Annotated in this window: 46 protein-coding genes (1 of these 46 running past the window's edge); 20 read left to right on the top strand and 26 right to left on the bottom strand. The window is 70.7% G+C overall.

The annotated features are described in order from the left end of the window. From ACWEPL_RS43170 to ACWEPL_RS43150, 5 genes are all read left to right on the top strand, one after another. Nucleotides 1-312 carry the 3' end of a hypothetical protein gene (locus ACWEPL_RS43170; RefSeq protein ID WP_452439599.1) on the top strand. It extends 450 nt beyond the left edge of the window, so 312 of the gene's 762 nt are visible here — the last part of the coding sequence; the start codon falls outside the window, past its left edge; it ends in the stop codon at nucleotides 310-312. After that, nucleotides 306-3011 carry an outer membrane protein assembly factor BamB family protein gene (locus tag ACWEPL_RS43165; protein ID WP_452439598.1) on the top strand — a complete coding sequence of 902 codons (2706 nt, stop codon included), beginning with the start codon at nucleotides 306-308 and terminating at the stop codon, nucleotides 3009-3011. The genes ACWEPL_RS43170 and ACWEPL_RS43165 overlap by 7 nt, the downstream gene beginning before the upstream one ends. A gap of 191 nt (nucleotides 3012-3202) precedes the next feature. Further along, on the top strand, nucleotides 3203-5377 hold the full coding sequence (locus ACWEPL_RS43160) for a fibronectin type III domain-containing protein (RefSeq protein WP_452439597.1): 2175 nt from the start codon (nucleotides 3203-3205) through the stop codon (nucleotides 5375-5377). A gap of 99 nt (nucleotides 5378-5476) precedes the next feature. Further along, a complete protein-coding gene (locus tag ACWEPL_RS43155) occupies nucleotides 5477-6208 on the top strand; it encodes a class I SAM-dependent DNA methyltransferase (protein WP_452439596.1) in 732 nt (243 codons plus the stop codon). 114 nt (nucleotides 6209-6322) lie between these two features. After that, nucleotides 6323-6583, top strand: a complete 261-nt coding sequence (locus ACWEPL_RS43150) for a dihydrodipicolinate reductase C-terminal domain-containing protein (RefSeq protein WP_452439595.1) — start codon at nucleotides 6323-6325, stop codon at nucleotides 6581-6583. An 8-nt stretch (nucleotides 6584-6591) separates the two neighbouring features. Here ACWEPL_RS43150 and ACWEPL_RS43145 read toward each other — a convergent pair whose 3' ends face one another. The 6 genes from ACWEPL_RS43145 to ACWEPL_RS43120 form a co-directional block, all read right to left on the bottom strand. Beyond that, nucleotides 6592-7449 carry a carbohydrate ABC transporter permease gene (locus tag ACWEPL_RS43145; protein WP_363979939.1) on the bottom strand — a complete coding sequence of 286 codons (858 nt, stop codon included), beginning with the start codon at nucleotides 7447-7449 and terminating at the stop codon, nucleotides 6592-6594. Continuing rightward, nucleotides 7446-8360: a carbohydrate ABC transporter permease gene (locus tag ACWEPL_RS43140; RefSeq protein ID WP_350742797.1), complete on the bottom strand. Its 915-nt coding sequence runs from the start codon at nucleotides 8358-8360 to the stop codon at nucleotides 7446-7448. The genes ACWEPL_RS43145 and ACWEPL_RS43140 overlap by 4 nt, the downstream gene beginning before the upstream one ends. 1 nt (nucleotide 8361) lies before the next feature. Continuing rightward, nucleotides 8362-9681 carry an ABC transporter substrate-binding protein gene (locus tag ACWEPL_RS43135; RefSeq protein WP_452439594.1) on the bottom strand — a complete coding sequence of 440 codons (1320 nt, stop codon included), beginning with the start codon at nucleotides 9679-9681 and terminating at the stop codon, nucleotides 8362-8364. A gap of 11 nt (nucleotides 9682-9692) precedes the next feature. Beyond that, nucleotides 9693-11786 carry a glycoside hydrolase family 36 protein gene (locus tag ACWEPL_RS43130; RefSeq protein ID WP_452439593.1) on the bottom strand — a complete coding sequence of 698 codons (2094 nt, stop codon included), beginning with the start codon at nucleotides 11784-11786 and terminating at the stop codon, nucleotides 9693-9695. A 36-nt stretch (nucleotides 11787-11822) separates the two neighbouring features. Beyond that, nucleotides 11823-13877 carry a hypothetical protein gene (locus ACWEPL_RS43125; RefSeq protein ID WP_452439592.1) on the bottom strand — a complete coding sequence of 685 codons (2055 nt, stop codon included), beginning with the start codon at nucleotides 13875-13877 and terminating at the stop codon, nucleotides 11823-11825. A gap of 223 nt (nucleotides 13878-14100) precedes the next feature. Beyond that, the gene (locus ACWEPL_RS43120; RefSeq protein WP_363979952.1) at nucleotides 14101-14457 is read right to left on the bottom strand and encodes a winged helix-turn-helix transcriptional regulator; all 357 of its coding nucleotides are present in this window, start codon (nucleotides 14455-14457) and stop codon (nucleotides 14101-14103) included. 132 nt (nucleotides 14458-14589) lie between these two features. On the opposite strand from ACWEPL_RS43120, the gene ACWEPL_RS43115 reads away from it, so the two are divergent. Continuing rightward, nucleotides 14590-15327, top strand: coding sequence for an SDR family oxidoreductase (locus ACWEPL_RS43115; RefSeq protein ID WP_452439591.1), 738 nt, complete (start codon nucleotides 14590-14592; stop codon nucleotides 15325-15327). Here ACWEPL_RS43115 and ACWEPL_RS43110 read toward each other — a convergent pair. Beyond that, entirely contained in the window at nucleotides 15306-16001 is a 696-nt protein-coding gene (locus ACWEPL_RS43110) for a DUF899 domain-containing protein (protein ID WP_452439590.1), read from the bottom strand. The genes ACWEPL_RS43115 and ACWEPL_RS43110 overlap by 22 nt on opposite strands. Before the next feature lie 221 nt (nucleotides 16002-16222). On the opposite strand from ACWEPL_RS43110, the gene ACWEPL_RS43105 reads away from it, so the two are divergent. Then, complete coding sequence (locus tag ACWEPL_RS43105; RefSeq protein WP_452439589.1) at nucleotides 16223-18223, top strand: protein kinase domain-containing protein; 2001 nt, start codon at nucleotides 16223-16225, stop codon at nucleotides 18221-18223. Between the two features lie 71 nt (nucleotides 18224-18294). On the opposite strand, the gene ACWEPL_RS43100 is transcribed toward ACWEPL_RS43105, so the two are convergent. Beyond that, on the bottom strand, nucleotides 18295-18825 hold the full coding sequence (locus tag ACWEPL_RS43100) for a hypothetical protein (RefSeq protein ID WP_363979963.1): 531 nt from the start codon (nucleotides 18823-18825) through the stop codon (nucleotides 18295-18297). 153 nt (nucleotides 18826-18978) lie between these two features. Further along, nucleotides 18979-19662 (bottom strand): TetR/AcrR family transcriptional regulator, encoded by a 684-nt coding sequence (locus ACWEPL_RS43095; RefSeq protein WP_452439588.1) that lies wholly within the window; start codon nucleotides 19660-19662, stop codon nucleotides 18979-18981. A gap of 73 nt (nucleotides 19663-19735) precedes the next feature. Between ACWEPL_RS43095 and ACWEPL_RS43090 the strand changes: the two genes are divergently transcribed. Then, the gene (locus tag ACWEPL_RS43090; protein ID WP_452439587.1) at nucleotides 19736-21265 is read left to right on the top strand and encodes an FAD-dependent monooxygenase; all 1530 of its coding nucleotides are present in this window, start codon (nucleotides 19736-19738) and stop codon (nucleotides 21263-21265) included. Nucleotides 21266-21315: 50 nt separating this feature from the next. On the opposite strand, the gene ACWEPL_RS43085 is transcribed toward ACWEPL_RS43090, so the two are convergent. Then, complete coding sequence (locus tag ACWEPL_RS43085) at nucleotides 21316-22164, bottom strand: enoyl-CoA hydratase/isomerase family protein (RefSeq protein ID WP_452439586.1); 849 nt, start codon at nucleotides 22162-22164, stop codon at nucleotides 21316-21318. Nucleotides 22165-22454: 290 nt separating this feature from the next. On the opposite strand from ACWEPL_RS43085, the gene ACWEPL_RS43080 reads away from it, so the two are divergent. Further along, a complete protein-coding gene (locus ACWEPL_RS43080; RefSeq protein WP_452439585.1) occupies nucleotides 22455-23147 on the top strand; it encodes a type 1 glutamine amidotransferase domain-containing protein in 693 nt (230 codons plus the stop codon). 2 nt (nucleotides 23148-23149) lie between these two features. Here ACWEPL_RS43080 and ACWEPL_RS43075 read toward each other — a convergent pair whose 3' ends face one another. Further along, entirely contained in the window at nucleotides 23150-24193 is a 1044-nt protein-coding gene (locus tag ACWEPL_RS43075) for an FAD-dependent monooxygenase (protein WP_452439584.1), read from the bottom strand. Between the two features lie 64 nt (nucleotides 24194-24257). Here ACWEPL_RS43075 and ACWEPL_RS43070 point away from each other — a divergent pair, with 64 nt between their 5' ends. Beyond that, nucleotides 24258-24839, top strand: a complete 582-nt coding sequence (locus ACWEPL_RS43070) for a TetR/AcrR family transcriptional regulator (RefSeq protein ID WP_363979981.1) — start codon at nucleotides 24258-24260, stop codon at nucleotides 24837-24839. Between the two features lie 33 nt (nucleotides 24840-24872). On the opposite strand, the gene ACWEPL_RS43065 is transcribed toward ACWEPL_RS43070, so the two are convergent. After that, complete coding sequence (locus ACWEPL_RS43065) at nucleotides 24873-25484, bottom strand: TetR/AcrR family transcriptional regulator (protein WP_452439583.1); 612 nt, start codon at nucleotides 25482-25484, stop codon at nucleotides 24873-24875. A gap of 101 nt (nucleotides 25485-25585) precedes the next feature. Between ACWEPL_RS43065 and ACWEPL_RS43060 the strand changes: the two genes are divergently transcribed. Both ACWEPL_RS43060 and ACWEPL_RS43055 read left to right on the top strand, forming a co-directional pair. Continuing rightward, nucleotides 25586-26545 carry an oxidoreductase gene (locus ACWEPL_RS43060; protein ID WP_363979987.1) on the top strand — a complete coding sequence of 320 codons (960 nt, stop codon included), beginning with the start codon at nucleotides 25586-25588 and terminating at the stop codon, nucleotides 26543-26545. Continuing rightward, nucleotides 26542-27156 carry a hypothetical protein gene (locus tag ACWEPL_RS43055; protein ID WP_452439582.1) on the top strand — a complete coding sequence of 205 codons (615 nt, stop codon included), beginning with the start codon at nucleotides 26542-26544 and terminating at the stop codon, nucleotides 27154-27156. The genes ACWEPL_RS43060 and ACWEPL_RS43055 overlap by 4 nt, the downstream gene beginning before the upstream one ends. A gap of 60 nt (nucleotides 27157-27216) precedes the next feature. Here ACWEPL_RS43055 and ACWEPL_RS43050 read toward each other — a convergent pair whose 3' ends face one another. Next, complete coding sequence (locus ACWEPL_RS43050) at nucleotides 27217-28206, bottom strand: aldo/keto reductase family protein (RefSeq protein ID WP_452439605.1); 990 nt, start codon at nucleotides 28204-28206, stop codon at nucleotides 27217-27219. Nucleotides 28207-28670: 464 nt separating this feature from the next. Further along, nucleotides 28671-28805: a hypothetical protein gene (locus tag ACWEPL_RS43045; RefSeq protein ID WP_363979993.1), complete on the bottom strand. Its 135-nt coding sequence runs from the start codon at nucleotides 28803-28805 to the stop codon at nucleotides 28671-28673. A gap of 228 nt (nucleotides 28806-29033) precedes the next feature. Here ACWEPL_RS43045 and ACWEPL_RS43040 point away from each other — a divergent pair, with 228 nt between their 5' ends. Continuing rightward, on the top strand, nucleotides 29034-31409 hold the full coding sequence (locus ACWEPL_RS43040; RefSeq protein ID WP_452439581.1) for an alpha/beta fold hydrolase: 2376 nt from the start codon (nucleotides 29034-29036) through the stop codon (nucleotides 31407-31409). Nucleotides 31410-31536: 127 nt separating this feature from the next. On the opposite strand, the gene ACWEPL_RS43035 is transcribed toward ACWEPL_RS43040, so the two are convergent. Then, a complete protein-coding gene (locus ACWEPL_RS43035) occupies nucleotides 31537-35310 on the bottom strand; it encodes an ATP-binding protein (protein WP_452439580.1) in 3774 nt (1257 codons plus the stop codon). A gap of 184 nt (nucleotides 35311-35494) precedes the next feature. Between ACWEPL_RS43035 and ACWEPL_RS43030 the strand changes: the two genes are divergently transcribed. Then, nucleotides 35495-36268 (top strand): pectate lyase, encoded by a 774-nt coding sequence (locus tag ACWEPL_RS43030; RefSeq protein ID WP_363980004.1) that lies wholly within the window; start codon nucleotides 35495-35497, stop codon nucleotides 36266-36268. A gap of 40 nt (nucleotides 36269-36308) precedes the next feature. After that, complete coding sequence (locus ACWEPL_RS43025; protein ID WP_452439579.1) at nucleotides 36309-37559, top strand: hypothetical protein; 1251 nt, start codon at nucleotides 36309-36311, stop codon at nucleotides 37557-37559. A gap of 44 nt (nucleotides 37560-37603) precedes the next feature. Here ACWEPL_RS43025 and ACWEPL_RS43020 read toward each other — a convergent pair whose 3' ends face one another. The 3 genes from ACWEPL_RS43020 to ACWEPL_RS43010 form a co-directional block, all read right to left on the bottom strand. Further along, on the bottom strand, nucleotides 37604-39103 hold the full coding sequence (locus tag ACWEPL_RS43020; protein WP_452439578.1) for an Ig domain-containing protein: 1500 nt from the start codon (nucleotides 39101-39103) through the stop codon (nucleotides 37604-37606). A 9-nt stretch (nucleotides 39104-39112) separates the two neighbouring features. Further along, complete coding sequence (locus ACWEPL_RS43015; RefSeq protein ID WP_452439577.1) at nucleotides 39113-41074, bottom strand: Ig domain-containing protein; 1962 nt, start codon at nucleotides 41072-41074, stop codon at nucleotides 39113-39115. Nucleotides 41075-41183: 109 nt separating this feature from the next. After that, nucleotides 41184-42215 carry a LacI family DNA-binding transcriptional regulator gene (locus ACWEPL_RS43010; protein WP_350736589.1) on the bottom strand — a complete coding sequence of 344 codons (1032 nt, stop codon included), beginning with the start codon at nucleotides 42213-42215 and terminating at the stop codon, nucleotides 41184-41186. 124 nt (nucleotides 42216-42339) lie between these two features. Here ACWEPL_RS43010 and ACWEPL_RS43005 point away from each other — a divergent pair, with 124 nt between their 5' ends. From ACWEPL_RS43005 to ACWEPL_RS42990, 4 genes are read left to right on the top strand one after another with little or no spacing between them, the layout of a single operon-like run. Further along, on the top strand, nucleotides 42340-44193 hold the full coding sequence (locus ACWEPL_RS43005) for a glycoside hydrolase family 127 protein (protein ID WP_452439576.1): 1854 nt from the start codon (nucleotides 42340-42342) through the stop codon (nucleotides 44191-44193). A gap of 12 nt (nucleotides 44194-44205) precedes the next feature. Then, a complete protein-coding gene (locus ACWEPL_RS43000) occupies nucleotides 44206-45579 on the top strand; it encodes an extracellular solute-binding protein (protein WP_452439575.1) in 1374 nt (457 codons plus the stop codon). Continuing rightward, nucleotides 45579-46460 carry a carbohydrate ABC transporter permease gene (locus ACWEPL_RS42995; protein ID WP_363980023.1) on the top strand — a complete coding sequence of 294 codons (882 nt, stop codon included), beginning with the start codon at nucleotides 45579-45581 and terminating at the stop codon, nucleotides 46458-46460. Before ACWEPL_RS43000 ends, ACWEPL_RS42995 begins: the two co-directional genes overlap by 1 nt. Continuing rightward, the gene (locus ACWEPL_RS42990; protein WP_363980026.1) at nucleotides 46457-47359 is read left to right on the top strand and encodes a carbohydrate ABC transporter permease; all 903 of its coding nucleotides are present in this window, start codon (nucleotides 46457-46459) and stop codon (nucleotides 47357-47359) included. Before ACWEPL_RS42995 ends, ACWEPL_RS42990 begins: the two co-directional genes overlap by 4 nt. Before the next feature lie 32 nt (nucleotides 47360-47391). On the opposite strand, the gene ACWEPL_RS42985 is transcribed toward ACWEPL_RS42990, so the two are convergent. From ACWEPL_RS42985 to ACWEPL_RS42975, 3 genes are read right to left on the bottom strand one after another with little or no spacing between them, the layout of a single operon-like run. Beyond that, entirely contained in the window at nucleotides 47392-48435 is a 1044-nt protein-coding gene (locus ACWEPL_RS42985) for a cobalamin B12-binding domain-containing protein (RefSeq protein ID WP_452439574.1), read from the bottom strand. Further along, nucleotides 48432-50057: a PP2C family protein-serine/threonine phosphatase gene (locus ACWEPL_RS42980; RefSeq protein WP_452439573.1), complete on the bottom strand. Its 1626-nt coding sequence runs from the start codon at nucleotides 50055-50057 to the stop codon at nucleotides 48432-48434. Before ACWEPL_RS42980 ends, ACWEPL_RS42985 begins: the two co-directional genes overlap by 4 nt. A 57-nt stretch (nucleotides 50058-50114) precedes the next feature. After that, on the bottom strand, nucleotides 50115-50990 hold the full coding sequence (locus ACWEPL_RS42975; protein ID WP_452439572.1) for a helix-turn-helix domain-containing protein: 876 nt from the start codon (nucleotides 50988-50990) through the stop codon (nucleotides 50115-50117). A 104-nt stretch (nucleotides 50991-51094) separates the two neighbouring features. Between ACWEPL_RS42975 and ACWEPL_RS42970 the strand changes: the two genes are divergently transcribed. Further along, nucleotides 51095-51820: an alpha/beta fold hydrolase gene (locus tag ACWEPL_RS42970; RefSeq protein WP_452439571.1), complete on the top strand. Its 726-nt coding sequence runs from the start codon at nucleotides 51095-51097 to the stop codon at nucleotides 51818-51820. Here the strand turns inward: ACWEPL_RS42970 and ACWEPL_RS42965 are convergent. From ACWEPL_RS42965 to ACWEPL_RS42945, 5 genes are all read right to left on the bottom strand, one after another. Continuing rightward, a complete protein-coding gene (locus tag ACWEPL_RS42965) occupies nucleotides 51807-53102 on the bottom strand; it encodes an ankyrin repeat domain-containing protein (RefSeq protein WP_452439570.1) in 1296 nt (431 codons plus the stop codon). The two genes, ACWEPL_RS42970 and ACWEPL_RS42965, sit on opposite strands and share 14 nt — an antisense overlap. Before the next feature lie 161 nt (nucleotides 53103-53263). Then, nucleotides 53264-54298 (bottom strand): Gfo/Idh/MocA family protein, encoded by a 1035-nt coding sequence (locus ACWEPL_RS42960; RefSeq protein ID WP_452439569.1) that lies wholly within the window; start codon nucleotides 54296-54298, stop codon nucleotides 53264-53266. An 8-nt stretch (nucleotides 54299-54306) separates the two neighbouring features. Beyond that, nucleotides 54307-55032 (bottom strand): ThuA domain-containing protein, encoded by a 726-nt coding sequence (locus ACWEPL_RS42955; RefSeq protein ID WP_350736561.1) that lies wholly within the window; start codon nucleotides 55030-55032, stop codon nucleotides 54307-54309. Nucleotides 55033-55063: 31 nt separating this feature from the next. Continuing rightward, entirely contained in the window at nucleotides 55064-57166 is a 2103-nt protein-coding gene (locus tag ACWEPL_RS42950) for a beta-galactosidase (RefSeq protein WP_452439568.1), read from the bottom strand. Between the two features lie 14 nt (nucleotides 57167-57180). Further along, on the bottom strand, nucleotides 57181-57671 hold a 491-nt coding region (locus ACWEPL_RS42945; RefSeq protein ID WP_452439567.1), incomplete at its 5' end, for a substrate-binding domain-containing protein.

Below are 57671 nucleotides of genomic sequence, written 5' to 3'. Positions count from 1 at the left end.
ACCGCAGAGGACGCTTCGTATTTCAGGAAGAAGCAGATAGACCTGAAACGGGACGAGCCGGTCACCCTCTCCCTGTCGATCAAGGGCGCGGCGGCGTATTACGAGTTCGATCTCCTGGTCACCGTGCTGGCGGAGGACCGGACCGAGCAGGTGACGATCGAGGGGCCGGGGAAGAGCCCGTTCCGGGTGACCGGCATCGCCGACGCCTACAGTGCCTACTACGCCGTCTCCTCGCTCGGCGGCTGGCAGCCGATCTCGCGCGGCCAGGCGTGCGCGATCGAGCGTAAGATCCAGAAGATCAAAGGGTGCTGACCGTGCTCGGGCGGCGCGCGGGGGCGATCCTGCTCGTGGTGGTCCTGGCGGCCTGCTCGTCCGCGGACGCTCCGCGGCTCTCGCTCGTACCCGTCGAGTGGCGCGTGGCGTGGTCGGCGCCCGCGGACGCCGGCACCGGGGAGCCGCCCTTCGAGACTCCGCGCTACGCCGTGTCCGGCCGCGCGGTCGCCATGGCGACCCAACAGGGCACCGTACGGATCCACGATCCGCGTACAGGTGAGCTCCGGCGCACCGTCCCCGCAGGCCCGGCTCCCGCCGCGCCCGTCACCGGCGTGTGGCTCGCGGCGGACACGCTGGTCGTGTCGCGAGGAACGCCCGACGTCGCCGCCCATGCCCTGACCGGCCTGGACCTGGCCACGGGCACCACGCTGTGGCGGCGCACGATCGCCGTCTCCACCCATCGGCCCCCGGCGATCGGCGCCGGCGTGTACCGGGGGCCGCGGATCATGGTGACCGAGCGCGGCATCGTGGTGTTCGAGCGGCCCGCCGAACCCTTCGACCTCCAGGCCCTCGATCTCCGGACCGGCGCGACCACGGCGCGGGTGACGTACCCGCGAGGCTGCGACCTTCGAGGCGCCGCGACCGCCCGATCGGTGATGCTGCTCAGCTATTGCGCGAGCAGCCAGGTGCGGCTCGCCTCGATGGATCCGCGCACGCTGCGGCCCGGCTGGGCGCGCCTGCTGTCGTCGCTCGCCTCGCCGCCGGACGGAGGCCCGCCGATGACCCTCACGGCCAATGCGGATGGATATGTCCACGCCTCGGTGGGGGAGGAGGACTTCTTCTACGGTCCGGACGGCCGCCCGGCGTCCACCGCCTCGGAAGCCGCGCGGGTCATGAACCCGACCCGCTGGAGCGCGCCCCTGTTCGCCGGCTCGTACCCCGTGACGGCCGGCAACGGCGCGCTCCTCCTGCACAACGGATGGCCGTTGCCCGCGTACCTGACCTCCCTGGACCCCGCCACCGGACGGCTCGGCGCGCTGCCGCTCGACCTGCCCGCGCGGTCGGTGTCCCTCGTCGGGGCGATCCGGGACCTGGCTTTCGTTTACGGTGACGGCCGCCTCACCGCGTACAAGCTGAGCTACGGGCTCTCCCACGGGTCCGCCCGGTTCGGCGGCGTCCCGGCGAGCGCCTGGCCGGACGCCTGCTCCCTGCTGGCCGGCCGTGACCTGTCCGTCCTCGCGGACGGCTACCGCGCGGTGCCCGGACAGGACGATCCGGCGCTGCCGCAACCGGCGACATGCGACTGGATACCGCCCACGGACGACGGCGCCGTCGTCTCGCTCTCCGTGGAATGGGTGTCCCCGTCGAGCGCGGCCGCGCGAAAGCTGTTCACCGCCGAGGTGGACGCCGTCAAGGGGGCCGATGCCGCCGACCTCACCACCCAGCGCCCGGACTTCCTCTCCTACACCGTGGCCAGGACGAACGGACTCCACGGCGCGACGATCGTCAACGCGGGCCCCGTCATCGTCCGGCTGAGCTCCACCTCACGGCAGGCCGTGCGGCTCCTCTCCCCGCTGTTGCGGGACAACCTGCTCGCCCGCTACCGGCCGGGCGCCCGCGCTTCCGGCCCCGTCCGCGAGCGCGGCTGGATCCATCCGACCGACGGGGCCGTCCACGCCGAGCCGGTGGTGGCCGGCGGAGTCGTCTACGCCACGAGCGGCGACGGCACGGTCTCCGCGCTGGACGCCGCCACCGGCGGGCCGCGGTGGAGCTTCCGGACCGGCGGCCCCGTTCAGTTCGATCACGTGGTGATGGACGGCACCGTCTTCGTCGCGAACACGTCCGGCAGGCTGACGGCGCTGGACGCCGCCACCGGCCGCCCGAGGTGGAGCCGCAGGCTCAACGTGGCCGGCGACCTGGTGGGCGCGGCGGGCCGCCTCTACGTCTGGACCAGGAGCCCCGCCTGGTCCGCGAACGCCGAGGTCGTGGCGCTCGACGCCGCCTCCGGCAGGCGGGCGTGGGCCTTCCGGCCGGAGGGCGACGTCCTCAACCCCGACCCTGTGCTGGCCGGCGACGTCGTCCACGTCGGCGGCGACCACGGCATGGTGTACGCGCTGGCCGCCGCCTCGGGAGCCCGGAAATGGCGTTTCCGGGCCGGCGGAGCACGAGACCACACCTATCTGGCGCGGGCCGACGGGGTCGTCTACGCCGCGAGCACCGACGGCGAGGTGCACGCCCTGGAGGCCGCCTCCGGGAAGGCCCGGTGGAGCTCGGAGATCGCCGGTTCCGTCGACTTCCGACCGGTGGCGGCCGGCGGGGCCGTGTACCTCGGCGGCAGGGACGGCACGACGTACGCGCTGGACGCCGCCTCCGGCACGGGGCTGTGGCGCTTCCGGACCGAAGGCGACAAACCCGGCTACCGATGGGATGCCGCCGTGGCCTCCGGACTCGTGTACGCCACAGGCGCCGACAGCATGCTGCACGCGCTCGACGCCGCCACCGGCGCGTCGCGATGGTCGTTCCCGCTGGGCAAGGGCCGCCCGGCGGGCCCGGTCGCGGCAGGCGGGACCATTCACATCGGGGACGGCGCGGGAACGCTGCACGCGCTCGACCCCGCCACCGGCACGGTGCGCCGGAGCTTCCCGACCGGCGGCCCCATCGAGACCAGACCGGTCGTGGCAGGCGGCTTCGTGTACGTCGGCGGCTCGAACGGCGATATCTCGAAACTTTCGGAATAGCGGGCTCTATGGAGACAGAGGTGCCCTATACGTCGCCCCATCTCCGAAAGTTTCGACAGTCGTGCTGACATATTCCCAGTTCACAATCCCGGCAAAAGATTGATCTTTGAAATATTTCTGTCTTATATTGACATGTTTCATAGGCATTCCCAGACTGATCGCCAACACTCCACCCGGAAGGGAGAGCCCTGGTGATCACCAGCTTGGCCCGCTCCAAGATCCGTACCAGGGTCGTCGCGCTGACGGCGGCAGCGGCGCTGTCGATCGCCGGAGCGGTGACGGTAGCGCCCCCCGAGGCCGTCGCGGCGGCCGGAGTCGAGGACGAGGGCGCCGACTGCACGGTGACCGGCCTGCCCGACGCAGGCTCCTTACCCACCAACTCCAAGCTTCCCGACCCCTTCAAGAAGCTGGACGGTACGCGCATCTCCGCCAGGTCCGACTGGCGGTGCCGACGCCAGGAGATCAAGAAGCTGGCGGAGAAATTCGTCTACGGCGAGAAGCCGGGAAAACCGGCCGGCGTCACCGGAACGGTTTCGAGGACCGGTATCACCGTGAACGTGAACCACAACGGCAAGAGCTCGAGTTTCTCGGCGAGCGTCGATCTGCCGAGTGGTTCCGGACCTTTCCCGGCCGTCGTGGTCGTGGGCGGATTCGGCGCGGACACGGCCGCCATCAAAGCGGCCGGCGCCGCCGTCATCAATTACGACCCGTACGCGGTCGGGAAAGAGGGCACGCCGCGCAACAACAAGCAAGGCGCGTTCTACAGCATCTACGGCTCCTCCAGCAGCACGGGGCTGCTGCTCGCCTGGGCCTGGGGCGTGAGCCGGATCATCGACGTCATCGAACAGTCGGGCGGCGGCATTCTCAAAGCGGATGCGACCGGCGTCACGGGATGCTCGCGCTTCGGAAAGGGCGCTTTCGTGATCGGCGCGTTCGATCAGCGCATCGCCTTGACCATGCCGATCGAGTCGGGCAGTGCCGGCGTTCCCATCTTCCGCGGAATTCCCGGGGAGGGCGCCCAGAGCCTGAGCAGCGCGTACGGAGAGCAGCCGTGGCTGGGTGACGCGTTCGGCTCCTTCACGAGCAGCCCGGCCAGGCTGCCGGTGGACACGCATGAAATGGTGGCCATGGTCGCGCCGCGCGGACTGTTCATCATGGACAATCCGCACATCACCAATCTCGGACCCAAGTCCGCCAGCGTGGCGGCGTTGGGCGGGGCGGAGGTCTACAAGGCGCTCGGCGCGGGAGAGAACATCACGTACTGGTCCGACATCCAGGACGGCAACCACTGCGCCAACAGGGCGGAATGGCGGACCCCGCTCCAGCAGAACATCCAGAAGTTCCTGCTGAAGACGGGCAACGCCCCCGGCGCGATCAGGATCTCGTCCAAGGCGCTCGGCAATCTGGCCGAGTGGAGAGACTGGCAGACTCCCACGCTCGGCGACTCCGGCGACACCACCCCGCCGAGCACGCCGGGCACCCCGGCCGCGTCCAACGTGACCGCCACCGGCGCCACGCTGACCTGGGCCGCGTCCACCGACCAGGGCGGCTCCGGCCTGGCCGGCTACAACGTCTACCGCAAGCAGGGCACCACCGACCCGCAGCTCGGCCAGTCCGCCACCAACTCGATCACCCTCACCGGGCTGACCGCGAACACCCAGTACCAGGTGTACGTGCGGGCACGGGACGGCGCGGGCAACCTGTCCGGCGACTCGCCACCGGTCACGTTCACGACGACGACCGGCGGTGGCGACACCTCGCCGCCGACGGCCCCGGCCGGCCTGGCGGCCTCGGCGACCTCGTCCACGGGCACGACCCTGGGCTGGACGGCCTCGACGGACGACACCGGCGTCGCCGGCTACGACATCCTGCGCGCGCCCGGCGCGAGCGGCGGCACGTTCACCCAGGTCGGCACCTCGGCCACGACCTCGTTCAGCGACACGGGCCTGACCCCGAGCACCACCTACCGCTACCAGGTCAGGGCGCGCGACGCCGCGGGCAACACCTCGCCGGTCTCGAACACCGCGCAGGTCACCACCCAGCCCGGCACCTCCACCGGAACGTGCACGGCCGTCCCCACCGTCCAGACCCAGTGGGCCACCGGGTACGTCATCCAGCCCCTGACCATCACCAACACCGGCACCTCGACGATCAACGGATGGACGGTCACCTTCACGCTGCCGGCCGGGCACACGCTGACCGGCTCGTGGAACGGCACCGCCACCGTCAGCGGGCAGACCGTGACCATCAAGAACGCCGGCCACAACGGCACCCTCGCCCCCGGAGCCGCCACCACCGGCGTCGGCTTCCAGGCGACCCGCCCCAACGGCAACACCGCCCTCCCCTCCGGCTACACCTGCGCCTGACCGCCCCGGCTCTCCCGGCCCGCCGATCCCGGGCCGGGCACGAGGCGAGGGCCGGGTTAATCGGTGGCGGCCGCCCGGCGTCCTGGGCACAGTGGGTCTGTGCCGGAGAACCACTTCGACGAACGGACAGCGCAGACGTACGAAGCCAAATGGCCGGAACTGTTCGATCCGGCCGTCGTCGACCCCGCGGTGGGCTTCCTCGCCGAGCTGGCCGGATCGGGCGCCGCTCTCGAGCTGGGCATCGGCACCGGCCGCATCGCGTTGCCGCTCAGCAGGCGCGGTGTCCGGGTGCACGGGATAGAGCTGTCGCCGGCCATGGTGGCGCAGCTGCGGACCAAGCCGGGCGCGGACAACATCGGTGTGACCATCGGCGACTTCGCCACGACCAGGGCGGGCGGCACCTTCGCACTCGCCTATCTGGTGCGCAACACCATCACCAACCTGACGACCCAAGAAGAGCAGGTGGAGTGCTTCCGCACGGTGGCGGCCCAGCTGGAGCCCGGCGGCCGTTTCGTCATCGAGGTGTACGTCCCGGAGCTCCGGCGGCTCCCGCCCGGCCAGACCGTCCACCCGTTCACCGTGACCCCCGCGCATCTGGGTTTCGAGGAGTACGACGTGGCGTCGCAGATCGCCGTCTCCCATCACTACTGGGTCGTGGACGGCCAGTTGGAGACCCGCTCGACGGCGCATTGCTATGTCTGGCCGTCCGAGCTCGACCTGATGGCGCGGATCGCCGGAATGACCCTGCGCGAACGGTGGGCCGGCTGGGAGCGCGAGCCCTTCACCGGTGACAGCAGGAGCCACGTGTCGGTCTGGCAGAAGGCGTCGTGACGGGAGGCCCGGACGCTTGGAGTGACGGCGTGATCGCGGCGGGGAACTTCTCCGTGATGGCGACCGTGCTGCGCCGGGCGGCCGCGATGGACGGTCCGCACGCCCGAGCCGACCGTGCCGCTCGGCGAGCTGCACGGCCCGGTGGAGGCGCGCGGCGCCGAGGTCGCCGGGAGCCGCATCCACTCGGTACGGCTGCCCAGTTTCGTGGTGAGCACCGAGATCGTGTTCGGCGGTCCGGGGGAACGCCTGGTCATGCGGCACGACCCCGGCACCGACCCCAGCCGGTACGTGGCCGGGACGCTGCTGGCGGTGCGCCACGCGGGCGAGGAGACCGGCGTGCGCAGGGGACTGGACTCGCTGCTCTTCAGGGGCTGACCGGCCGGCTACTTGACGGCGCCGCTGGTGATACCCGAGATGATCTTGCGTTGGGCGACGGCGAAGACCACGACCAGCGGCAGGCTCATCAGGATCACGTACGCGAAGATCAGGTGCCAGTTGTTGAGATAGAGCCCGGCGCTGGCCACGCGGAAGAGGTTGAGGGGCAGCGTGTCCAGTCGTCCGCCGATCACGAAGAAGGCGTAGAAGACGTCGTTCCACACGTACAGGCAGACCAGGATGGTGGCCGTGGCCAGCACCGGGCGCAGCAGCGGCAGCACCACCAGCCAGAACACCCGCATCGGGCTCGCCCCGTCGAGCTGCGCCGCCTCCTCCAGGGAGGTGGGGATGGTCCGCACGAAGCCGGTGACGAAGAAGATCACCGTGGACATGTAGATGCCCATGTAGACGCCGATCATCCCGACCGCGCTCCCGGCCAGGCCGAGCTGGCGCAGCAGCAGGACGACGGTCACGACGGCGGGCGGGAGCACGATGCCGCTGATCGCCAGCGCGTACAGGACGGCGTTGATCCGCGTGGCGCGGCGGGCCAGGATCCAGGCCGCCATCGACCCGAACAGCAGCACCCCGATCACCGAGGGCACGACGACGAGCAGGCTGCCCAGCGACGCCCGCAGGACCTCGCCGTCGCCCCACACCTGCCGCAGGTTCTCCAGCAGGTGCCACTCGGTCGGCAGCGACAGGTCCGGCGTGAGCGCCTCGCCGCGGGACTTGGCCGCCGTCACCAGCACCAGCCACAGCGGGATGCCGATGGACAGCACCACGAGCACGAACGTGACCACGGGCTGGAGCCGGCGCCACACGGGCGCGTCGCTCACACCGCGGCGGTCGGGGACGACGGGGGTCACAGGATCTCCTCCCGCTTGCGCAGCACGTAGATGACAGGGAAGGCCATGAGGGCCACCAGCAGGAACAGCACCAGGCTCATCGTCGTGGCCTGCGCGAACAGGCCCTGGCCGAAGGTGCGGTAGATGAAGATGTTCAGGATCTCCGTCGTGCGGGCGGGCCCGCCGCCGGTGGTGGCCTGGGCGATGTCGAAGCCGTTCATCGAGCCCAGTAGCGCCGTGGCGACGTTGAACGTGATCGCGGGCGCCAGCAGCGGGAAGCGGACCGCCCAGAACGTACGCCACCGCGACGCCCCGTCGATGTGGGCGGCCTCCACGATGTCCTCCGGGACGGTCTTCAGCCCCGCCAGGTAGATGAGCATCGACAGCCCCATCCACTTCCACGCGTGGATCAGCGCGACGACCACGACCGTCCAGGTGGTGTCACCCAGCCAGGCGTAGTCGATCCCGAGCAGCCGGTTCAGGCCGCCCGTCGGCTTGAGCAGGGCCTGGAAGATGTAGCCGACGGCGAGGGCCGACATCAGCACCGGGATGAGGAAGAACACCCTGGCCACCCGGTTGAGCCAGGTGTCGCGTTCGAGCAGCACGGCCAGGCCGAAGCCGAACGCGTTCTGGAAGAGCGCCACCAGCACCGCGTACACGACCGTGACCCGCAGCGACCGGAACAGCGTGCCGTTGGAGGCCAGGTCGGTGAAGTTGTCCAGACCGACGGGCCGGATCGCGCTCTTGAAGCCCGACCAGTCGGTGAAGGCGTAGACGAAGTTGAACAGCGTCGGCAGGAAGAAGAACACCAGCAGGATGGCGAACGCCGGAGCCATGAACCACATGGGGTGCGTCCGCCTCCCGACGACCGGGCGCCCGCGGGTCGCGGTCGTCGTGCGGGAGGCGGCCTGCCGCGAGGTGGTGATCAGCACGTCAGAAACCGCTCGCCCCGGCGGCCTTGGCGAGCTGGGCGAACTGATCCTGGGTGGCCGAGGCGACCTTCTCCGGCGTCATGGTCCCGGTGATCATGTCGGCCAGGTTCAGGTACAGGTCCGGGTTGGCCACCGCCAGCGCCTGCATCGACCCGACCGCGGTGGGCAGCGCGGCGTGCACGTCCAGCAGCGCCTGCGGCACGCCCGCCGGGCTGGGCACCGACGGCTCCAGGGAGACGGTGTTGCGGTCGGCGACGAAGTCCTTGTAGCCGGGCCCCATCCAGTACGCCAGCAGCTGCCGCGCCGCGGCCTCGCGCTTGGCGTCCCCGGTCTTGAACGCCACCAGCGCGTTCGACTGGTCGGGGATGAACGTGCCGACGTTCCCCGACGGCGAGATCGGGAAGAAGCCGATCTTCTTGTTCAGCGTGGCGGTGTCGGCCGAGGCCTGCAGCTGCCCGAAGAACGAGTTCACCTGCACGACCATGGCCGCCTTGCCGGCCAGCAGCGCCGCGCCCTGGTCCTCGAACTTCGCGGTCTTGATGTCGGAGTTGAACAGCCCCTCGTCGATCAGCGACTTGTACGTCTTGATCGCCCCCACGACGGCCGGGCCGTTGAACGTCTCCTTGCCCGTGTTGATCCGCTCCCACAGGCCGTCCTTGGCCGCGTCCGCGAGCTGGACCTGCACCCACCACTGGGTCGCCCACTTGTCGCCGGCCATCTCGAAGAACGGCGTGACGCCCTTGGCCTTCAGCGTGCGCCCCAGCTTCACCATCTCGTCGAAGTTCTTCGGCGTGCTGGTGATCTTGTTGGCGGCGAAGACCTCCTTGTTGTAGTAGACGCCCTCGACCGCGGGGCTCGTGATGAGGGCCGCGTACCGGGCCCCGTCCAGGATGCCGGTGATGTCCTTCAGGTCCGGCGACAGCTGCGCCAGCCACGGCGCGTCGTTCAGCGGCTGGAGGTTGGCCTTGGCGTTGATCGCGGTCAGCATGGACGCGGTCGGCTGCCAGAACGCCAGGTCGGGCTTGTCGCCGGTGGCGACCTTGGTCTGGATGCCCTGCTCGTACGGGTCCGGGATCGTCACGACCTCGACCGTCGCGCCCGTCGCCTGCTGGAACCCGGCGATGACCGCCTTGGGCACGGTGTTGCTGTTCTGGGCGGCCCAGATCGTCAGCTTGACGCCGTCGAGCTTGGTGGCCGGGTCGGGCCAGGCCGCGGCGGTGGCGGGCGCGGCGGAGGGGGTCTCGACGGAGGGGTCGCTGCACGCGGCGAGGCCGAGCGCGAGCGCCGTCGCGACGGCGGCGGCCGTCCAGGTGGTCTTCATGGTGGTCTCTTTCATGAGGCGGTGCGGATGCGGAGGATCCGGGCGGAGTGGGGCTCGTCGCAGCAGGGGGTGAGCGTCAACACGCCGGTGCCGGGCTGCCAGTCGCGAGCCCAGTCCGGCAGGTGCCGCGGGTAGATCACGTCGATCTCGACCGCGCGGCCCGCCAAATGTGGCAGGTCCAGCCGTACGGGCTTCGCCCCGTCGCGTCGCCATACGCCAAGGTATGTGACGTCGGCCGTCTGCAAACCCAGGGCGAGATGGCGGTCGCCCCAGCGTGGCAGCCCCAGCGGCCACACGGGCGTCGCGCGGGCCAGGTCCGCGCGGATCTCCTTGTGGACGCGTACGGCGTCGCGGACCGAGTCGAGCTGGGCGGGGCTCATCCCGTCCAGGTGGCCGGACAGGTAGAGCCGCCCCAGCATGCCGGTGCACAGCGCGAAGGCGATCTCCTCGTCCGACATGTCGGGCTGCGGGTACGCCCAGCTCGCCGACTGCTCGGGCAGCACGGACATCGGCGCCGACACCGCGATCGGCGGGTAGAGGCGGAAGTCCTGCTGGTCGCTGGTGGACTGCAGGTGCAGCCGGGACAGCATGGCGTAGTCCATGCGCATGGCGCCCGACGCGCAGTTCTCCAGGGTGAGGCCCGGATGGCGCGCCAGGACGCCGTCCAGCCAGGCCAGGTGGGCCCGGTTGCAGGCCAGCAGCCCGTCCCCGGCGCTGTCGGCGTCCAGGTCGGTGCCCGCGCCCGGGTCGATGTTGTAGTCGAGCTTGAAATAGCCGACGCCGAGCTCCTCCACCAGCCGGTCCACCACCTGGTCCAGGTGCGCGATCGCGCGGGGATGGCGCAGGTCGAGGTGGTAGCGGCCGTGCTCGACCAGGCGTACGCCGCCACGCTGCAGGAACGCCTCGGCGGGCAGCTTGTCGGCCATGGGGCTGCGGACGCCGATCACCTCGGGTTCGAGCCACAGCCCCGGCACCATGCCGTGCTCCCTGATGCGGCCGAGGACCTCCTCGATGCCGCGCGGGAAGCGCGTCTGCGACGGCTGCCATTCGCCGACGCTGTCCCACCAGGTGCCGCCGTCGTCGTACCAGCCCGCGTCCACGCAGAACGTCTCGGCCCCGGCCGAGGCGGCGGCGTCGATCAGCGGCAGGAGCTTGGCCGTGGTCGGGTCGCCCGACAGCGTGTTCATGTAGTCGTTGAACACCACCGGCAGCCGCTCCCGGTCGGGGTGCGGCCGGACGATCATCCGCCGGTGCGCGGTGAGCGCCGCGGCCGCCCCTTCCAGGCCCGTGCCGGACACCGCCACCGACACCGGCACCGTGGTGAACGACTCGCCGGGCTGGAGCAGGTGCTGCCACTGGTGGTCGATGTCGGTCGGGCCGAGCAGCGCGACATACGGGTCGTCGAGCCGCTCGCCGACCTCCCAGCGCCAGGCGCCGTTGTGCTCGATCTGCCACAGCCACGCCTGCCCGCCGGCGCGGTCGATCAGGCCGCCGGTGGGCAGGTGGGAGCCGGTCGACCAGGTGCCGGTGCTGACGACCGCGAGCCGCCCGCGGCCGTCCTGCCCGTGGCCGCCCAGGCGGAGATCGGGTACGGCCTGCCCGCGCAGGGCCTCGCGGACCCAGCGGCTCTCGCCCAGCCATTCGCTGTCGGCCCGTACCACGTCCAGGTCGTCCACCGCCCCCGCGAAGGCGGCGGCGAACGACGTGACGCCCAGCAGCAGCCCGGGGGCCTGGCCGCGGTTGGTCACCCGCGTCCAGACCTGGAACGCGCTGACGCCCTCCGCCGAGCGCAGGAACACCTCGGCGCTCAGCCCGCTCCGCGCGTCGTGCAGGTCGAGCTGCAGCACGTGCCACGCCCCCTCCCTGCGCTGTTCGCAGCCCCGGTAGGCCAGGCGCAGGCCGACGGCCGTCCGGGAGAAGCGGTGCGAGGCCCGCGCCCGGCCCTCCTCCGGGACCAGCAGCTCCACCAGCGGCTGCGTCGCCCTGGGCAGGTGCGCCGTGGCGGCGTCGCCGCCGGACAGCGACCGGACGCCGACCGGGCCGTCGGGTGAGACGTCGAGCACGACCCGCAGGCTCGGGTGGCCCCAGACGACGCTGGTGTTCATGGATCTCCTCTGCTGCTTCTTACCGATCGGCTTGTCTCAGCCGACTGGCTTGGCGATCTGGATGCGGTCGATGTCGGGCGCGTAGCCGGTGGAGGCGTTGCCGAACGTGATCGTGTTCGCTCCGGCGGCCAGGGTGACGTCCACGACCGTGGTCCGGTAGTTCGACCAGCCCAGCGTGTTGCGGAAGTAGTGCCGCTGGGTCGCGCCGCCGTTGACCGAGATGTCGGCGTAGCGGTCGACGATGTTGCTGTTGTAGTTGGTGGCGCCCTCGCCCAGCTCGCCGTTGGCGTACGTGACGACCAGGCGGTAGCGGCCGGCCGAGGCGGCGGTGACGTTGTTGAAGCGCAGCGTGTTGGCCGCGCCGGCGCCGACATATCCGACGTACTTCCCGCCCGAGGCGGCGGAGTTGGCCGCCACCCTGGCGGCGCCGCCGAGCGTGTTGGCGCTGGACTCGGCCTCGTACGCGGTGATCGTCCCCGTCGTCGCCGACACGTCGAGGTAGTCGACGTTGACGCCGGCGGCGCTGACCTCCAGGCGGTTGATCCCCGCGGTCAGGAACACCTTGGTGGTGACGGTGCTCCAGCTCGCGGCAGCGGGCAGGCTGACGTCGGTCAGGTCGGAGCCGTTGAGCCGCAGCTTGGCCGTGCGGGCGGCGGAGGCGGAGTAACGCAGGTCCACGTTGTAATAGCCGTCCGAGGGGGCCGTGACCACGAACTTGGCGCCGCCGTCCGCGGAGGAGACCGGGCCGTAGGTGATCGCGCCCGGCGCGGCGGCGTACTCGGCCTCGTAGCGGGAGCCGGTGGTCGGGTCCTTGTCCGGGGTCACGATCACCTGGTACGCCGAGGAGCCCTTCAGCCCGGTGAGCGGGATCGTGATCTGGCCGCCGGACGGCGTGAAGTCCGCCTCGGTGACCTTGTACGGGCCGGGGGAGGGGTTCAGCCCGGTGTTGTCCACGCCCCAGACGGCGGCGTGGACCGTGGTGCCCAGGGCGCCCGGGATGCCCTTGACGACCAGGTTGGTGTCGTACGTGCCGCTGGCCGGGTTGTTGCCGCCGAAGATCACCCTGGCCTGCTTCTTGCCCTGGTCGAGCGCGGCCAGGACCTGGAGGGAGCCGTCGGGAGCGGGTGGGGTGACGGCCACGGTGTTGCCGGTCAGCTCGCCGTACCACTTGTACAGCCACCAGCCGCCGGTCGCCTGGTTGTTCCTGGTGACCAGGTCGTTGAGCCCGCCGGCCGTCGTCCAGTACGCCAGGCAGCCGTCGACCTTGCTGTTCTCGAACTTCGCCACGAACTGCACCAGGTTGCCCGGCACGCCGAGGTCCCCGGAGAAGCGCCCGTACTCGTTGATGGTGATCGGCCTGGGGGAGATGCCCAGGCTGGACTCGATCGCCCGGTAGTCGGCGTGGTGGGTGTGCCAGCTGGTGAAGAAGTCGTCGCCGAGCTCGTGCCAGGTGGTGACGTCCGGCAGTACGGCGTTGTCCCGGGCGAACTGCATGAACGTCCGGATGTCGGCCGAGCGGTAGCTCGCGAAGTTCGGACCCGCGATGCGGGCGCCGGGGTCGAGGGAGCGGATCCGGCGGTAGACGGTCCGGTAGTCGTTCATGAACCCGGCGAGGTTGCCGCCGTACCAGATCTGGTCGGGCTCGTTGAAGGGGACGTAGACGTACGAGGTGCGGTACGGGTCGGCGACGACCTTCCTGACCATCGTGTCCACCTTGGCCAGGTAGTCGTTGATGCCCAGGTTCTCGTACGGCCACTGCTTGTAGACGTCCTGCATGTAGATCTGGATCTCGCGGCCGCCGGCGCGTTTGAACATGGGGGCGATCTTGAGCGCGTCGCCGTTCGGGTGCTGCAGGCCGTCAGGCGCCTTCTGGGCGGTGACCTGCGGTTTGAGGGCGGCGAGCATGGTCTCGTTCGGGATGCCCTCGTCGCCGAGCCCGTACAGGAAGCCGGTGGCTCCGTACCTGAGCGCGCCGGTCGAGCTGCCGAGATCGACGACGAGCTGAGACGCGGCCTGGGCGGGGGCGGCGTGCACGGCACCCGTCAACAGGACCACCGCCAGCATCGCTGACCAGGCATGTTTCCTCCTCATGGCGAGACAACCTCCTTGCGTGCTGCGGGCGTCAGAGCCCTTGGGGGGACGTGGAGGTGCGCAGATGTGACCGGTCACATTTCTTGTTGCCTGAGTGTGACCGCTCACATTGCCGAGGAGAAGACCCTGTTACCAGGTTGTTACCGGCAAATATCGACCGAGAGTCCGCCGCGTGCGCGGGATGCGGCCCGGTGGCTCTCTCGGTGCTCCGCGGCGGAGCCGCTCAGGGAGTTTCCTGTTCGTACACGGCCTGGGCGGCGAGGATGTCACCCGCATGGTCCCGGATCCAGTCGGACAGGGTCTGGAGCGGCTCGGTGATCCCCTCGCCGAGGGCGGTCAGGCCGTAGCTGACCTGTGGCGGCGTGGTGGGGGTGACCGTTCGGCGGACGAAGCCGTCGCGTACGAGAGTGCGCAGCGTCTGGGACAGCATCTTCTCGCTGATCCCCTCGATCTTGGTGCGCAGTTCGTGGAACCGCAGCGGGCCACCGCGGACGGCGGTCAGCACGAGCACCGCCCAGCGGCTGGTGACGTGGTCGAGCACCATGCGCGCCGGGCAGTCCCTGTGAAACGCGTCACTCATACGTCGTGCCACCCCTTGTCGAGCAGAAAGCCGACGGCAGGGTATGGAGCTTACCAAGAGGTAGGTACTTTCTCCTGGAATGCTCAATACCTAGAGTCTGCCACCGAAGCCGTAGAGCAGAGGAGGCATGACATGCGACGCATCGCACTCATCACCGGCGCGGGGCGCGGCATCGGTGCCGCGACGGCACATGAGCTGGGCCGTCGCGGTTTCCACGTGATCGTCAACTATCGCGCCGACACGTCGGCGGCCACCTCGGTGGTCAAGCAGATCCAGGCGGCCGGCGGTACGGCGCAGGCTGTCCAGGCCGACGTCCGCGACCCTGGCCAGGTGGCCGAACTCGTCGAGGCCTGCGCGCGGGTGGACGCGCTGGTCTGCAACGCCAACATCCCCCCGCCGTTCGGCCCGCTGGCCGAGATGTCGTGGGAGGACTTCGCCGGCAAGGTCACCGGGGAGCTCGCCGGGGTCTTCCACATCACCCAGCGGGCACTGGACCGCATGCGCGAGCAGGGCGACGGCCGAATTGTCTACGTCTCCAGCCTCAGCGCCGAGCTGGTACGTCCGGGCGCGGTCGCGCATGCGACGGCGAAGGCGGCGCTCAACACCTTTGCCCAGCACGTCGCCGCCGAGGCCGGTGCCTGGGGAATCCGGGTGAACATCGTGGCGCCCGGCGCGGTCCGTACCGAGGCCAGCGCCATGATGCGAACGCCCGAGACGGAGGCGGCGCTGGGGCGCCGCTCGGTCCTCGGCCGGATGCTCGATCCTCAGGACGTCGCCGCGGTGATCGGCTCCATTCTCGACGGCGGGTTCGACGCCGTGTCCGGCGCCTGCATCCCGGTGGACGCGGGCTACCGGGTCCTGTCCGGCTGACGGCCCTCGCCCGCGCCGTACTCGTCGTGCCAGTTCCACCACTGGTACGGCGGGGTCTGGGGATAGCCCTCGGGGGAGTCCTCCCACTCCTCCTGCCGCCCGAGCGCGGTCATGTCGAGGTAGCTCCAGGTGCTCCCCAGCGCCTCGTCGCCGCGGTCGTTGATGAAGTACGTGCGGAACACCCTGTCGCCGTCGCGGATGAACGCGTTGGTGCCGTGCCACTCGTTCACGCCGAAGTCGGCGTCGAAGTCGTCGGTCAGGGTGTACCAGGGCATCGTCCAGCCCATCCGCGCCTTCACCCGCGCGATGTCCGGCTGGGGCGCGCGGGAGACGAACACGAGAGTGGTGTCACGCGCGTTCAGATGGGCGAGGTGCCCGACATGATCGGCCACCATGGAACACCCGACGCACGCGTGATCGGGCCAGCCGTGCACGCCGGGATCGAAGAAGGCGCGGTAGACGACCAGCTGGCGACGGCCCTCGAACAGGTCCGGCAGGCTCGCCTTACCCGCCGGCCCGTGGAACTCGTAGTCTTTCTCCACCTCCAGCCACGGCATCCGCCGGCGCTCCGCGGCCAGCGCGTCCCGGGCGTGGGTCAGCTCCTTCTCCTTGACGAGCAACCGCCGGCGCGCTGCCTCCCACTCCTGCGGCGTGACGATCGCGGGTGTCTTCATGGTGTCGTTCACCTTCCCGTCCAGTTCCGCGTACCCCTCCCCATCCCCGTCGGGATGATCCTTCAACGCCTCCAGCGGGCCGTCCCGGTCGCGGGGCCCGCATCGGCGCGGAAACGCCGCCCCGATAGCGCACCCGCCACAACGCTTTTGCGTCATCATGCGGACATATACCTTTTGAGCAGCCGAGTGGATCCTCCCTGACCCCAGGAGAAGATTGCCTCATGTCCGGTCCGCGCCCGTTGGCCGAGAACGATCCCCGGCAGATCGGGGACTATCGACTGATCGGCGTGCTGGGCGTGGGCGGGCAGGGGGTCGTCTATCTGGGGCAGGCCCCCTCGGGCCGGCAGGTGGCCGTCAAGACGCTGCACGCCCGGATGGCCTCCGAGCCCGAAGCCCTGGACCGGTTCCTGCGCGAGACCGAGATAGCCAGGTCGGTGGCGGCGTTCTGCACGGCGCGGGTCGTCCACGCCGGGATCGCCGACCGGGCGCCCTACCTGGTCAGCGAGTACGTACAGGGCCCGTCCCTGGACGAGCTCGTGACCCGGGACGGGCCGCGCACGGGCGGCGGGCTGGACCGGTTGGCGATCACCACCCTGGTCGCGCTGGACGCGATCCACCGGGCCGGCATCGTGCACCGGGACTTCAAGCCCAGCAACGTGATCATGGGCCAGGAGGGCCCCGTCGTCATCGATTTCGGCATCGCCCGGGTACTGGACCACTCCACCACGGGATCCGGCCTGGTCGGCACCCCGGCCTACCTGTCGCCCGAACAGCTCAACGGAGAGCCGGCCGGGGCCGCCTCGGACGTGTTCGCCTGGGCCGCGACCATGGTGTACGCCGCCACCGGGCATCGGGCCTTCTCCGGCACGGTCACCGCGGGAGTCCTCAACGCGATCATGACCCGCGAGCCCGACCTGGCAGGCGTCCCCGACCGTCTCCGTCCCCTCCTGGCCGCCGGCCTGGCCAAGGACCCCGCGTCCCGGCCGAGCATCACCGACCTGTTCACCGCGCTCACCCACGAGACCCCCCTCCAGGACACGGGTTACCGGCGTCCCGCACCGCCGCCCGAAAACGCCCCGCGCCGCCGCAGTCAACGTCCGCCCGGCTTGGCGAAGGTGTTCGCGGCGGCCGCCGTCGTCCTCGCGATCCCCGTGGCCTTGTGGCTGGCGTCCGTCCTGACCGGGAGCCTCCCCGGCACCCCCCTCTCCACCGCCGGCGCGAAGCCCTCCACGACGGGCGCGCCGTTCGGCACCCTGATCCGCGAGCCCGTCAACGGCTGGCAGCCGTGGGTGCTGTCGCTGGCCGTCGGGCAGTGGGACGGCCGTCCCGTGGTCGCCTCTGGAGGCTACGACGGCACGGTGCTCATATCGGATCTCGCCACCGGCGCACCCCTCCACTCCCCGTTCGCGGGGCATCAGGGTCCGGTCTGGTCGGTGGCGACAGGGCAGGTGAGCGGCCGCCCGGTTGTCGTCTCCGGTGGTCGCGACGGCACCGTACGCGTCTGGGACCAGACCACCGGCGAACCGATCGGCACACCCTTCCAAGGCCATCGGGGCTCGGTCGAATCGGTGGCGGTCGGGCAGGTGAACGGCCGCCCCGTGGCGGTGTCCGGCGGTCTCGACGGTACGGTGCAGGTTTCGGACCTGGCCACCGGCGACCGGGTCGGCGACCCCGTCGGCACCGGCCGCGGCTGGGTGCTCTCGGTGGCGGTGGGCGAGGTGAACGGCCGCCCGATCGTGGTCTCCGGGGACGTCGACGGCACCATCCTGATGACGGACCTGGCCACCGGCACTCCCATGGCCAGACGCGTCAACGCTCACGACGGGCCGGTCGAATCGGCGACGGTGGCGCGACTCGACGGCCGCCCGGTGGCGATCTCGGGCGGCGGGAAGGGCGATCACACCGTACGCGTCTGGGACCTGGCCACGGGCGAACCGATCGGCCGGCCCTTCAGAGGCCACCGGAGCTGGGCGCTCGGCCTGGCCGCGGCGCAACTGAACGACGGCCGCCCGATCGTGGTCTCCGGCGGCTACAACGACCAGACCGTACGGGTGTGGGACCTGGCGACCGGCAAGCCGATCGGCGAACCCTTCAAGGACCACGTGGGCCTGATCGAAGCGGTGGCAACCGGCCACCTGGACGGCCGCCTGGTGGCGGTCTCCGGGGGCAACGACGGCAAGGTCCGGGTCTGGAGCCTGAGCTCCCCGTACCCGTCTCCATGAACGGATTCCATTGTCCTGCCGCGTTCACGCCGCCGACCCGCGGTCTCGGCCGAGCTCCTGTGACGGGGCCGCTACCCGAGGCAGTCCTGAGCGGTCAGGACCAGGGTCACACCGAGGACCATCCTCTTCGACACGAGGAAGACGTAGGACGCCTTGGGGTTGCCCGGCACGGTGGCGAAGGTGCCGTACAGCGCATTCTGCTTCAGGTTGGGGTAGGCGGCCTTCAACTGCGCGGGAGTGGCGCCTATGCCGATGCCCTGCGGCGTTTTGACGCCGCGGCCCGGCGCGGAGATCGTGACCACGCCCTGCTTCTTCGAAATGTACATCCCTGCCCGGTTGCCGCTGTACCGCCGCTCCTTCAGGTCATAGGTCGAGCACGTGGTGGGGACGTTGATGGTCTTGCGGACGATCCTCCCGGTCGCCCTGGCCCGCGCCTCCGTCATCCCGAGCTTGATGTTGCCGTACCCGAACGGCCCTAGCGTCCTCTTCTGGGCGGTGGCAGCGGCGTTCGCCGCGGGAACGACACCTGCCATCATGACGCCTGCGGCCAGCGCCGTGACCAGCGCCGACCGGCCGATTCGTTGGGCTTTGGACTGTTTCACAGCACTTCCTCCGTGATCATGACTGCAAACTGTAGCCCGAACGCGGCGGGGAGTGCCGGTGATTGACGAGATCATCAGATGTCTTCGCGAACGTTGAGGTGCGCGTCCCGTACCACCGGCGCTGTGGCCCCCGTGCGTCTCGTCGACCTGGCTTCAGAGACGGCCCGGTCGCGGTGTTTGAGGGCTGGGTCGTGTCCCCAACAGCGGCAGCCACACCTCGTCCACGATCTCGACGATCGACTCGTCCGGCACCGCGCGCATCGTCGTGAGCAGGTCGTGGCGCAGCAGGTCGAACGGCAGGTTCACCACGCGGGACGGGCGCGGCACGTCGGGCAGCTCGCCGCGCCCGACCGCGTGGGCGACGATCGTCTCGAAGGCGGTCGCCTGGCCCGGCGGGAGGAGGGTGCGGCGCAGCTCGCCGAAGCTGGTGCCGGCGTCGCGGAAGTAGTCCGCCAGCTGCACGCTCATGAACGTGATCGTGGGCGCGCGGTCGGCGTTGGCGTTGCGGAGGAAGCCGATCGCGTCGTCGCGGAGGCTGCCGGTGTCGGGCACCGCGATCGGCTGCCAGAACCTGGTGAGCGTGGCCAGCAGCAGGTCGTCGCGCTGCGGCCAGCGCCGGTAGAGCACGGGACGGCTCGTACCGGCGCGGGCGGCGACCGCTTCGTAGGTGAAGCCGTGGTATCCGTGCTCGATCAGCACGTCCCACGCGGCGTCGAGGATCGCGCCCTCGAGCTCGGAGCCACGGCGACGGGATGCGCCGCCGTCGGTACGGCGTTCCGCCGCCTGCGCCCCGATCGTCCCGCGCTCATCCGCGATCCGCTCGTACTTAGGATCCACTTGCGTATCTTATCGCGGTGACTTACGGTGTCCGCCGTTAGATACAGCTGCGTATCCTAAGGAGGCGTCAGTGATGTTCGACGTCATCATCGTCGGCGGTGGACCCGCCGGCCTCTTTCTGGCCTGCGAGCTCCGCCTCGCGGGAGCCCGGCCCCTGGTGCTGGAACGACGGCCGGAACCGGACCCGGCAGACAAGGCACACGGCCTCGCCGGCCAGGTCGTGCGGTTACTGGACAACCGCGGCCTCCTGGAACGCTGCGGGGGCCGAGGAGTACCGGTGCCTGCGCCCGGGTTCTTCTTCGGCGGGATGCCCCTGCCGCTGCACGTGCTCGGCAGCGAGAACCCGATGTATCTCCTGCCGGTCAACCAGCGTGACCTGGAACGGGTGCTCGGCGAGCGCGCGGCAGAACTCGGCGCGGAGGTCCGGCGAGGTTGGGACGTGCTGTCCTTCAGCCAGAACGATGACCAGGTCGACGTCATGGCACGCGACGCGGACGGAACCGGGACGACCTTCACGACCCGATACCTCGTCGGCTGCGACGGCGGCCACAGCCTGGTTCGCAGGCAGGCGGGAATCGCCTTCCCCGGCACCAGCGACGACAACGTCGTCGACCGGACGGCCCTCATCGGGCCGAGCGACCGCTTCCGTTTCGCGCCGGGGGGACGGGTCGTGATCGAGGGCCTCGGCGAGATCCCGGCGCACTTCCACCGTACCGAGCGGGGCGTTTTCACGCTCCTCGCGCACGACCCGGAGCGGCCGCTGGTCAACACCGCCGAATGGGAAGATCACCCGGCAGGCGATTTCCCGGGGCCTGGCGCGCCGATGACGATGGCCGAGATGGAGGACAGCGTCGAACGGGTCCTCGGAGTGCGCCTGCCCCTGACTGCGCCGCCCGAGGGTGCGCCTACCTTGCTTCGCCGCCAGTGCGGCCGCAACTCGCGGCTCGCCGACCGCTACCGCGACGGCCGAGTCTTCATCGCCGGCGACGCCGCCCACGTCAGCCACGGGCCGACCCTGAATCTGGCGCTGCAGGACGCGGCCAACCTGGCCTGGAAACTGGCCGCCGCACTGCAGGGCTGGGCCTCGGAAGGCCTGCTGGACAGCTACGGAACCGAACGCCACGCGAGCGGCGAACGCGTGCTCATGCACACGCGGGCCGCGACCGCCCTGATGGCACCCGGAGGCGATGTCACCGCCCTGCGCCTGCTCTTCGCCGAACTCCTCGGCCGCACCGAGAACCTGCACCTGGTCGCCGCCCTGCTGGCGGGCGCCGATGTCCGCCACGACACGGGCGAGGAACACCCCGCCGCGCCCACCGGCTGGTTCGTACCATCCCTTGAGCTGACCACCGGCGACGGACACGCGCGGCGCCTCGCCGAGCTCCTGCGCGACGCCCGCCCCCTGCTTCTCGACCTCACCGGCGGGAACGACCTCGCCGCCACCGCAGAGCCCTGGAACGACCGGGTGCGCCGCGTGACCGCAACCGCCGCCGACGCCCCGGCGCCCGCAATGCTCATCCGGCCGGACGGCTACGTCGCCTGGGCGGGCGCGGACCCCGACAGTCTGAAGGCGGCCCTCACCCGCTGGTTCAGCCCGGGCTGAGTTCCGTCGTCCGTGACCCAACGGTGGCCCGAGGGCGAAGTTCGGGCGGTCTACTTCCCGTCGGAGCCGGGCCGGTACGGGAACCGCGTCACCCAATGCGGGAGGTCGCGTTCGACGTCGCTTCGCTGCTGGAGTCCCGCCTCGAACAGGTGCCTCGCGATGTGCTGCTGGGCCGGACGGGTCACCGCGGCCCAGAAGGCATCCATCTGGTCCTTGAACTCGGCCTCGGGCCGCTGCGTGGCGAGGTTGACGAAGTGCTTGATGTCCCTGATCGTCTGCAGGTCGAAGGAGGCGACGCGGGACGCGAACGCGTCGACGAAGCCGTCGAGGTCGTCGTCGGGCAGGGCCCGGTTCACGTATCCGTACATTTCAGCGAGCGCGCCGTCATAGTCGAGCCCGCCGAAGAGGATCTCGAAAGTCCGGCCCCGTCCGACCAGGCCGGGCAGACGCGTGGCGGGTCCGCCACCCGGGACGGCGGCCATGCCGATCTCGAACTGGCCGACGATGGCCTTCTCCCGGCTGGCGAAGCGGATGTCGGTGGCGAGGAGGAATTCGCTCCCCGCACCGCGTGCCCTGCCCCTGATGGAGGAGATGGTCGCCACGGGGAGGGAGCTGAGACGGGTCAGCAGCGCCGTCCACGGGTGGACCTCCTCCGGATGGGCCAGGACGCGCTTCACCTCGTCACTGTCGGACAGGTCGTAGTGGGCCAGGTAGAAGTCGGGGTCGGCGCTGTCGAAGACGATGACCGCGAGACTGTCGCTCGCCTCGGCGCGCGCGAACAGGGCATTCAACTCGCTCGTCATCGTCGCGTCGACGAGATTGACGGGAGGATTGTCGAACGTCACTCGCCACAATGCGGCTGAGTGCTCGGTCAGGGTGAACCGGCTCGGTGAGATCATGGACCTGACGCTAGGCTCTGGCGGCCAAATGGCGGTTCAGCCTCGCTGCCTTTTCATTCTCAAAGGTCTGCAGGTCGGCAAGGCTTTCAGGCGCGCCGGAAACGCCGGGTGAGCGGTCGGTCTCGCGTTCGTAAGCCCTTCATCATTCGCCGGTGAATATCCGGTCCCGGCTACCGTCGGAAACTCGGCGCCTGGCAAAAAGAGAACAATATCGGCATGGGAGGCTTTCATCCGGCACATCACGCCGGACATAAAATGCTGTAGACGCAGGACGGGGAGGCGGTTGTCCGATGGCGAAGCTACTTTTCGTGATGACCGGGACGGCGTACTGGACGCTCAAGGACGGCACCAGGCATGCGACGGGTTACTGGGCCGAGGAGTTCGCGGCCCCGTACAAGGCGCTCACCGACACCGGCCACGAGATCGTCGTCGCCACGCCCGGCGGAGTGGTCCCGACCGTCGACATGATGAGCCTGCGCCCCGAAATGGCCGGTAGCGCTCAGATCGCTCTCGACCTGGAGGCGATCATCCGCTCCGCGGAGGAGATGCGGCGGCCGATCCGGCTGGCGAACGCCCGGCTGGAGGACTACGACGCGGTCTACCTCCCCGGCGGCCACGGCCCCATGGAAGACCTGTGCGTCGACGCGGACGCCGGTCGGCTGCTGACCGAGGCGCTGGCCTCCGGCAAGCCCCTGGCCGTCGTCTGCCACGCCCCGGCGGCGATGCTGGCGACCAGGATCCGTGGCGTGTCGCCCTTCGCCGGCTACCGGGTCACCGCGTTCACCAACGAGGAGGAGAACGCGGTCGGTCTCGGCCCCAAGGCCCGCTGGCTGTTGGAGGACGAGCTCATCGACCTGGGCGTCGACTTCACCAAGGGCGAGGCGTGGAAGCCGTACACGGTGGTCGACCGCAACCTGTTCACCGGCCAGAATCCTGCCTCGGCAGCCGTCCTGGCCGACCGGCTGCTCAAGGCCCTCTCGTAGGCCTAGATGGGCAGCATCCGCATCAGAGTGTTGCGCGGCCCTGCCAGGCGACCGGCTCCCGCCAGGCGGGTCATCCAACTGGAGGCGGTGACCATCCGCTGGGCGGCCGGGCGCCGCCGTGCGTCGTAGGAGAGCAGCGCCTTCGCCACGTCGCCGGGGTGCGTACGCAGGCAGCTGGCGAGCTCGACCGCGTCGAGCAGGGCCTGGCAGGCGCCCTGCCCCAGCGCGGGCGTCATCGCGTGGGCCGCGTCTCCTATCAGCGCCACGTTCCCCGTGACGTAGGACCCCAGCGGTGGCGCCAGGTCGTAGACCTCGTGCCGCAGCACGGCGTCCGCCTCGGCGGCCGCGAGCACGCGGGGGATGGGGTCGTGCCAGCCGGCGAAGCGTGCGCGCAGGTCGTCGAGGCTCTCGCGAACCCCTTCCGGGGTGCGTACGGGCGCGTACCAGTTTGTCACCCCCGGAGCCTGCGGCGTCATCCCGAACATCTGCCCGCGCCCCCAGGTCTCGCCGTAGTCCTGCGGCTCGAAGCCCTTGATCACGCCGCGCCAGGCGACGATGCCCGCGTATCGGGGACGGGTCGCGGCGCCGAAGAACGCCTGACGCACCGCGCTGCGCACCCCGTCGGCGCCCACGACCAGGTCGTAGTCGGCGCGTAGTGCGGCGGGATCGGTGATCTCCACGCCCGTGCTGATCGTCGCCGCGTCCACCTGCTGCACCAGCATCTCGATCAGCGAGACCCGCGACAGCATGCGGACCGGCGCCCCTCCGCGCCGTTCGATGCGCTCCAGCGGCAGGTCGGCCAGGCGCCTGCCGTGGGGGGTGCGGATCTGCGCGCGCCGGTAGGGGACGGTGCGCTCGCGCAGTTGCTCGCCCAGCCCCAGACGGCCCAGGCCGGCCGGGGCGTCCGGGCGGAGGCCCAGCGCCGTGCCTTCGGCGACGACCCGAGGCCATCGCTCGAAGATCGAAACATCCCAGCCGATCGCGCGCAGTGCGATCGCGGTCGTCAGCCCGCCGACCCCGGCGCCGACGACGACAGCTCTTTTCATCTCAATCACCACACATGTGGTACCACAGCTATGGTGATTGCACAAAGGCGGGAGGATGGGGGCCATGGTGGAGAACAGGGACCGCCGCGACCGGTTGCGCGACGCGGCTATCGAGGTGCTGGCGGGGGAGGGTGGCAGAGGCCTGACCCACCGTGCGGTGGACCGTGCTGCCGAGTTGCCGGAAGGCACGGCCAAGAACTACTTCCCGACCCGCGACAGCCTGCTCCAGGCCGCCGCCGAGCGGTGCGTCGAGCGCTACTGGAGTGAGCTGCAGCAGGCCGAGATCGACACCCCCGACCAGTTGCTCGCGTTGCTGCGCCTGATGATCGAGCGGGCGATGACGGTGAACCGGTCCCGGGTTCTGGCCTACATCGAGCTGCACGCCGAGGCCGCCAGGAATCCCCAGGTGCAGGAGACCCTGGCCCGGCTCTCCCGCGCCGACCTCGACCTCCACCTGGCCGCCCAGCAGGCCGCCGGCCTCCCGGTCACCCGTGAGAGCGCCGCCATGGTGACCCTGGCCGTCAACAGCGCCTTGACCTACCTGCTCACCCAGCCGCCCGACGTGCTCGCCTCCTACGGACTCGACGACCTCGACCGATTCCTGAGCCGTCTCATCGCCTCCGCCTACCCCCGCCACCGAAGCTGACCGGCGACCTGGGCTGGGCCGGCCGTGCCCGTGTCATCCGCCGACCGGCTGCAGGGCGCCGGCGTGCGCGGCGGCGAGCGTGACGCGCACCGCCTGGTCGGCGGTCGTCTCGTCGACCGGTTCGGCGGTGATGAGCAGGCGCAGGTAGATCGGTGCGGCCAAGGTCTTCAACAGCTCGGCGGGGTCGGTGCCGCCGGGAAGTTCGCCGCGCTCGATGGCGCGCGTGACCACCGGTTCGGCTCTGGCGAGCCGGTCCTCGAACACGTGACGCCGGGCTGCGGCGATCTCCGGAAGATGGGCGGCCCCGGTGAACATGGCGGCGAGGATGGCCTGCCCGGTCGGGCTGGTGAACGCCTGGGCGAGCGAGCGCGCCAGCGCCCGCAGGTCGGTCTCGATCGCTCCGCTGTCAGGGACGGGGATGTCCAGCGCCATGTGCTCGGACAGGGCGTCGGTGAGCAGGCTCTCTCGATCTTTCCACCGCCGGTACACCGTCGTCTTGTGGACTCCGGCGCGCTGGGCGATGTTCTCGATGGTCAATGCGGCGTAGCCCTTGTCCACGAGCTCGGCGAGCGTGGCGGCGTGGACGGCGGCGCGTACTTTGGCGCCGCGGCCGAACGGCCTGGCGGTGGAAGGATCGGACTGCATTGCAACTCCAAGTTGCGATATTCGGAGGGTGCTGACAGGATGAATGTATCGCAACTCGAAGTTGCGATACATGCGACCGCATCCCCTTGAGGTGGTACATCATGCGCAACTCTCCCTCCGGGACTCTCCGTGCCATCCCCGACCAGACCGGGCGCGTCGCTGTGGTGACCGGAGCCAACAGCGGCATCGGCTACGTCACCGCCCGGGAGTTGGCCCGTCGTGGCGCGTACGTCGTGCTGGCCTGCCGCGACCCCGAACGCGGCCAGGCCGCCCTCACCCGCATGCGGGGTGAGGTGCCCGGCGCTCGCGTGGATCTGCGCCGGGTGGACCTGGGCAGCCTGGCCTCCATCCGGGAGTTCGCCGCCGGTTGGGACCGCGGCCGGATCGATCTGCTGGTCAACAACGCCGGGGTGGCGATGGTGCCGTACGCGCTGACCGTCGACGGGTTCGAGTCGCAGTTCGGCGTCAACCACCTGGGCACCTTCGCCCTGACCGGCCTGCTCCTGCCGCATCTGCTCGCCGCGCCCGATCCGCGGGTGGTCACCGTCAGCAGCGAGGGCCAGCGCTTCGCCCGCTTCGACCTGGCCAACCTCAACGCCGAACGCGGCTACCGGACGGCGTTCGCCTACGTGCAGTCCAAGCGGGCCAACCTCTACTTCGCGATGGAACTGCAGCGCCGGGCCGACGCCGCCGGACAGCGGCTGCGCAGCATGGCAGTCGCCCCCGGGTTGACCCGCACCAACGTGCTCACCGGCGGCGCCAACAGCGGCAGGGGACGGCTGTATGCGGCCCTTGCCCGCCTGCTGGTGCGCGTGGCCTTCCGGCCCACTCCGGAAGGGGCGAAGACCTCTCTGTACGCGGCGACCGCGCCGGATTTGCCCGGCGGCAGCTACATCGTTCCCGACGGGCCGCTGCAACTGCGCGGAGAGCCCACCGGTCGCACTCGTGAGCGCGCCATCCGCGACACGGCCACAGCCGCACGCCTGTGGCAGTTGTCCGAACGCCTGACCGGCGTCACCTACGCTCTGTCCGCAGCCACCGTGGATAGGGTGCGGGGGTGAGCGCACCCCGAGCCTCCTGGCGTAACACCACCCACGACTGGGCGGCCGACGTCGACCTCGGCCACCTCTCCCGCATCCGGGAGAACCCGGACGAGTTCGCCCCGGGTGGCATCCGGCACCTGATCCTCGAAGTCCTCGCCTACCCGGCCGACGAGGCGGCGAACACGGGCGCCGGACGCTGCACCGTCACCCTCCACGCCGGCGGCTCGGTGTCCGTGGCCGACGAGGGGCGAGGCACCGACACCCGGTTCGACGAGCAGGGGCGGCCGGTGAAGAAGCCCGTCATGGCGTCCAAGGACCTGCGTTTCTTCGACGACCCGGGCGCGGAGGTGCTTGCCGACGGGCATCCGCGCCGCGGCATGTCCGTCGTCGCCGCGCTCAGCGAGTGGCTTGTCCACACCAACCGCCGCCTGAACGGGTCCTGGACCCAGCGGTACGAGCACGGCGTCCCCGTCACCGGCCTGGAGCCCATCGCCGGCGACGGCACCACGGGGACGACCGTGCACTTCCTGCCCGGCGCGCACCTGCTCCCGCTCGCCGACGACCTGCGCCGCTTTGCGGGCGTATGGCCTGGCCTGGCCGTGCTCGTCGACGACCGCCGTGGTGGCTGACTCTGTGCCGTCTTCCGGGTCAAGACCAACCCGTGCCCGGTCGAGCTGGGCGAAGGCCCTTCACGGGCTCGTCGTCAGCGCCGGGTTCGTTTCGACAAGGCCGTCCAGCACCTGATCGATGCGCTCCATAAGGTCGGCGTCGAGCCGGACCTCGGCCGCTTCGACGTTCTCCCGCACCTGCTCGGGGCGCGATGCCCCGATGATCGCCGAAGCCACGTTGGGGCGCCGCAACACCCAGGCGAGCGCGAGCTGTCCCAGCGACAGCCCGGCCTCATCGGCCAGAGGACGCAGCCGCTGCACCCGTACCAGCACGTCCTCACGCAGGAAGGGCTGGATGAAACTGCCCGCACCGTTCAGGTCGGCGCCGCGCGACCCGGCGGGCGCCGGCTGCCCCGGCCGGTACTTGCCCGTCAGTACGCCCTGCGCGACAGGGGACCAGGCGAGCTGGCTGAGCCCTTCCCGTTCGCACGCCGGCACGACCTCGGCCTCGATCACCCGCCACAACGCGCTGTACTGCGCCTCGTTGGAGACCAACGGGACGTGCAGTTCCCGGGCGAGCGCGGCGCTCCTCGTGATCTGCTCGGCCGTCCATTCGGAGACGCCGACATAGAGCACATGGCCCTGCCTGACCAGATCGGCGAAGGCCACCATGGTCTCCTCCAGCGGCACCGTCCGGTCGAATCGATGCGCCTGGTACACATCGAGATAGTCGGTGCCCAGCCGCCGCAGTGACGCGCGTGCCGACTCCATGACGTGCTTGCGGCCCAGGCCTTTGTCATTGGGCCCGCCCGGCCCGGTGGGCCAGAACACCTTCGTGGATATCTCCAGGCTTTCCCGCCGCTGTCCTTTCAGCGCGCGGCCGAGCACCGACTCGGCTGCGGTGTTCGCGTACGCGTCCGCGGTGATGAATGTGGTGATGCCCGCGTCCAGCGCCGCCGTGACGCACGCTCGCGCACGTTCTTCCTGGTCGGGGGCATCGTACGCGAGCCAGTGGCCGTAGGAGATCGCGCTGACGGACAGGCCGCTACGGCCGAGACGACGAAATTCCATGCATTTACGGTAGCGCTTCATTTTGACCACTCGGGACTTTATCGAGGCGATTTGACAAATTAATTAAAGGCGCTCTCCAGGTAAATTGAGAGAGCAGGTGAAGGTGCATTTGTCAAATGTCGCGCGGGCCGCTCGCCGGGAGCTCACGTGCGGGGTTCGGGGAACATGAGAAGGTCGTCCGGCCGGGGGACGACGCTGGGGACGGCGGTCACCGTGTGGCCGGTACGATGACCGGCTCGGCCCAGGGCTGGGCGTCGCCGACGCGCTTGTGCGGGCCCGCGCCGGACGGCAGGTACGCCTTGCGCGGGATGTGGTGGACGCGGCCCGGGGTCGAAGCGGTCGTCGAAGAAGCGCGTGTCGCGATGGATCGCACAGGGGCCCAGCAGGATGTCCGTGCCGGGTGGGAGGCGTTCGCCGGCGAGGTCGCAGTGGCCCGCATGAGGAGCAGGGCCGAGTACAGGCGGTTAGACCTGGCCGGTGTGCAGGAGGCGGGCCACGTCGGACATCTCGGCGGATCGTCCGGCCAGGACGGTGTCGAGTTCGGGGTGGCGGGTCCAGGATGGGACGACGCTGGCCGGGGTGTCCGTGCCGACCAGCATGATCGCGAGGATCTCGTCGCGATCTGCCCGTCCGTCAGGCCCTCGCCGCTGTCGAGATCCCGGTTCTCCTGAAGCGCGGACAGCAGTGCCCTCGTCCGGTACGTCATCGATGGCGGGCGCGGTCATGCGGCACGGACTGGGACGGAGCCTTCACCCGTGTAGCGGCTGCTATTTCCCGTGTGGCGCCTGCCTGTCGAGACGTTCGAGACCTTCGGTTGAGAGGAAAGAATGACGATTCTCGTGACCGGCGCCACCGGCACGGTCGGCCGCCAGATCGTGGCGCAGCTCGTCGCGCGTGGCGAGCGGGTCCGGGCCCTGACCAGGAACCCGGCGGCGGCGCGGCTGCCCGGGTCCGTGGAGGTGGCCTACGGCGACCTGACCGCGCCGCAGTCCCTGGCCCCCGCGCTGGAAGGCGTGACCGGGTTGCACCTGATCACCGTCGCCGGAGATGACCAGGCGGCGCTCCAGACCGGGCCCGAACTCGTCGAGCTGGCCGCGAAGGCGGGCGTGACCCGCGTCAGCGTGCTGAGCAGCTGGGACGAGTGCTCGGTCGAGGAGGCGCTGCGGGCCGGGGACCTCGGCTGGACGCAGTTGCGTTGCGTGGAGTTCATGACCAACGCGCTCGAATGGGCCGAATCGATCCGCGAGGAGGGTGTGGTCCGGGTCTTCGGCAACCATCCGGGGGCCGTGGTGCACGAGGCCGACATCGCCGCCGTCGCGGTGGCGGCGCTGGTCGAGGAGGGGCACGCCGGGCAGGCGTACCTGGTCACCGGGCCGGAGGCGCTGACCCCGGAGCGGCGGGTCCGCGTGATCGGCGAGGCCGTCGGGCGGGAGATCCGGTTCGAGGAGCTGAGCGAGGCGCAGTACCGGGCGTCGATGGAGGCGTGGGGGGCGGGGGAGGAGCTGATCGAGTTCGCGGTCCGGCTCGGGGCCAACCCGCCGGACGCCGCCTCGGTCGTGCTGCCCACCGTCGAGCAGGTGACCGGCCGTCCCGGGCGCACGTTCGCCCAGTGGGCCACGGAGCAAGTCGCCGCCTTCCGCCCTTGGCTCATTAACAGGAGAAATATCATGACAATTAGCCCTTTTCGTATTGAAGTTCCCCAGCAGGACCTGGAGGACCTCCGTACCCGTCTGGCCATGACCCGCTGGCAGGACCAGCTCCCGGGCACCGGCTGGGAGCGCGGCGTCCCCCTCGACTACCTCAAGAACCTGGCCGAATACTGGCGCACCGGCTACGACTGGCGCGCCCACGAGGCCAGGCTCAACGAGATCCCCCAGTTCACCGCCACGATCGATGGGCAGAACATCCACTTCGCCCACATCCGCTCCGAAAACCCGTCCGCCCTGCCGCTCATGCTCCTGCACGGCTGGCCGGGCACGTTCGTGATGTTCCTGGACGTCATCGAGCCCCTCTCGCGAGACTTCCACCTGGTCATCCCCTCCCTGCCGGGCTTCGGCTTCTCCGCCCCGCTGTCCGGCCCCGGCTGGGATCCCGCCCGCACCGCCAGAGCCTTCACGCAGCTGATGGCGCTGCTCGGCTACGACAGGTACGGGGTGCAGGGCGGGGACAGCGGCTCCTTCATTGCGCCGGAGATGGGCAAACACGCCCCCGACCACGTCGTCGGCGTCCACCTCAACGCCGCCATCACCTTCCCCGTCGGTCAGGAGGGGGAGATGGACGGGCTGACGGAGGAGGAGCGGCGACGCTGGGACACGATGCAGAACTTCAACGACGGCTACCTCCAGACCCAGTCGAAGCGGCCGCAGACGGTCTCGTACGGGCTGCACGACTCGCCGGTGGGGCAGCTGGCGTGGATCATGGAGAAGTTCAAGGAGCTGACGGACCCGGTGGAGGGGTTGCCCGAGGACTCGCTCGACCGCGACCTCATGCTGACCAACGTCACCATCTACTGGCTGACCGGCACTGCGGGGTCGTCGGCGCAGTTCTACTACGAGAGCATGGGCGCGCCCGACTGGAGCGAAGCCGGCGCAGACGACTGGGCCGCCACCCCAAGCGGCAGGTCTGTCTCGAACGGCACTTCCGAAGACTGGGCCGGCACGCCCGATGCGAATGCTCCCGACTCGGATGGTGCCTCCGATTTGGGCGGTGCCGGTGAGCGGGGTGGCGCGTCCAGCTTGAGTACGTCGGGCTCGGCTGCGTCCGCTTCGGCTGCGTCCGCTTCGGAGGGTGCCAGCGACTGGGGCGATGCGACCGCTTCGGGCGCTCCCGACTTGGGCAATGCCTCCGATTTGGGCGGTGCCGGTGAGCGGAGTGGAGCATCCGGCTCGGGTGTGTCGGGCTCGGGTGCGTCCAGTCCGGGCGGTGGCGGTGACTGGGGCGGTACGGCCGCTTCGGGAGCGTCCGACTCGGGTGATATGGGCGACTGGGGTGGTGCGGGGGACTGGGCTGCGGCGGCGCGGGGCACTGTGCCGACGGGCGTGCTCGTGTCAAAGCCCTGCGACGTCACCATCCGCCCCTGGGCTGAACGCGACCACAACATCGTGCACTGGGCCGAATACGACAAGGGCGGCCATTTCTTCGCCACCGAGCAGCCGGGCCTCTTCGCCGAGGACGTCACCGCGTTCTTCGCAAAGCTCCGCTGACCCCGCTCGGTGACGGCAGCGGGTGCCCGGTAACCGCAACTCGGTGACATGGGTGACGCTGCTCAGGCGGCGACCGCCGTCCAAACGGCCGGTCGTTGCGGTGGCCGGCAACTTCAAGGGCCGGTCGTCACGGTGGCCAGCGCACCTCGGGGCTGGGGTGATAGCGGCATGTGGCGCCGGTGGAGAGCGAGAATCTCAGGTGGGCGGCCAGTTCCGGGTGGCGCTGGTCGAGCTGGCGCAGTGTGTTGCGGATCCGGTTGGTGACCGCCTTGCGGGCGCGTTCGGCCGCGTCGCCGAGCCGGCGCGGGCGGCCGCCCAGTCCGGCGGCTGTGCGTAGTTCGTTCAGCAGCGCCGTGCGCTCGGCGTCGAGCTCGGCCGCCCGGCGGTCGTCGCCCAGCTCGGCGGCCCGGTCGATCTCGTCGTCGAGCAGATCCAGCCGCCTCCGGTAGCGGGTCCTGGCCTCCTCGTCCAGTACGTCGTCACCGCCCATGCTCTGGGCGGCGATCACGACCTCGCCGCCGGCCGGGTTCAGCAGCTCGACCGCCGAGACGTCGCTCCCGGGGCGGTCGAGCAGGATGCGCAGGTCGGCCAGGCCCTTGGAGTCGGGCAGGTGCACGGTACGGCCGGCGAAGGTCAGGGTCCAGACCCCGCCGTCGAGGCGGAAGGCGTTGGCTGCGGGGCGGGGCAGGCGTGCCAGCATGCCGAGGGCGGCGGCGTCCCGCTCGACCTGCGCGATCAGCGTGGAGGCGTCGTCGCCGCGCGCCTGCAGCGCCTCGGCCAGGCGGGCGCGGGACTCGATCGACCAGGGTCGGGCACCCAGCAGGTCGGCCGCGCGACAGGCGGCGGTGAACCCTTCGACGGCCTCGTCCCAGCGTCCCTGGGCGGCGTCGAGCACCGCCGCCCAGTGCGCGAACGGCCCCTCGACGGCGACCGTGGCCGTCACACCCCATTGGCCGACGTACGGGGTGATCGCGGCCCGCGCGCGCTCGCAGAGCACCGGATCCTTGGACAGGGCGGCCGCCTGCGCCTGGAGCCTCAGCCACAGCGGCGCCATCCACCGCAGGTACTGCTCGCCTGGCGTCACGACCTCCGCCAGGTGGCGCGCCGCACCCTCGTCGCCGCGCTGCACCGCCGTCGCGGCGCGGTAGAGCGGGAAGTGATGGCTGCCCGCGAGCTCCATCTCCGCCAGTACGCCGTCGGCCACGTCGAAGCGGCCCCTGAGCGTCGCGGCCGACCACCGCTGCATCCAGCGCAGGTCGCGTCGTCCGATGCCTGGTTGCTCGCCCAGCTCGTATGCGGCGTCGATGTGCGTCGCCGCCTCGTCGAAGCGTCCGGCGAGCGTGGCGAACATGGCTCTGAGGACCGTGGCCTCGTGCTGGAACAGCGCCAGCTCGGCACCTTCGGCGCGCGTGGCGAATGCCTGCAGCTCGGGCAGGCACCGTGGATCACCCATTTCCAGCAGCGCCCCGACGCGCCAGGAGCGCGCGGTCAGCTCCAGCCGTGGATCCCGGCTTCGCCGCGCCACGGCCGACAGCTCCTCGGTGACGGCCATTCGCTCGGCCGCGCTGCCCGGCCCCCAAATGGCCCCTAGTCTGGTCAGCAGGCTGAAGCCGAGTGTTTCGTCATCCTCCCCCTGCCTGGCCAGCTCCGCCGCGACCTCGCTCAACTCCCGGGCGGCGACATCCAACCGTCCTCGGCCGTAGCCAGCGGTGTCGGTTGTGGTGTCATCCCTGAAAAGGGCGTCGCCTCCGGGCTGGGCGTCGCCTCCGGGCTGGGCGTCGTCTTCGTGCAGGTGGTCGATCTCGCGCGGGGCGTCGCGTTCGTGCAGAGCACTGCGGTTCCGTGTGGTGCCGTGCTGACTGGCGGTGTCGGCTGTCTCGTGGGAGGCGTTGGTGGTCGTGTGCGCGATGCCACCGCGCCGGTTGCCCGTGATATCGCGCGAGCTTGTGGTGTTGCGCTCACCCGTGGTGTCGCCGGGCGGGCGTCTCTTGGCGTTGCCCTCGTGTGTGGTGTGGCCCTGGCGGGTGGTTTCGCTTTCGCGTGCGGTGCCGCTCGTCTCGGGGGAGACGTGGGTTGACGTCTGTGCGATGTCGTTGCGTCGGTGTGTCGTAGGGGTGTGGTCGCGTGCCGGCTCCATCGTGCTCGCTGGGCTGGGCCTGTCCTGATCCGGCGCGCTCTGAGCCCCGGGTCGCCCGTATGCGGGTTCGCCCCGTACGGGGACGGTGATCTTGTGGGCGGGCGTGTTGGCAGTGGGGGTGGGTGGGGGGACCAGGCGGTGATGGGTCTCGTGGACGAAGTCGGTCCAGCGGCCGTGGTCGGTGTGGCCGAGGTCGTGCAGCTTCAGGGCGGTCAGGGCCAGCAGGTCGGGGTCGTCGAGGCGACGGATGATGGCGACGGCGGCCTCCAGTGTGCGGGTGCCGGTGGCGGTGTCGCCCACCCGGTGCTGCGCCACGCCGAGGTCCAGGCCGATCGTGGCCCATCTGCGAGTCTCCCCGGCGGGGGTCAGCTCCAGGGCGCGCCGGTAGTGGCCGACTGCTTCCTCGTTCGCCATCCGTGCCTCGGCGTCCCTGGCCGCCGTGAGGAGGAGGGCAGGGGCATCGGGTGTGGTGGCGAGGTACGCGTGGCGGGCGCGGATCGCGGGTGCTGCCGGGTCGAGGGCGCGGAGGGCGGCCGCGTGCCGGGCACGGACTTCGTGCTCGTTCAGCTCGGCGTAGAGGGTCTCGCGTACGAGGTCGTGGATGAAGGCGTGGTGGCCGGAGCCCAGAGAGGTGATGAGCTTGGCCGACACGGCCTGGTCGAGGGCCCGCCGCACCGAGAGCTCGGTCGCCACGAGCGACTGCCCGGTCGGAGAGGCGCCGCGAGCGGGTGAGGAACCGGATCCTCGGCAGGGCAGGGGTCCGTCAGGTGGAGAGTCGTCGGGTGAGGGGCCGTCGGATGGGGAGCGGTCGAGACAGGTGCCGTCGCGTGAGGTGCCGTGGGATGAGAGGCCGTTGCATGAGGTGGCGTGGAGTGCAGGGCCGTGGGGTGCAGGGCCGTGGGGTGGGGAGGGGGTGAGTGGGGGATCGGTGGGTGGGGGAGTGAGGGCGGTGTGGAGGGTGGGTTCGGTGAAGTCGCGGCCCAGGACCGCCGCCATGCGCAGCACTTCGAGCACCTCCTCCGGCAGCCGCGACAACCGCCGGCGCACGGCCGCCCCCACCCCCGGCGGGATCGTCGCGAGAGGGGTCCCGCCCTGCCACAGGCGGGCGGTCTGCTCCACGAAGAACGGGTTGCCGCCCGTGCGCCGGTGGATCTCCGTCACCAGCTCCTCGCCGGGGTCCACGCCCGTGGTGTGGGCCACCAGCCGGCCCACCTCCTCCCGGTCCAGCCCCGTCAGCGTCAGGACGGTGGCCTTGGCCTCCAGGGGCAGGCTCAACGGCCCGTCGACCTCGGCGTCACGATAGGTGCCGATCACCAGCAGGCGCTCGAACCAGGCATGACGCACCACGAACTCCAGCAGCCGCAGCGAGGCCGCGTCCGCCCAATGGAGGTCTTCGAGCACGACCACCACCGGCCGCTCGCGGGAGGCGTCCACCAGCAGGCCGGTCACCGCGTCGTACAGCTCGAACCCGTCCGATCCGGCCAGGCCCAGAAAAGGGCTCTGCAGCGTCGCCCCGGGCGTGAGACGGCGGACCACCTGGACCCAGGGCCAGTAGCCCGGTGCGCCCTCGCCCTCCCAGCAGGCGCCGCCGAGCAGCCGGGCGCCCGCGCGCACGGCCTCCTCCGCCGCGCCCGCCACCAGGGCGCTCTTGCCGATGCCCGCCTCGCCGGTGACGAGCACCAGCGCGCCGTGGCTGACGAGCGTGCGCTCGACCTCGCCGCGGAGCACGGCCGCGGGTCGCTCCCTCCCGATGAGCATCGCCATGCGGGCACCCTACGCGGCCGGGCCGACAATTCCGGGGGCCGGGAAAGATGAAACTTTCAGCTCGAACCCGCAGGTCGGCGGCGACAGCCCCGTCCCCGGTTTGACGCGGACCCGTGCCCGTGCGATCAAAGCAGGCGCGGTTCAGTCCCGTTGGGAAAGCGCTTACCGAAAAGGGAGGGCGACCTTGACATTCCGATCCCGTTCCACCGTGGTGGCCACAGCGATGGCCGCCGGACTGCTGGCCGCCGTCACCGCGGCGCCGCCCGCGCAGGCAGCCCCGACCGACGGCAGCGGCCCCTGGCCCTCGGATACCGGCAGCGTGCACCTCACCTCGACCCGCAACGCCGGCACGTTCTTCGACGGCGGCATGAAGCGCTACTACGGCATCGGCGACGGCGGCCAGGGCGAGAGCCAGGACCCGATGTTCGTCGTGGCCAACGGCGGCACCATCCAGAACGTCATCATCGACGCCCCGGCCGGCGACGGCATCCATTGCGAGGGCTCGTGCACCATCCGCAACGTGTGGTGGAACGACGTGGGCGAGGACGCCGCGACGTTCAAGTCGTCCAGCTCGTCGGCGACCTACCTGGTGGACGGCGGCGGCGCCAAGTCCGCCTCCGACAAGGTGTTCCAGCACAACGGCGCCGGCACGCTGACCATCAGGAACTTCCAGGTACACGGCTCGGGCAAGCTCTACCGCGCCTGCGGAAACTGCTCCACCTCCTACCGGCGGAACGTGGTCATGGACGGCGTCACCGTCCGCACCACCAAGGTTCTGGCCGGGATCAACACGAACTGGGGCGACACGGCCAGGTTCAGCCGGATCACCGTGTACGGCAGCGCCACCATCTGCGAGAAGTACCGGGGCGTCCCCAAGGGCCAGGAGCCGGTGAAGATCGGATCCGGGGCCGACGGCGTGAACTGCATCTACTCTGCATCCGACATCACCTACCGGTGAACCCTCGAATGTTAGCGCTACCACAACCGGAGAGGCCCGAATGAAACGACTGGCCGTCCTGCCCCTCCTCCTGATCATCACGTTCTTCTTACCCATCCAGAACGCCCTGGCCGACACGAACGTGGCCGGCACCGCGACCCCGTCCGCCTCCTACACCTCCTCGTGGGAGAGCGTGGCGGCCATCAACGACGGCATCGACCCGCCCAGCTCGAACGACACCGTCAACCGCCGCTGGGGCACCTGGCCCAACACCGGTACCCAGTGGGCCGAGCTCACCTGGAGCTCGACGCAGAATCTCAAGGGCGCCGACGTGTACTTCTTCGACGACGGCGGCGGCGTCCGCGTCCCCGCCTCCTGGAAGCTCCAGTACTGGAACGGCAGCGCCTACGTCGACATCTCCGCCTCGTACCCGATCGCCGTCAACGCCTACAACAAGGTGACCTTCACGCAGGTCAGCACCACGCGCCTGCGCGTCCAGCTGCAGAGCGGCGCGGGCTCGGTCGGCCTGCTGGAGGTCAAGGCGTGGGCCCCCGACTCCGGCGGCGGCACCTCGAACTGGAACCCGCCCGCCAACCTGGTCACCCCGCTCAACGAGGTCTGGCAGCACGTCGAGAGCACGTACCCCAACCTGTACGGCTTCCGCAACTACGGCTGGGACCAGATCATGGCCAACGGCGGCTCGATCAACTACTGCGTACGCTGGGACACCACCGCCACCGTGACCGCGGCGCAGCGTGACCAGATCCACGCGGCGCTGGCCCGCCAGTTCAAGAAGTGGATGGACGTCATGGCCGGCCACAACGGCTGGCCCTACGCGAACGTGCCGGTCAAGGTCGTGGGCTGGGCCGTACGGGACCGCGCGCAGCTGCAGTGGAGCGACAGCTCCGTGGACATCTACGTCAACAACATCCGCGAGAACGCGCCCCAGTGCTCCGAGCCCTGCGGCCGGTTCTTCAACCAGAGCGGCCAGTACCCCAACTGCCCCGGCGGCGCCTCGCACCACTACGACATGTCGCTCTGGCTGACCGCCGGGTTCGGCGGGGGAGCCGGGGGCGACTGGGGGCAGCGGATCGGCAGCGAGTACTACATGTCGAACCTCAACGCCGACAACATCCACATCCTGCTGCATGAGATGGGCCACTCGTTCGGCCTGGACGACTTCTACGACTGGACTCCGACGGGCCAGTGCTGCTTCCTGATGAAGGCGGGCAGCGCGGCGCAGATCACGGAGTTCGACAAGTGGATGTTCCGGGACTGGTGGCGGCACCTGAAGAGCCGCTACGGCCTCTGAGAAATGGAGGGAGGGCGGCGGGGTCTCCGCCGCCCTCCTTCGTGCTATCCGACGGTGAGCTTGTAGTCACGCGTGACGGGGGCGCTCAGCTTGTCGTAGTCCCTGAGCTGGACGGTGAACTCGTACGACCCGGCCTTGGCGGGCTTGCCGGTGACGGCTCCGGTGAACCTGTCGAGGGTGAGCCCTTCCGGCAGCGAGCCGCCGGTGATCTGCCAGTCGTAGAACGGGACGCCGCCCTTGGCGGCGAACTTGTGCTGGTAGGCGGCGCCGACCGTGGCGGCGGGCACGGTGGCGGTCTCGATCGAGGGCTTGAGGAACGGGGTCAGCTTGCGGTTGAGCTTCCAGCCGGCGTTCTCCGCGATCAGCAGCGACAGCTTGGTCAGCTCCCACCTGCGGGTCGGGAAGGCGTGCCGCCAGCCGCCGCTCTGCCCGCTGATCCGGTCCCAGTACGGGTCGTCGCCGGGCACGTGGTAGCTGGTGTCGAGCGGCACGGGGTAGCCCTGGTAGTCGATGACCTCCTGGTCGTCCTTGCCCTTGGAGGCCACGTAGTCGGCCATGCCCTGCCAGTCGCTGTGGAAGGCGACCGCGTGGCCGTACTCGTGCATGACCAGGCCCTCGATGTCGATCACCTGGCCGAGGTCGGTCTTCCACCAGTCCTCGTCCTTGAGCGAGGTGAACAGCTTCATCAGCTGCTCGTCGTACTCGAGGATCATGCTGGTCGAGCGGTGGTAGGGGGTGGGCTTGCCGTTCTGGGTGTGGAACTTGCCGTTGATGGTGGGGTAGCCGGTCGAGTACGGGGTCTGGATGCCGCGGAAGAAGACGTACATGCCGTTGTACGGCTTGGCGTTGGAGACCTCGACCTCGTTCTGCCAGTCATCGCCCGGCAGCCGGTTGACCTCGTCGCCCGCCGGGACGGTGTCGAACGGCTGCAGGTCGAAGAACGCGAACCAGTTGCGCACTGCGGCCTCGGCGGCCTTGCGGACGCCGGGGTCCTTGAAGTAGCCGGTGATGTCGTCGTAGCGGTAGTCGAAGTCGATGGGGATCGTCGGCTTGAGCGGGGTCTTCTCGTCCTGCTGCACCCGGATCGGCATGGTCTGGGTGCCGGTGGCGCCGCTCGCGTCCGTGGTCTTCATGATCCACTGGTGCTGCTCGTCCTGGCCGCCGCTCTGCTTGGAGTGGATGGCCAGCCGTACGACCTCGCGGTCGGCGGGGCCGGTGAGCGTGAAGGACTTGGTCGCCCCGGCGGCCGTCAGCTCGCTCGGCATGTTGAACATCAGCCGGGACGTGCCCTTGGCCTGCAGATCCACCTTCAGCGGATACTGGATGCCGGGGACCTTCGGCGCGCGCACGGTCAGCTCGATGTAGGGGTTGGCGAGGTAGCCCTGCCAGTCCACGAGCTGGACGCCGTAGTCGTTGACCTTGCGGTAGAAGATGTCGAACACGTCCAGCGCGGGAGCGGGCTGGCGTGCGGCGAGGCTGGGAGAGGGGACCGACAGCGCGCCGGCCAGGGCAGCCAGCGCGCTGAAGATGGCGATCTTCCGCATTGAACCCTTCTAGGTGTAGGCCTTCACTTCGAGCAGTCCCACCGAGGCTTGACCGCTCTGCAGGACCACGCGTAGTCGTGTGGTGCTGATCGGGTTGAACGTGACCTTGTTGTAGGCGTTGATGGCGATCGGGTAGGTGCCGGGGACGTCGACGTAGGCGCTGCCGTTCCAGTACTGGAGCTTCCAGGAGGCGGGCAGGCGCACGCCGTCGGCGTCGTCGAAGAAGTAGACGTCGGCGGATTTGAGGGTCTGGGCGGACGGCCAGGTGAGCTCGGCCCACTGGCTGCCGGTGTTGGGCCAGGTGCCCCAGCGGCGGTTGACGGTGTCGTTCGAGCTGGGCGGGTCGATGCCGTCGTTGATGGCCGCCACGCTCTCCCACGGGGAGGTGTACGACGCCGACGGGGTCGCGCTGCCGGCCACGTTGGTGGAGGTGCCGCCGCCGCTGCCGACCGTCAGCTGGAAGGTCCTGGTCTGCGGCGTGCTGAGCTTGTCGTAGTCACGCAGCTGGACGGTGAAGCTGGACGTCCCGGCCGTGGTGGGGGTGCCGCTGATCGCGCCGGTGAACCGGTCGAGCGTGAGCCCCGCGGGCAGGGAGCCACCGGTGACCTGCCAGTCGTAGAACGGCACGCCGCCCTTGGCCTGAAGGGTCTGGCTGTAGGCCGTGCCCGGCGTGGCCGACGGCAGGGAGGTGGTGACGATGGACGGCGGCAGGAACGGGGTGAGGCTGCGGTTGAGCTTCCACCCGGCGTTCTCCGCGACCAGCAGCGCCAGCTTGGTCAGCATCCACCGGCGGGTGGGGAACATGTGGGTCCAGCCGCCGTTCTGGCCGCTGAGCCGGTCCCAGTACTTCTGGTCGCCGGGGATGTGGTAGCTGCTGTCCAGGGGGACGGGGTAGCCCTCGTAGGCGACGACATCGGGGTCATTGCCCCCTGACGCCACGTAGGAGCGCATCCCGGCCCAGTCGCTGTGGTAGGCGACGGCGTGGCCGTACTCGTGCATGACCAGGCCGTGCACGTCGAGCACCGAGCCCGCGATCTCCGTCTTGTACCAGTCCTCGTCGGCCAGGGAGGTGAACAGCTGCTTGCCGGCCTCGTCGTACTCGAAGATCATCGCGGTCGAACGGTGCAGCGGGCCCGCGAGCTGCTGGCCGCCCCGGGTGCTGTACTTGCCGTTGGCGGCGGGGTAGCCGGTCGAGTACGGGGTCTGGATGCCGCGGAAGAACACGTACATGCCGTTGTAGGCGGCGTTGTTGGTGACGTTGATGGTGTTCTGCCAGTCGTTGCCCGGCAGGTGGTTGTTCTCCACCCCGGCCGCCACGGTGTCGAACGGCTGCATGTCGAAGAACCTGAACCAGTCCTTCACCGCCTCCTCGGCGGCGTTCCTGAAGTTCGGCTCGCTGAAGTAGCCGGTGATGTTGTCGTAGCGGTAGTCGAAGGCGATGGGCAGGCTGGGCTGCAGCGCGGTCTTCTCGTCCTGCTGCACCCGGATCGGCAGCTGCTGCAGGGTCGTCGTGCCGGACCCGTCCCGGATGTTCAGCTTGAGCGTGTAACTTTCATCCTGGCCGGGGCCCCGCTTGGAGTGGATCGCGAGGCGGAACACCTTCTGGTCACTCGCGCTCGCGAACGTCAGCGTCTTGGTGGCGCCGGTGGCGGTGAGCTGGCTGGGCAGGTCCATCATGAGCCTGGACGTGCCCTCGGCCTTGAGGTCGATCGTGACGGGGTACTGGACGCCGGTCGGGGGTTTGACGGTGAGCTCGACGTACGGGTTGGCCAGGTAGCCCTGCCAGTCGACGAGCTTGACGCCGTAGTCGTTGACGGTCCTGCCGAACATGTCGACGACCGTCGCGGTCGGCGCGGCGGCGTGCGCGGGCTGCGACACGCCGGTGAGTAAGGAGGCGAGTACGACTGCCGCCACGGTGATTCGCCTGGCGCCCCTGGCGGCTTTCGGGGCGCTGCGGCATCCTCGGTCCATCCGGACTCCTTTAAGGATGGGAATAGGTTTTCCCTGGCGCACAGTAAGGTGTTACACAGCACCGGTCAACCCCATCCGCCGCCCTTGCAGCGCCTTGCAGCGCCCCCCGCTACGGGGCGGCGCGACGGGTGGACTCGCGCAGGACCAGGCTGGCCGGGACGATCGTGACGCCGCCGGTGGCGGGCTTGCCCGCGATGACGTCCAGCAGGTGCCGGGCCGCCATCCGGCCGATCTCCCCCAGGTTCATGTCCACGGTCGTCAGCGGTGGCCGGCACCCCAGCGCCATCGGCTCCCAGTTGTCGAACCCGACCAGCGCCACGTCCTCGGGAACCCGCCGCCCCCGCTCGCGCAGCGTCTCGGCGACCCCGCGGGCGATCTGGTCGCTCCCGCAGAAGATGGCGTCCACGTCGGGCGCGGCGTGCAGCAGCACGTCGGCCCCCTGCCGCCCCCATTCCTCGCTCCACTGCCCGTACAGGATCTCGCCCGCCGGTGACAGCCCGGCCGAGGCGAGGGCGGTGGTCAGGCCCTGGGCGCGCCGCCGCGCGGCCTGGAAGCGCTGCGGCCCGGTGACGTGGCCGATGCGGGTGCGGCCCGTCGCCATGAGGTGGCGGGCGGCCAGCGCCCCGCCGCCCTCGTCATCCGGGATGATCGACACGTCCGAGTCGTCGGTCGACTGCGTCATGGCGTACACGACGGGGACGGGCAGGTCATGGCCGATGCCGGCGCGCGGCTCGGTGCGCCGCCCCGTGACGATGATGCCCTCGACGCGCCTGGCCAGCAGGCGCTCGACGTAGTGCCGCTCCCTGATCGGGTCGTCGCGCGTGTCGCACATGAACACCGAGATCTGCCCCGCGCCGAGCGCGTCCTCGGCGCCCAGCATCACCGGGATGCTGAAGCGGCCGAAGCTGTCGCCCGTGACCAGGCCCACCGTGTACGTGCGGCCCGCCAGCAGCCCCTGGGCCAGCGGATTGGGCCGGAAGCCGAGCCGCTCGGCGGCGGCGAGCACCCGGTCGCGGGTCTCGTCGCGCATCCGGCCGCGGCCGTTGAGCGCCTTGGACGCGGTGCCGATCGACACGTCGGCGGCGGCCGCGACGTCCCTGATCGTGATGGTCTTCGCCGTCCCATCCGAAGGACTGATCAACCGAGTCCCCTTTCGCACAAGCATCCGCTCTTGACCTGTGATGTATCACACCTTACCCTCCGTTTGAGAAAACCTATTCCCAAGGTTTTCTCAGCAAGGCCCCGAGTTGAGGTTGAGGAGCTTGATGCACCAGAGTCCTGTCGTTCCGTCCAGTCGGGCACTGTGGCGGCCGATCGGCATCAATGACGTCGTCATCACCGGCGGCCCGTTCGCGCGATGGCAGCGGATCAATCATGAGGACAGCATCCCGCTGGGCCTGGAGCAGATGGAGCGTTCGGGCGTGCTGCCCAACCTCCGCCGCGCCGGAGGTGAGGGCGAAGGGCCCTTCCAGGGCTACCGTTTCCAGGACTCCGACCTCTACAAGCAGTTGGAGGCGATCGCGTGGGAGTACGTCCGCGCCCCTGAGCCAGGGTACGCCGAGTTCGCCGACCAGGCCGCGGCCGTGCTGAAGAAGGCCCAGCGTGACAACGGCTACCTCAACTCGCACTACCAGGTCGTCAAGCCGGACAAGATCTACGCCGAGCTCGAGTACAGCCACGAGATGTACTGCGCCGGCCACCTGTTCCAGGCGGCGGTGGCCGCCGCCCGCGCCGGGATCGGCGACGGGGTGGTCGAGGTCGCCAGGCGCTTCGCCGACCACCTGGTGGAGGAGTTCCTGGCCGGCGGGAACGACGGCATCGACGGCCACGCCGAGGTCGAGACCGCGCTGGTCGAGCTGTACCGGCTGACCGGCGAGCGCACGTACCTGGAGCTGGCGTCCAAGCTGATCGACAACCGCGGCAAGGGCCTCATCAAGGACAGCGGCATGGGCATGCTGTACGCCCAGGACCACCTGCCGGTCCGCGAGGCCGACACCGCGGTCGGGCACGCCGTGCGCCAGCTCTACCTGGAGGCCGGCATCGTCGACGTCTACCTGGAGACCGGCGACGAGTCGCTGCTGGAGTGCTCGCTGCGCCGCTGGGAGGACATGGTCGCCACCAAGACGTACATCACGGGCGGCCACGGCTCGCGCCACGACGGCGAGGCGTTCGGCGAGCGGTACGAGCTGCCGTCCGACCGCGCCTACAGCGAGAGCTGCGCCGCCATCGCGAGCATCCACTGGAACTGGCGGCTGCTCCTGGCCACCGGCCACGGCCGCCACGCCGACCTGATCGAGCGCACGCTCTACAACGCCTTCGCCGCCTCCACGTCGGCCGACGGCGTGCGCTTCTTCTACGTCAACCCGCTGCAGCGCCGCTCCGACCTCGTCGAGGACGCCTATCTCGGGCGGCGCAGGGAGTGGTTCGCGTGCGCCTGCTGCCCGCCGAACATCATGCGCCTGGTGGCCTCGCTCGGCTCCTACCTGGCCACGACCACCGACGCCGGCCTCCAGCTGCACCAGTACGTCCCCGGCACCGTGAACGGCCGGGTCCGGATCGAGACCGACTACCCGTGGGACGGGCTCGTCCGCATCACGATCGAGGACGAGGGCGAATGGGAGCTCGCGCTGCGCATCCCCGCCTGGAGCGAGAACACCACCATCGATGACAGCCCCGCCCAAGCCGCCGAAGACGGATATTTCCGTATCCGTCGTCAGTGGCGCCGGGGCGACACGGTCGAGCTCCGGCTCGACATGACGCCCAGGATCGTCCACCCCCACCGCAGGATCGACGCGTTGCGGGGCAGCGTGGCCCTGGAGCGCGGACCGCTCGTCTACTGCTTCGAGCAGACCGACCAGCCCGAGGGCGTCGAGGTGGACGACCTCGCCCTGAGCCCGCAGGCACCCCTGCGTCTGAAGCCCGTGGACGACCTCCCGGGCGTCGGGCGCACCGTACTGATCGAAACCGACGCCGCCGCCGTGGACCAGCCGCGCGGCGGATTGCCGTACACCACGAAAACCCTGGCGACCAGCACCAGCGTGACCGCGACCGCCGTCCCCTACTTCCAGTGGGACAACCGGGACGGCGGCCCGATGCGGGTCTGGATCCCCCTCGCGTAAGGAAAGACGCGGATGAGAAGACGCGACCTGTTGAAGCTGGGCGGGCTCGCCGCCCTCGGCACCGCGGCCGCGGCCTGCGGCGGCGGCGGCTCGGGCTCCGGCTCGGGCGGCAAGAACGTGCAGCTCCAGTTCATGTACTGGGGTTCGACGTTCGAGAAGGCGGCTGTCGAGCGGATGCTCAAGCAGTACGAGCAGAAGCACGCGGGGGTGACGGTCAAGCCGCTCTACACGCCCGACGAGTATGACGTGAAGCTCAACACGCTCGTGGCCAGCAACCGGCTCCCGGACGCCGGGTACGTGCCGCTGGCGATGTCGTACCGGCTGGGCCAGCAGGGCAAGCTGGTCAACCTGTTCCCCTATTTGAAGAAATATCCGCAGCTGGCCGGATACCTGCCGGACGCGTACCTGTGGAGCGGCCAGGACAACCTGCACGGTGTCGCGACCGCGAACGAGATCGAGCTGCTGTGGTACAGCAAGTCCGCCGTCGCCGCCGCCGGGGTGACGCCGCCCGCCGACGCCGCCTCCGCGTGGACGTGGGACCAGCTCGTCGAGAACGCCTACAAGCTGACGATCGACCAGAACGGCAAGCACCCGGACGAGTCGGGCTTCGACCCCAAGCAGATCAAGCAGTTCGGCATCTCCAGCAGCATCACCTACGGCGCCGCCTGGTACGGGTTCCTGCGCAGCAACGGCGTCGACTTCGCCGACGAGGCCGGCAAGAAGTGCCTGCTCGACACCCCTGAGGCGATCCAGGTGTTCCAGAACCTGCAGGACCTCATCTACAAGCACCGCGTCGCCCCCGGCCCGGGCCAGCTGGCCGCGACCGGCGACGACGTGCCCGGCACCAACATCCTGCTCAAGACCAAGCGGGTGGCGATGGTGGTGGACGGTCACTGGAGCCTGCTCGACATGAACGAGAGCAAGGTCGACTACGGCATCGGCGTGCTGCCCAAGTACAAGGAGCCGTTCACCTCCTCCCAGGTGGCGGGCGCCTCGGCGGTGTTCGCGGGGTCCGAGCACGAGCAGGAGGCGGTCGAGCTGTTCGCCTTCCACAACGACCCGCGCTACGTCGACCTGTTCGCCAAGGGCCTGTGGATGCCCCAGGAGAAGAAGTACTACGAGGACCAGGCCTCCATCGACTCCTGGACCAAGAACGAGCTCCACCCGCCGGAGTTCCGCACGGCCGTGGTGGACTACGCGCGCGATCACGGCGTGCCCACGTTCGGCAACCGCGTCAAGAACATGTCCACCATCTCCAGCGACGTCCTCACCCCCGCCCTCCAGGAGCTCGAGACCGGCAAGCGACCGGCCGCCGAGATCCTCAAGGCCGTCGCGCCGAAGATCTCCAGCATGCTCCAGGGCTGGCAGCACTCCCAGGAGCTGTGATGCGCCGCCTCGAAACACGATGGGGCATCCTGATGGCGCTGCCCGCCATCCTCGGGTTCGTCATCTTCACGATCGGGCCCATGGTGGCGTCGGCGTACTTCAGCCTGACCGACTGGACGATCGGCGCCAGCCCGAACTTCGTCGGCCTGGACAACTACGCCACCATGGTCCAGGACGAGCTGTTCTGGAAGTCGCTGTCCACCACCACGTACTACACGCTCGGCGCGGTGCCGCTGGTGCTGATCGTCAGCTTCGCCGTGGCCATGCTGCTCAACCAGAAGGTACGCGGCCTGGCCGTCTGGCGGACGATCTTCTACCTGCCGACGCTGGTCCCCGCCATCGCCAACGTCGTCCTGTGGATCTGGATCTTCAACCCGGACTTCGGCCTGCTGAACTCCCTGCTCCGGCAGGGAGGCCTGCCGGGCTCCCAGTGGATCTACGCCGAGTCGACCGCGGTGCCCTCGATGATCATCATGAGCACGTGGGGCTTCGGCAACACCATGGTGATCTTCCTGGCGGGGCTGCAGGGCGTGCCGAGGCACCTGTACGAGGCCGTCTCGATCGACGGCGGCGGCGCGTGGCGGCGCTTCTGGCACGTGACGCTGCCGATGATGACGCCGACCATCTTCTACAACCTGGTGGTCGGCGTGGTCGGCACCTTCCAGGTGTTCAACCAGGCGTACGTGATGACCGAGGGCGGCCCCAACCACGCCACGCTCTTCTACGTCTACTACCTGTTCCGCAAGGCGTTCACCGAGAGCGAGATGGGCTACGCCAGCGCCCTCGCCTGGACCCTGTTCATGATCATTATGGTGGTCACGTTCCTCATGTTCAGAAACGCCCGCCGCTGGGTCTACTACGAGATGGCAGGCGCGCGATGACCGCCCTGGCGACACCGGACAAGACCACCGCGCGCGGCGTGGCCCCGACCCAGGGGCTGCGCAAACCGCGCAGGTACGGCCGCATCCTGCTCTACGTGGCGCTGGTGGCGGGGTCGATCCCGACCCTGCTGCCGTTCGTCTGGCTGGTGCGCAGCGCGCTCATGCAGGACGCGCAGATGTTCGTCTCGCCGCCCCAGTGGATCCCCTCGCCGTTCCAGTGGTCGAACTTCAGCGAGTCCCTCACCACCCAGCCGTTCGCCCGCTACTTCCTCAACACGGTGGTCATCGCCGTCATCAGCGTCCTGGGCACCGTGCTGACCTGCGCGGTGGCGGCCTTCAGCTTCTCCCGGCTGCGCTGGCGCGGGCGCAACGTGGTGTTCGCGCTGCTGCTCAGCGGCGTGATGCTGCCGTACGCGGTGACGCTCATCCCGACGTTCGTCATGTGGCAGCAGCTGGACGCGATCGACACCATCGCGCCGCTCACGGTCCCGAGCTGGTTCGCCGGAGCGGGCGGGGGAGTGTTCAACATCTTCCTGCTGCGGCAGTTCTTCCTGACGATCCCGTTCGAACTGGACGAGGCCGCCTACATCGACGGGGCCTCGCCGTGGCGGGTGTTCTGGACGATCATCATGCCGCTGTCCAAACCCGCGATCATCGTGGTGACCATCTTCACGTTCATCGGCACCTGGAACGACTTCCTCGGGCCGCTGCTGTACCTGCAGAACGAGGAGAACTACACGCTGTCGCTGGGGCTGGCGTCGTTCCAGAGCATGTACATCACCCAGTGGGGCTACCTCATGGCGGCCTCGGCGGCCATCATCGCGCCGATCATCGCGCTGTTCTTCTTCATGCAGCGCTACTTCATCGAGGGGGTCACCCTGACGGGCATCAAGAACTAGGGACGAAGCCCCGTCGTTCCTCCCGGACGGCGCTACCGACGCGCCACGTCGCGCGCCCCCTCCAGCATGACGAGAGCGCGGGGGGAGCCGGGAAGGCGCTCGGCCAGCGCCTCCAGGACGGGGAGCAGCACCCGCGCCGGGATGCCGCGCGCCGTGAGGACGTCCGCCATCCAGCCCGCGAAGGAGGAGAACAGCTCGGGGTCGTCGACGTACAGGGCGGCCCGCAGGTGGTCGATGATGGACGCGACGTCCTCGGCGGGATGTCCGAGCCTGCGCTCCGCGTAGGTCGGCGCCAGCTCGGGGACGCGCCGGGTCAGCTCTTCCGCGACACCTCTCACCAGGTCCACAGCGGACCCGGTGAGGTCGGCGTACTCGGGGCCGGCCAGGTGCGGCCGCTCCTCGGCGCTCCGGCCGGCCGCCGGGCGGCACGGCGGCGGCCCGCCGGCCAGGAGGTCGGCGGCGGCACACGCGTCGGGGGCCCAGGCGTCGGCTCCGAGCAGCCGGGCATAGCGGCCGTCCGGGCCGAAGGCGGCGCCGCCGGCCAGCACCGGCGTGCCCACCGCCTGGCACGAGGTGATGGCCGCGTGCGCGGCGGGCAGCCGGGGTGTGAGCGAGCCGGACAGCGCCACCGCGTCCGGATTCGTCCGGTGCAGGTGGGCGACCAGGTGCGGCGTGGGCACCTGCGCGCCCAGGTAGTCGACGTGCCAGCCGCGCAGGCGCAGCACCTCGGCCAGCAGCCGCGCCGGGAACGCGTGCCACTCGCCGTGGACGCAGGCCACCGTGATGCGGCCCCTGCCCGGCTCCGGACTCCGCCGTGCGGAGGGCAGATGGGCCAGCGTCGCGAGCACGCGCTCGTTGACGGCCGTGGCGGTGTGCTCCTGGGCGACCGTGATGCGGTCGGCCACCCATTCCAGGCCGACGCGCGACTGCACCGCGGCGACGACGTCCAGCAGCAGGGTCTCCATGGGCATCCCGGCGTCGAGCGCGGCCAGCACCGCGTCGGCGGCGGCGTACTCGTCACCGGCCGTCGCCGCCGCCCACAACGTCTCGACCCGTTCCTCGACGTCGCGTGTCATGGCGGCGCGCCGTGAGAGGGCTCGCGGGGCGCGGTGATGGCGACGACCGCCATGTCGTCGTGCTCGCCGGCGCCGACCCACTGGCAGGCCAGCATCTGTACGCGGTCGGCCAGGGCTTCGGGCGGCATGCCGGCGCACTGCCGGAGCTGCTCGCACAGCCGCTCCTCGCCGAAGAACTCGTCGCCGAGCGGGCCGCCCCTGGCCTCGACGATGCCGTCGCTGTAGAGCAGGCACGTCTCGCCGGGCTCCAGCAGCACCGGCTCGGTGACGCTGGTGATGGGCTCCACCAGGCCGATCAGCGTGCCGGCGGCGTGCACCGGCTCCACGCGGCCGTCGTTGCGCAGGATCAGCGGCGGCGGATGCCCGGCGCTGGTCAGCCGCACCACGACCTGGTTCGCGCGGCGCGAGATCGAGGCCAGGACCAGCGTGACGAAGCTCGTCGGATCCCCGTGGGTGAGCAGCGCGCCGTTCAGCAGTTCGAGCACCCGATGGTGGTCGTCGGCCAGCGGCACCAGGGCGCGCAGGATGTTGCGGATCCTGCCGGTGAGCACGGCGGCCTCCAGGCCCTTGCCGGACACGTCGCCGAGCACCACCAGCGACTCCCGGCCGGAGCCGCCGACGGGATGCACGTCGTAGAAGTCGCCGCCGACGCGTTCGCTGTCGCCCGCGGGCCGGTAGCGGGCCGCCAGCTCCACGCCCTCGAGCGGCGGCGCCGTGGGCGGCAGCAGCTCCGCCATCAGGGTCTCGGCGATGGCCGCCTGCTCGGCGTACAGCCGCGCGACCGAGATCGCCGCGCCGGCCCACGCGGTGAACAGCGGCGCGAACACCGTCTCGGCGTCCGAGAAACCGGCCCGAGGGGTACGGCGCAGCAGCACCAGCGCGCCCGCGGCCAGGCCATGGCCCGGCAGCGCGGTCACCGCCACGGAGCCCACCTCGCCGCCCCGGTCGCGCAGCACCCAGCCGGGCGCCTCGGCCGGCTCGACCCACCGGATGGGCGCCGGAGGAAAGCCCTGCAGCGCCTCCGCGAGCCCCGGGAGCGTACGGGGATCGACGGACGCGCGCTCGTGGGACACCTCGCCCCGCTGATCGCAGTAGACGATCGCGTACTGGCGCGGGGCCAGCGGCATGACGACCAGCGCGGCGTCGGCGAGCCGCCGGGCGGCCAGGCGCGCGGTCGCCACCAGGCAACGCTCCATGTTCAGCGACGACAGCAGCTCGACGGACGCCTCCACCATGAACGCGGTCCACTCCCGCTCGGCGCGCAGCTCCTCGACGGCCCGCTGGTGATCGTCGACGTCGACCAGCCACCACGTGACCCGATCGCGCCCGGCGTGCACCGGATGCGCCTCGAACACCGGCCCGCCGACCGGCCCGCGGGCTCGCTGCCCGGCCCGCTGATCGCTACGGCGCCCGGCGCAGGCCTCACGATGGGCCTGCGACAGCCAGGCCGGAGCCACCCGCGCCAGCGGCACGCCGACGGCCGCGCCGGCGAGAAGCAGCCGGGCCGCCTCGTTCGCCCGCTCGATGATGCCGGCGCTATCGACCGTCAGCATCGGGTACGGCGCGTCGTCCCACACCATCCCGATCGTGCCTCGCCCCAGAGCCCTCTCCAGAACCGTCACTCTACGTGCTGGGGGCCGTGGCCTTCGTCACGACATACTGGTTCTTTGCAGTATCTTTCACCCCTCGCGCGGCGTGCGGATCTCCAGGGAAATCGATTGCTCGCGTTCGTGGGCCGTTGTGGCGGTGGCCGAGGCGAGAAGGGCGAGTTTGTCGGCGTTGTCAGTGCCGGGGTCGGGGTGGTAGACGACGAGCGTCTGGCCCGGAGCGCCGCTGACGCCCAGCCGCTCCCGGTTCAGCCGCAGGCCACCGACCTGCGGGTGATCGATGTGCTTGGGCGCGCCTTCGCACGCCTCCACGTCGTGCCGGGCCCAGAGCCGGCTGAAGCGGGGGCTGGCGAGGGAGAGCTCGCCGACGAGCTCGATGCATCGGGGATCGTCCGTGTCGGTGCCGACGGACTCGCGGAAGCCGGCGACCATGCCGGCGGCGGCGTTCTCCCAGTCCGGGTAGAGCGCCTGCTCGGCGGGGTCGAGGAACAGGTCCCGCAGGCGGTTGGCGCCCGCCACGAGGCGCGGCGACAGGGCGGTGGCCAGCGCGTTGGCGGCGAGGACGTCGAAGTAGCGGCCCTCGACGTACGCGGGCAGCGGCAGCATGGCGACGAGCTGGGCGACGCCCGGAGGGACGGTCTCCTTCCTGGGCCGCCGCCGGCGCCGCCGGGGTTGGCCGGCGCCGAGGCGCAGCAGGTACGCCGTCGCGTCGTCGTCGAGCCGCAGCACGCGGGCGAGGGCCTCGAGGACCTGCGCGGAGGGGTTGCGGTCGCGGCCCTGCTCCAGGCGCAGGTAGTAGTCGGCGCTGATGCCGGCGAGCATCGCGACCTCTTCCCGGCGCAGGCCCGGCACGCGCCGCACCCCCGTAACGGGGATACCGACCTGTTCCGGAGTGATGAGCTCGCGGCGCGCGCGCACGTAATCACCCAGCAGGTTCGATTCGCTCATCCCCGCACTGTAATCCGCGCGACCGCCTGCCTGCCTGGTCCTGTCACCCCCAGGATCGCGGGGGCTCTGGCTCCGTCCGGGCCTGGTCGGCAGCCTGGCGGACCATGACAACATATTTGCTGGTACACGGTGCCTGGCACAGCGGACAGTGCTGGGAGCGGGTCGTCCCGTTGCTGGAGTCGGCCGGACACCGGGTGGCCGCGCCGTCGCTGACCGGCCACGGCGACAAGGCGCATCTGCTCAGCCCCGAGGTCGGGCTGGACACGCACGTCGGCGACATCGTCGGGCTGATCCTCGAGGAGGACCTCACCGAGGTGGTACTCGTGGGACACAGCTACGCGGGGCTGGTCATCTCGTCCGCCGCCAACCAGGTCCCGGATCGGATCGCACACCTGGTCTACCTCGACGCGATGGTCCCGGAGGACGGCGAGAGCGCGGCCGACGTCCAGCCCGTGACCCGGGTTCTGATCGACCGCGCCGCGGAGTCCGGCAGCGGCTGGCGGGTTCCGCCGCTGCCCGAGCTGCCGCCGCCCGCGGGGCTGTTCGGGGTCACCGACCCCGCGGACGTCGCCTGGCTGCGCACGATGCTGTCGGATCAGCCGGTGCGCTCCCTCCAGCAGCCGGTCCGGCTGGACAACCCGGCCGTGAACGCGATCCCGCGGACCCACATCCACTGCACCGTCGGCAAGCCGGACGGCATCACCCGCCGGCCCGTCCCCGAGACGCAGCCCAACGGCACCCCGGCGCAGGTGTGGGAACTGGCGACCGGCCACGACTGCATGATCACCATGCCGGCCGAGCTCGCCGAACTACTGCTCAAGCTCGGCTGATCCTGTTGAGAAAGAGGGAGTCGATGGCCGGGTCGCCCGTGGGAGGGTCCAGGCGGGTGGGCGCGCCCGCCTCCAGGAGGGCCTCCACGGTGCCGAGGTAGTCGCCGTCCTCCGCGCGGTTGTGGCGCAGCCCCCACAGCGCGCAGTCCAGCGGGGTCGGGCCCTCGTCGTCGAAGGCGCGGTCGTCCAGATCGGCGCCGCGCTCGATGAGCAGCCGCACGGTCGCCGTGCGGCCGTGCATGGCGGCCTGGTCGAGCGGCGTGAAGTTGCTCCAGCCGCGCGTGTCCACCGCCATGCCGGCGTCCAGCAGGGCCCGCACCACGTCGGTACGGCCCAGCAGGGCGAACTGGCCCAGCGCCCAGCCGTAGTCCCCGGTGTCCGCCGGGTTGCCGAGAGCCGGTGGCGGCGCGGCGGGCAGGCGCGCCGACTCGCCCCGGGCCACCGCCAGGACGGCGGCGTCCACAGGGTCCAGGTCGGCCGTCGCGCCCCGCGCGGTCAACAGCTCGTACGCGGCCAGGTGGCCGCAGCGGGCGGCCAGCGCGAGGGGGCGGCGGCCGACGTCCCAGCGGTCCCACGGCAGGTTCACGTCGGCCCCGGCGTCGAGGAGCATCGTCAGGATGGTGACGCCCCGGCCACGGGCGATGGCGTGGTGCAGGGCGCGGCAGGCGTTCACGTCGGCGCCGCGGTCGAGGAACCAGCGCAGCCCCGCCGCGTCCTCGAAGTCCAGCTTGTGCGCCACCATGCGCTCGAAGCCGGGCCGGTGGAGGAGGTCGAGGAAGGCCGGGTCCGACTGCTCGCACGCGTGGTAGAAGGCGTCCTCGTCCGGGGGCGCGCCGCGCTCGACGAGGAGCCGGGCCAGGGCCAGGTCACCCCGTTCCACGGCGTCGAACAGCGCCGTCCGCCTGCCCTCGCCGCCCCACTCCACGGTGTGGCTGCCGGGGTCGGCGCCGGCGTCCAGCAGGAACCGGGCGCACTCGCGTACCCGCTCGGCGGGGGCGACGGCCCGCCGCAGCAGCACCAGCAGCGGCGGGAGCCCGCCGACCGGCTCACCGGCCGGGAGGAACGCCGCCAGCGCGGCCGGATCGGCCAGGACGAGCGCCCGCTCGATGCCCTCCAGGGCGGCGACGCGTACGTGCTCGACCAGCTTCGGCCAGCTCGGGAAGCCGTACTCGCGGGCCAGCTCGAACTGAGCCCGGCTCAGCGGGACGCCCCGGGCACGCTTGCGGTGTTTGGCCTGCTTGCGCAGATGCTCCAGCGAAGGGCGCTGGGGAAGATCGGACACGGCGAACCTCCGGCTGCCCGGGTCCGCGAGCTCGGGCCGAGGTCCGTCGACCACAGAAAGTGTGCCGCCAGTGGGATGATCCCTTCCCCGCGGACTGGACGCGCCCGGCAACGCCCTCCCATCCTAGCGGGGGGCCGCGCCGAGACGCGGCCCCCCGGGCGTCAGAGCGTGATCGGCACCCGAGCGCCCGTGCGGGCCGACTCCAGGGCCGCGGTGACCATGGCCAGGCTGCGGATGTTGTCGTGGCACTCGCCCTGCGGCGCCTGCCCCGTACGCAGCCCCGTCACGAACTCCTCCAGCCCCTCGGCCAGCCCCTGGAAACGCCGCCGGCCGGGGAACGCGTCGGCCTCCGGCGGGTGCGGCCGCACCACGTGCCCCTCGGCCGCCTCGGCCGTCGGATCACCCTTGCCGTCCCAGCGCGCCGTCCCGCGAGGACCGGCCGCCCGCCAGCTGCCCGTCCAGGATGTCGCCTGGCCCGGCGCCGACCAGCTCCCGGCGAACGTGTAGCGCAGCCCGCCGGTCATCTCGAAGATCGCGGTCGCCGAGCACGCCCCCGGATACCACGTCCACGACGGCCGGAACGACTCGCAGTAGACGGACACGGGATCCGTCCCCGACACCGCCCGCGCCGCGTCGAACAGGTGGATCGCCATGTCCTGTAACAGCGGATGCTCCAGCGTCCCCAGGAACTCCGGCCCACGGTAGGGCATGAAGAACTCCGAGGTCAGCACCCCCAGCGGCCCCAGGTCGGCCACCGTGCGCCGGAAGGCCACCAGGGTCTGCATGAACCGGCGGTTCTGGTTGACCGCGAACAGCCGCCCCGCCTCGTCGGCCGCCCGGACCATCGAGCGGGCCTCGTCCAGGGTGACCGCCATGGGCTTCTCGCTCACCACCGCCACCCCGCGCCGCAGCGCCGTGACCGTCACGTCGTGGTGGGCCTGGGGGACGGTGCAGTTGACGATGAAGTCGGGCTCCTCGCCGTCGAGCACGGCGGTCAGCGAGGCGCTGACGGGCAGGTCGTCGAGGCCGAGCTCGGCGGCGGCGGCCCGGGCGCGGTCCTCCACCACGTCCACCCAGCCCACCAGCTCGGTGCCGGGGTGGGCGACCAGCTCGGGCGCCCACTGGCCGCCGATGTAGCCCGCGCCCACCACCACGCCGCGCAGCGGCCGGTCCTCCTTGACGATCTCGAAGGTCACGCGGCCTCCTACCACTGGATGGGGGTGTGGGCGTTCTGGAGCGGCTCGCCCACGCCGTCCGCCGGCGCGGCCCACAGGACGGCGTTGGCGAGCACCCGCCGCACGCCGGGGTGGTGGTAGACGGGATATTCCTGGTCGCCGGGGCTGAAGTAGAAGATCTTGCCCAGGCCCCTGCGGAAGCAGCAGCCGCTGCGGAACACCTCGCCGCCGCTGAAGTTGCTGATGAACACCAGCTCGTCGGGCTCCGGGATGCCGAACGGCTCGCCGTACGTCTCCTGCTGCTCGATGACCAGCGGACGGGGCACGCCCTGCGCGATCGGGTGGCCGGGCGCGACCGTCCAGACCAGCTCGCGCTCGCCGGCGTCGCGCCAGTTGATCGTGCAGGTGGAGCCCATGAGCGCACGGAAGATCTTGGAGTAGTGGGCCGAGTGCAGCACCAGCAGGCCCATGCCGCCCAGCACGCGCCGCCGCACGCGTTCCACGACCTTGTCGTCGACCTCCTCGTGCGCCATGTGGCCCCACCAGGTCAGCACGTCGGTGCCGGCCAGGACCGCGTCGGTCAGGCCGTGCTCGGGCTCGTCGAGCACGGCGGTACGCGTGCTCACGCGCTCGCCCAGCAGCTCGGTCAGCCCCTCCGCGATGGCGCCGTGCATGCCGTCGGGATAGATGCGGCGTACCGCCTCCTCGCGCGGCTCGTGATAGTTCTCGCTCCAGACAGTGACGTTGACCGCCATGCGTTTCCTTCCTGGCCGTACGGGCGCAAGATCAGCGTACGTCGCCGCCTGCCGTCTCCGACAGCACCCGCACGTCCCACGGTCCCAGCGGCAACTCGGCGCCGGCCTCGTGGGCGGAGCCGTCGAGCACATCCCGTACCGGGACCGGTACCCGCACCGACGCGGGCTCCCACGCCCAGTTGTGCAGGAAACGAACCCGCCGCCCGTCGCGCGCGGTGGCGCCGGTCGAGGTGACGCCGGGCGGCAGCTCCGACCAGGGGCCGGGCGACGGCACCAGCCGGCGGAACAGGGCCTCGGCCAGGGCCGCGTTGGGCACGGTGCCGACATAGGTGATCCGCCCCCGCCCGTGCGCGCGGGTGGTGATCGCCGCGAACCGCCCGAAGTGCGGGTGTTCGTAGCCGGCCAGCACCTCCGCCCCGTCCGCCTGCAGGCCGTCCGCCCACCGGGTGCCCGCCGCGTCCTCCGGGAACGCCGTGCCTCTGACTGGGCCTCCGACTGGCCCCCTGACCGGCACGTCCTCGGTCAGGTTGCTGAACTCGTCGTACCAGGCGCCCGCGGCGTCGGCCAGCCTGCCCGGCTGGACGTCCCTGCGGGCCCGTGCCTCGGCGTCGGCGTAGCCGGTGCGCGGGCCGACCACCAGGTGCCCGCCCGCCGCCGCGTACGCCGTCAGCCAGTCCAGCGTGGCGTCGTCGGCCACGTACAGCCCGGCGGCCACCAGCACCGGATGCCGGGCGGCCAGCGCGGCCGGCTCCTCGGCGACGGCCTGGGCGGCGTGCACCACCCGCACCTGGCAGCCGGCGTCGAACGCGCCACGGTAGAACGGCTCGAAGATGCCCTGGTAGGAGCGCTCGTCCGGCCCGCCGTCCGGCCGCCCGAGCGCGGGCTGGGCGCTCAGCGCCCACTTGCTCGGCGTGGAGTAGAGCATCGCGACGTCCGCGTCCGGGACCAGCCCCTCGACCAGCTCTCCCGCCGTCTCCAGCTCGGCCCCGATCCGGGCGATCTCCCGGTACGTGCGCCCCGGCCGCCCGCTGTGCGGCAGCACGCCACCCCAGTAGGTCTCCGTGCCGAACACCAGCGTCCGCCACTGCCAGTACTCGATCATGGAGGCCCCGCGGGAGACGAGCGCCCACGCGGCCTGCCGCCACTGGCCGTCGTAGGCGGGCTGGTTCACCCAGGGCGCCCCGATGGCCTGCGCGTTCGTCTCGGTCACCAGGAACGGCTCCTGGCGGGAGGAGAACATCCGGTCCGCGCTGAGATAGAGCGCCCAGGTGCTCCTGGTCATCCAGCTCTGCGGCGCGTCCTGCGGCGCGGGCAGCGCGAGGCCGTCCTGCATCGTGTAGTACGGGTTGCCCGCGGTGACGTCGAGCCGCCGGGTCAGCTCGTCGTCGGCCACCCCGGGCCGGTCGTAGGCGATGCACGTGGTGACGAACTGCTCGGGACGGGCGTACTCGCGCACGATGTCCGCCTGCCAGCCGATGAACTCGGTCACCTGGTCGGCCTGGAAGCGCCGCCACGCCTGCGTGTACTGCGGCTGGGCGTTGCCGTCCGGCCGCCACAGGTCGGCCCAGTCCGACAGCCGGTGCGACCAGTAGACCAGGCCCCACTCCCGGTTCAGCGTCTCCACGTCGCCGTAGCGCTCGCGCAGCCAGTCGACGAACCGCTGGAACACGCCGTGGTTGTGCAGCAGGTGCAGGCCCGGCTCGTTGTCGACCTGGAAGCCGATGACCGACGGGTGGCCGGCGTACCGCTCGACGACCTTGCGGGTGATCCGCTCGGCGTGGAAGCGGAACGCCGGGTGCGTGAAGTCCATCTCCTGCCGGGCGCCCCAGCCGATGCGCTGCCCGGTGGCCCGCTCCCCGGCGATCTCCGGGTAGAGCCGGGCCAGCCACGGCGGGACCGCGTACGTCGGCGTGCCCAGGATCACCCCGATGCCCCGCTCGTGCGCGCCGTCCAGCGCCGGTTGCAGCCAGTCGAGATCGAAGCGGCCGTTCTCGGGCTCCCAGGTGGACCAGACCGACTCGCCGACCCTGATCACCGAGAAACGCGCGTCGGCCATCAGGTCGAGGTCGGTCTTCAGCAGGTCGGCGGGGTGGTATTCGGGGTAGTAGGCGGCGCCGAAGAGTACTCGCGGCACAGGGGTTCCCTTCCTCACTTTGCGGGCGGTGCGGTCGATCGGCGCACCACGAGGTGCGCGGGCAGGTCGGGCTCGCCGGGCTCGCCGGGGGAGCGCTCGATCTCGGCGGCGAGCAGCGCGAGGCCGTGGCGGGCGATCGCCTCGAAGTCCTGGCGGATGGTGGTCAGCGGTGGCGACAGGTACGCCGCCGCCGGGATGTCGTCCATGCCGACCACGCTCACGTCGTCCGGCACCGCGCGACCGGCCTCGGCCAGGGCGCGCAGCACGCCGATCGCCATGTCGTCGTTGGCCGCGAACACCGCCGTGACCCGCGGGTCCGCCGCCAGCGCCCGGCCCGCCTCGTACCCGGAGGCGGGGGACCAGTCGCCCTCCGGCGCCGGCGGCTCGGGAGCCCCGGCGGCGGCCAGCGCCTCCCGCCAGCCGCGCGCCCGGTCGCGCGCCGCCGGCCACCGGAGAGGCCCCGCGACGTGCCAGACGGTGGCGTGCCCCAGGCCGAGCAGGTGCT

The organism is Nonomuraea sp. NPDC004186, assembly GCF_053603495.1.
This window is presented reverse-complemented; position numbering and strand designations above follow the sequence as displayed.

Coding starts and splice junctions, on each gene's coding strand:
- ACWEPL_RS43135 (WP_452439594.1), bottom strand. CDS start 9,681: ATGAAGACCACCTGGACGGCCGCCGCCGTCGCGACGGCGCTCGCGCTC.
- ACWEPL_RS43130 (WP_452439593.1), bottom strand. CDS start 11,786: ATGAACACCAGCGTCGTCTGGGGCCACCCGAGCCTGCGGGTCGTGCTC.
- ACWEPL_RS43125 (WP_452439592.1), bottom strand. CDS start 13,877: ATGAGGAGGAAACATGCCTGGTCAGCGATGCTGGCGGTGGTCCTGTTG.
- ACWEPL_RS43120 (WP_363979952.1), bottom strand. CDS start 14,457: ATGAGTGACGCGTTTCACAGGGACTGCCCGGCGCGCATGGTGCTCGAC.
- ACWEPL_RS43115 (WP_452439591.1), top strand. CDS start 14,590: ATGCGACGCATCGCACTCATCACCGGCGCGGGGCGCGGCATCGGTGCC.
- ACWEPL_RS43110 (WP_452439590.1), bottom strand. CDS start 16,001: ATGAAGACACCCGCGATCGTCACGCCGCAGGAGTGGGAGGCAGCGCGC.
- ACWEPL_RS43105 (WP_452439589.1), top strand. CDS start 16,223: ATGTCCGGTCCGCGCCCGTTGGCCGAGAACGATCCCCGGCAGATCGGG.
- ACWEPL_RS43090 (WP_452439587.1), top strand. CDS start 19,736: ATGTTCGACGTCATCATCGTCGGCGGTGGACCCGCCGGCCTCTTTCTG.
- ACWEPL_RS43085 (WP_452439586.1), bottom strand. CDS start 22,164: ATGATCTCACCGAGCCGGTTCACCCTGACCGAGCACTCAGCCGCATTG.
- ACWEPL_RS43080 (WP_452439585.1), top strand. CDS start 22,455: ATGGCGAAGCTACTTTTCGTGATGACCGGGACGGCGTACTGGACGCTC.
- ACWEPL_RS43075 (WP_452439584.1), bottom strand. CDS start 24,193: ATGAAAAGAGCTGTCGTCGTCGGCGCCGGGGTCGGCGGGCTGACGACC.
- ACWEPL_RS43070 (WP_363979981.1), top strand. CDS start 24,258: ATGGTGGAGAACAGGGACCGCCGCGACCGGTTGCGCGACGCGGCTATC.
- ACWEPL_RS43065 (WP_452439583.1), bottom strand. CDS start 25,484: ATGCAGTCCGATCCTTCCACCGCCAGGCCGTTCGGCCGCGGCGCCAAA.
- ACWEPL_RS43060 (WP_363979987.1), top strand. CDS start 25,586: ATGCGCAACTCTCCCTCCGGGACTCTCCGTGCCATCCCCGACCAGACC.
- ACWEPL_RS43050 (WP_452439605.1), bottom strand. CDS start 28,206: ATGGAATTTCGTCGTCTCGGCCGTAGCGGCCTGTCCGTCAGCGCGATC.
- ACWEPL_RS43045 (WP_363979993.1), bottom strand. CDS start 28,805: ATGCTGGTCGGCACGGACACCCCGGCCAGCGTCGTCCCATCCTGGACC.
- ACWEPL_RS43040 (WP_452439581.1), top strand. CDS start 29,034: ATGACGATTCTCGTGACCGGCGCCACCGGCACGGTCGGCCGCCAGATC.
- ACWEPL_RS43035 (WP_452439580.1), bottom strand. CDS start 35,310: ATGGCGATGCTCATCGGGAGGGAGCGACCCGCGGCCGTGCTCCGCGGC.
- ACWEPL_RS43025 (WP_452439579.1), top strand. CDS start 36,309: ATGAAACGACTGGCCGTCCTGCCCCTCCTCCTGATCATCACGTTCTTC.
- ACWEPL_RS43020 (WP_452439578.1), bottom strand. CDS start 39,103: ATGCGGAAGATCGCCATCTTCAGCGCGCTGGCTGCCCTGGCCGGCGCG.
- ACWEPL_RS43015 (WP_452439577.1), bottom strand. CDS start 41,074: ATGGACCGAGGATGCCGCAGCGCCCCGAAAGCCGCCAGGGGCGCCAGG.
- ACWEPL_RS43005 (WP_452439576.1), top strand. CDS start 42,340: ATGCACCAGAGTCCTGTCGTTCCGTCCAGTCGGGCACTGTGGCGGCCG.
- ACWEPL_RS43000 (WP_452439575.1), top strand. CDS start 44,206: ATGAGAAGACGCGACCTGTTGAAGCTGGGCGGGCTCGCCGCCCTCGGC.
- ACWEPL_RS42995 (WP_363980023.1), top strand. CDS start 45,579: ATGCGCCGCCTCGAAACACGATGGGGCATCCTGATGGCGCTGCCCGCC.
- ACWEPL_RS42990 (WP_363980026.1), top strand. CDS start 46,457: ATGACCGCCCTGGCGACACCGGACAAGACCACCGCGCGCGGCGTGGCC.
- ACWEPL_RS42985 (WP_452439574.1), bottom strand. CDS start 48,435: ATGACACGCGACGTCGAGGAACGGGTCGAGACGTTGTGGGCGGCGGCG.
- ACWEPL_RS42975 (WP_452439572.1), bottom strand. CDS start 50,990: ATGAGCGAATCGAACCTGCTGGGTGATTACGTGCGCGCGCGCCGCGAG.
- ACWEPL_RS42970 (WP_452439571.1), top strand. CDS start 51,095: ATGACAACATATTTGCTGGTACACGGTGCCTGGCACAGCGGACAGTGC.
- ACWEPL_RS42955 (WP_350736561.1), bottom strand. CDS start 55,032: ATGGCGGTCAACGTCACTGTCTGGAGCGAGAACTATCACGAGCCGCGC.